General features: G+C 54.1%; 55 protein-coding genes (1 of these 55 cut by a window edge). 39 read left to right on the top strand and 16 right to left on the bottom strand.

Features of this window, described 5'->3' with window-relative positions:
* The 5 genes in view from cobN to cobJ are tightly spaced (each overlapping or abutting the next) and all read left to right on the top strand, a layout consistent with a single transcriptional unit that may run on beyond the window.
* Window positions 1–3158, top strand: the 3' portion of a protein-coding gene (cobN, locus tag AC2FNV_RS12460; RefSeq protein ID WP_496773446.1) for a cobaltochelatase subunit CobN. It extends 136 nt beyond the left edge of the window; the window shows 3158 of its 3294 coding nt (coding positions 137–3294); its start codon lies beyond the left edge, outside the window; the stop codon is at window positions 3156–3158.
* Window positions 3155–4282: a precorrin-3B synthase gene (gene cobG, locus AC2FNV_RS12455; protein WP_170605095.1), complete on the top strand. Its 1128-nt coding sequence runs from the start codon at window positions 3155–3157 to the stop codon at window positions 4280–4282. The genes cobN and cobG overlap by 4 nt, the downstream gene beginning before the upstream one ends.
* Window positions 4282–4911, top strand: coding sequence for a precorrin-8X methylmutase (locus AC2FNV_RS12450; protein WP_170472950.1), 630 nt, complete (start codon window positions 4282–4284; stop codon window positions 4909–4911). Before cobG ends, AC2FNV_RS12450 begins: the two co-directional genes overlap by 1 nt.
* Window positions 4908–5636 carry a precorrin-2 C(20)-methyltransferase gene (locus tag AC2FNV_RS12445; protein ID WP_170472954.1) on the top strand — a complete coding sequence of 243 codons (729 nt, stop codon included), beginning with the start codon at window positions 4908–4910 and terminating at the stop codon, window positions 5634–5636. The genes AC2FNV_RS12450 and AC2FNV_RS12445 overlap by 4 nt, the downstream gene beginning before the upstream one ends.
* Window positions 5633–6385, top strand: coding sequence for a precorrin-3B C(17)-methyltransferase (gene cobJ, locus AC2FNV_RS12440; protein WP_170605093.1), 753 nt, complete (start codon window positions 5633–5635; stop codon window positions 6383–6385). Before AC2FNV_RS12445 ends, cobJ begins: the two co-directional genes overlap by 4 nt.
* Here the strand turns inward: cobJ and AC2FNV_RS12435 are convergent.
* Window positions 6358–7107 (bottom strand): cobalt-precorrin-6A reductase, encoded by a 750-nt coding sequence (locus AC2FNV_RS12435; protein WP_170605091.1) that lies wholly within the window; start codon window positions 7105–7107, stop codon window positions 6358–6360. The genes cobJ and AC2FNV_RS12435 overlap by 28 nt on opposite strands.
* Between AC2FNV_RS12435 and cbiE the strand changes: the two genes are divergently transcribed.
* The 13 genes from cbiE (at window position 7106) to mdoH (ending at window position 21827) form a co-directional block, all read left to right on the top strand.
* Window positions 7106–8305: a precorrin-6y C5,15-methyltransferase (decarboxylating) subunit CbiE gene (gene cbiE / locus AC2FNV_RS12430; protein WP_170605089.1), complete on the top strand. Its 1200-nt coding sequence runs from the start codon at window positions 7106–7108 to the stop codon at window positions 8303–8305. The genes AC2FNV_RS12435 and cbiE overlap by 2 nt on opposite strands.
* A complete protein-coding gene (locus tag AC2FNV_RS12425) occupies window positions 8302–8670 on the top strand; it encodes a cobalamin biosynthesis protein (RefSeq protein ID WP_170605318.1) in 369 nt (122 codons plus the stop codon). Before cbiE ends, AC2FNV_RS12425 begins: the two co-directional genes overlap by 4 nt.
* The gene (gene cobM / locus AC2FNV_RS12420) at window positions 8667–9461 is read left to right on the top strand and encodes a precorrin-4 C(11)-methyltransferase (protein WP_170472963.1); all 795 of its coding nucleotides are present in this window, start codon (window positions 8667–8669) and stop codon (window positions 9459–9461) included. The genes AC2FNV_RS12425 and cobM overlap by 4 nt, the downstream gene beginning before the upstream one ends.
* Entirely contained in the window at window positions 9454–10770 is a 1317-nt protein-coding gene (locus tag AC2FNV_RS12415; protein WP_170605087.1) for a cobyrinic acid a,c-diamide synthase CobB, read from the top strand. Before cobM ends, AC2FNV_RS12415 begins: the two co-directional genes overlap by 8 nt.
* Entirely contained in the window at window positions 10767–11495 is a 729-nt protein-coding gene (gene cobA / locus AC2FNV_RS12410) for a uroporphyrinogen-III C-methyltransferase (RefSeq protein ID WP_170605085.1), read from the top strand. Before AC2FNV_RS12415 ends, cobA begins: the two co-directional genes overlap by 4 nt.
* Window positions 11488–12234: a precorrin-6A synthase (deacetylating) gene (cobF, locus tag AC2FNV_RS12405; protein WP_170605083.1), complete on the top strand. Its 747-nt coding sequence runs from the start codon at window positions 11488–11490 to the stop codon at window positions 12232–12234. The genes cobA and cobF overlap by 8 nt, the downstream gene beginning before the upstream one ends.
* A gap of 93 nt (window positions 12235–12327) precedes the next feature.
* The gene (locus AC2FNV_RS12400; protein ID WP_170605080.1) at window positions 12328–12795 is read left to right on the top strand and encodes a DUF302 domain-containing protein; all 468 of its coding nucleotides are present in this window, start codon (window positions 12328–12330) and stop codon (window positions 12793–12795) included.
* 79 nt (window positions 12796–12874) lie between these two features.
* On the top strand, window positions 12875–14494 hold the full coding sequence (locus AC2FNV_RS12395; protein WP_496773440.1) for a thiamine pyrophosphate-binding protein: 1620 nt from the start codon (window positions 12875–12877) through the stop codon (window positions 14492–14494).
* Window positions 14481–15665, top strand: a complete 1185-nt coding sequence (locus AC2FNV_RS12390; protein WP_170605077.1) for a CaiB/BaiF CoA transferase family protein — start codon at window positions 14481–14483, stop codon at window positions 15663–15665. The genes AC2FNV_RS12395 and AC2FNV_RS12390 overlap by 14 nt, the downstream gene beginning before the upstream one ends.
* A gap of 180 nt (window positions 15666–15845) precedes the next feature.
* Entirely contained in the window at window positions 15846–17216 is a 1371-nt protein-coding gene (locus tag AC2FNV_RS12385) for a tetratricopeptide repeat protein (RefSeq protein ID WP_170605075.1), read from the top strand.
* 29 nt (window positions 17217–17245) lie between these two features.
* Window positions 17246–18463, top strand: a complete 1218-nt coding sequence (locus AC2FNV_RS12380; protein ID WP_170605073.1) for an OpgC family protein — start codon at window positions 17246–17248, stop codon at window positions 18461–18463.
* Complete coding sequence (locus AC2FNV_RS12375) at window positions 18460–19959, top strand: OpgD/OpgG family glucan biosynthesis protein (RefSeq protein WP_170605071.1); 1500 nt, start codon at window positions 18460–18462, stop codon at window positions 19957–19959. The genes AC2FNV_RS12380 and AC2FNV_RS12375 overlap by 4 nt, the downstream gene beginning before the upstream one ends.
* Window positions 19956–21827 (top strand): glucans biosynthesis glucosyltransferase MdoH, encoded by a 1872-nt coding sequence (gene mdoH, locus AC2FNV_RS12370; RefSeq protein ID WP_170605069.1) that lies wholly within the window; start codon window positions 19956–19958, stop codon window positions 21825–21827. The genes AC2FNV_RS12375 and mdoH overlap by 4 nt, the downstream gene beginning before the upstream one ends.
* Here mdoH and AC2FNV_RS12365 read toward each other — a convergent pair whose 3' ends face one another.
* A complete protein-coding gene (locus AC2FNV_RS12365; RefSeq protein ID WP_170605067.1) occupies window positions 21828–22643 on the bottom strand; it encodes a CE1 family esterase in 816 nt (271 codons plus the stop codon).
* The gene (locus AC2FNV_RS12360) at window positions 22643–23113 is read right to left on the bottom strand and encodes a rhodanese-like domain-containing protein (RefSeq protein ID WP_367648121.1); all 471 of its coding nucleotides are present in this window, start codon (window positions 23111–23113) and stop codon (window positions 22643–22645) included. Before AC2FNV_RS12360 ends, AC2FNV_RS12365 begins: the two co-directional genes overlap by 1 nt.
* Before the next feature lie 224 nt (window positions 23114–23337).
* Between AC2FNV_RS12360 and AC2FNV_RS12355 the strand changes: the two genes are divergently transcribed.
* From AC2FNV_RS12355 to selD, 7 genes are read left to right on the top strand one after another with little or no spacing between them, the layout of a single operon-like run.
* A complete protein-coding gene (locus tag AC2FNV_RS12355; RefSeq protein WP_496773436.1) occupies window positions 23338–26208 on the top strand; it encodes a monovalent cation/H+ antiporter subunit A in 2871 nt (956 codons plus the stop codon).
* A complete protein-coding gene (locus tag AC2FNV_RS12350; protein WP_170472998.1) occupies window positions 26208–26567 on the top strand; it encodes a Na+/H+ antiporter subunit C in 360 nt (119 codons plus the stop codon). Before AC2FNV_RS12355 ends, AC2FNV_RS12350 begins: the two co-directional genes overlap by 1 nt.
* Complete coding sequence (locus AC2FNV_RS12345) at window positions 26564–28108, top strand: monovalent cation/H+ antiporter subunit D (protein WP_170605061.1); 1545 nt, start codon at window positions 26564–26566, stop codon at window positions 28106–28108. Before AC2FNV_RS12350 ends, AC2FNV_RS12345 begins: the two co-directional genes overlap by 4 nt.
* A complete protein-coding gene (locus AC2FNV_RS12340; RefSeq protein ID WP_170473002.1) occupies window positions 28108–28605 on the top strand; it encodes a Na+/H+ antiporter subunit E in 498 nt (165 codons plus the stop codon). Before AC2FNV_RS12345 ends, AC2FNV_RS12340 begins: the two co-directional genes overlap by 1 nt.
* Window positions 28602–28871 (top strand): K+/H+ antiporter subunit F, encoded by a 270-nt coding sequence (locus AC2FNV_RS12335; RefSeq protein WP_170473003.1) that lies wholly within the window; start codon window positions 28602–28604, stop codon window positions 28869–28871. The genes AC2FNV_RS12340 and AC2FNV_RS12335 overlap by 4 nt, the downstream gene beginning before the upstream one ends.
* Before the next feature lie 7 nt (window positions 28872–28878).
* Window positions 28879–29265 carry a Na+/H+ antiporter subunit G gene (locus tag AC2FNV_RS12330; protein WP_170605059.1) on the top strand — a complete coding sequence of 129 codons (387 nt, stop codon included), beginning with the start codon at window positions 28879–28881 and terminating at the stop codon, window positions 29263–29265.
* Between the two features lie 5 nt (window positions 29266–29270).
* Window positions 29271–31430, top strand: a complete 2160-nt coding sequence (gene selD / locus AC2FNV_RS12325) for a selenide, water dikinase SelD (RefSeq protein WP_170605057.1) — start codon at window positions 29271–29273, stop codon at window positions 31428–31430.
* Here selD and mnmH read toward each other — a convergent pair.
* Both mnmH and AC2FNV_RS12315 read right to left on the bottom strand, forming a co-directional pair.
* Window positions 31421–32473 carry a tRNA 2-selenouridine(34) synthase MnmH gene (gene mnmH / locus AC2FNV_RS12320; RefSeq protein WP_170605055.1) on the bottom strand — a complete coding sequence of 351 codons (1053 nt, stop codon included), beginning with the start codon at window positions 32471–32473 and terminating at the stop codon, window positions 31421–31423. The genes selD and mnmH overlap by 10 nt on opposite strands.
* A gap of 42 nt (window positions 32474–32515) precedes the next feature.
* A complete protein-coding gene (locus tag AC2FNV_RS12315; protein ID WP_170473011.1) occupies window positions 32516–33184 on the bottom strand; it encodes an SOS response-associated peptidase in 669 nt (222 codons plus the stop codon).
* Window positions 33185–33236: 52 nt separating this feature from the next.
* On the opposite strand from AC2FNV_RS12315, the gene AC2FNV_RS12310 reads away from it, so the two are divergent.
* On the top strand, window positions 33237–34889 hold the full coding sequence (locus AC2FNV_RS12310; protein WP_170605053.1) for a tetratricopeptide repeat-containing sulfotransferase family protein: 1653 nt from the start codon (window positions 33237–33239) through the stop codon (window positions 34887–34889).
* Window positions 34890–34938: 49 nt separating this feature from the next.
* Here AC2FNV_RS12310 and AC2FNV_RS12305 read toward each other — a convergent pair whose 3' ends face one another.
* A complete protein-coding gene (locus AC2FNV_RS12305; RefSeq protein WP_170605051.1) occupies window positions 34939–36516 on the bottom strand; it encodes a bifunctional metallophosphatase/5'-nucleotidase in 1578 nt (525 codons plus the stop codon).
* Window positions 36517–36624: 108 nt separating this feature from the next.
* Here AC2FNV_RS12305 and AC2FNV_RS12300 point away from each other — a divergent pair, with 108 nt between their 5' ends.
* The 4 genes from AC2FNV_RS12300 to arsC are packed head-to-tail and all read left to right on the top strand — an operon-like array spanning window position 36625 to window position 38784.
* Entirely contained in the window at window positions 36625–36963 is a 339-nt protein-coding gene (locus AC2FNV_RS12300) for a DUF952 domain-containing protein (protein WP_170605050.1), read from the top strand.
* Entirely contained in the window at window positions 36960–37391 is a 432-nt protein-coding gene (locus AC2FNV_RS12295; RefSeq protein ID WP_170473023.1) for a DUF1330 domain-containing protein, read from the top strand. Before AC2FNV_RS12300 ends, AC2FNV_RS12295 begins: the two co-directional genes overlap by 4 nt.
* Window positions 37388–38446 carry a quinone-dependent dihydroorotate dehydrogenase gene (locus tag AC2FNV_RS12290; RefSeq protein WP_170605048.1) on the top strand — a complete coding sequence of 353 codons (1059 nt, stop codon included), beginning with the start codon at window positions 37388–37390 and terminating at the stop codon, window positions 38444–38446. The genes AC2FNV_RS12295 and AC2FNV_RS12290 overlap by 4 nt, the downstream gene beginning before the upstream one ends.
* Complete coding sequence (gene arsC / locus AC2FNV_RS12285; RefSeq protein WP_170605316.1) at window positions 38443–38784, top strand: arsenate reductase (glutaredoxin); 342 nt, start codon at window positions 38443–38445, stop codon at window positions 38782–38784. The genes AC2FNV_RS12290 and arsC overlap by 4 nt, the downstream gene beginning before the upstream one ends.
* Here arsC and AC2FNV_RS12280 read toward each other — a convergent pair.
* Genes AC2FNV_RS12280 through AC2FNV_RS12270 form a run of 3 tightly spaced genes read right to left on the bottom strand, consistent with a single transcriptional unit; the run spans window position 38781 to window position 41038 of the window.
* Window positions 38781–40097: an MATE family efflux transporter gene (locus AC2FNV_RS12280; protein ID WP_170610481.1), complete on the bottom strand. Its 1317-nt coding sequence runs from the start codon at window positions 40095–40097 to the stop codon at window positions 38781–38783. The two genes, arsC and AC2FNV_RS12280, sit on opposite strands and share 4 nt — an antisense overlap.
* On the bottom strand, window positions 40097–40618 hold the full coding sequence (locus AC2FNV_RS12275) for a PaaI family thioesterase (RefSeq protein ID WP_170605044.1): 522 nt from the start codon (window positions 40616–40618) through the stop codon (window positions 40097–40099). Before AC2FNV_RS12275 ends, AC2FNV_RS12280 begins: the two co-directional genes overlap by 1 nt.
* Window positions 40619–41038 (bottom strand): PaaI family thioesterase, encoded by a 420-nt coding sequence (locus tag AC2FNV_RS12270; protein ID WP_170473031.1) that lies wholly within the window; start codon window positions 41036–41038, stop codon window positions 40619–40621.
* 116 nt (window positions 41039–41154) lie between these two features.
* Between AC2FNV_RS12270 and AC2FNV_RS12265 the strand changes: the two genes are divergently transcribed.
* The 8 genes from AC2FNV_RS12265 (at window position 41155) to AC2FNV_RS12230 (ending at window position 48861) form a co-directional block, all read left to right on the top strand.
* Window positions 41155–41523: a MerR family transcriptional regulator gene (locus tag AC2FNV_RS12265; protein ID WP_170605042.1), complete on the top strand. Its 369-nt coding sequence runs from the start codon at window positions 41155–41157 to the stop codon at window positions 41521–41523.
* Between the two features lie 226 nt (window positions 41524–41749).
* Window positions 41750–42151, top strand: coding sequence for a MerR family transcriptional regulator (locus tag AC2FNV_RS12260; protein ID WP_170605040.1), 402 nt, complete (start codon window positions 41750–41752; stop codon window positions 42149–42151).
* A 48-nt stretch (window positions 42152–42199) separates the two neighbouring features.
* Window positions 42200–43981, top strand: a complete 1782-nt coding sequence (locus AC2FNV_RS12255; RefSeq protein WP_170605038.1) for an acyl-CoA dehydrogenase C-terminal domain-containing protein — start codon at window positions 42200–42202, stop codon at window positions 43979–43981.
* Window positions 43982–44037: 56 nt separating this feature from the next.
* Window positions 44038–44250, top strand: coding sequence for a hypothetical protein (locus tag AC2FNV_RS12250; RefSeq protein WP_170473039.1), 213 nt, complete (start codon window positions 44038–44040; stop codon window positions 44248–44250).
* A gap of 68 nt (window positions 44251–44318) precedes the next feature.
* Window positions 44319–44957 (top strand): glutathione S-transferase family protein, encoded by a 639-nt coding sequence (locus AC2FNV_RS12245; protein WP_170605036.1) that lies wholly within the window; start codon window positions 44319–44321, stop codon window positions 44955–44957.
* A 10-nt stretch (window positions 44958–44967) separates the two neighbouring features.
* Window positions 44968–46179 (top strand): acetyl-CoA C-acetyltransferase, encoded by a 1212-nt coding sequence (locus AC2FNV_RS12240; protein ID WP_170605034.1) that lies wholly within the window; start codon window positions 44968–44970, stop codon window positions 46177–46179.
* The gene (locus tag AC2FNV_RS12235) at window positions 46179–46667 is read left to right on the top strand and encodes a cupin domain-containing protein (protein ID WP_170605032.1); all 489 of its coding nucleotides are present in this window, start codon (window positions 46179–46181) and stop codon (window positions 46665–46667) included. Before AC2FNV_RS12240 ends, AC2FNV_RS12235 begins: the two co-directional genes overlap by 1 nt.
* A complete protein-coding gene (locus AC2FNV_RS12230; RefSeq protein WP_170605030.1) occupies window positions 46660–48861 on the top strand; it encodes a 3-hydroxyacyl-CoA dehydrogenase NAD-binding domain-containing protein in 2202 nt (733 codons plus the stop codon). The genes AC2FNV_RS12235 and AC2FNV_RS12230 overlap by 8 nt, the downstream gene beginning before the upstream one ends.
* A 50-nt stretch (window positions 48862–48911) precedes the next feature.
* On the opposite strand, the gene AC2FNV_RS12225 is transcribed toward AC2FNV_RS12230, so the two are convergent.
* Window positions 48912–49673, bottom strand: a complete 762-nt coding sequence (locus tag AC2FNV_RS12225; RefSeq protein WP_367648298.1) for a Hint domain-containing protein — start codon at window positions 49671–49673, stop codon at window positions 48912–48914.
* Between the two features lie 424 nt (window positions 49674–50097).
* Between AC2FNV_RS12225 and AC2FNV_RS12220 the strand changes: the two genes are divergently transcribed.
* Window positions 50098–51111: a hypothetical protein gene (locus AC2FNV_RS12220; protein ID WP_170473057.1), complete on the top strand. Its 1014-nt coding sequence runs from the start codon at window positions 50098–50100 to the stop codon at window positions 51109–51111.
* 6 nt (window positions 51112–51117) lie between these two features.
* On the opposite strand, the gene upp is transcribed toward AC2FNV_RS12220, so the two are convergent.
* From upp to AC2FNV_RS12190, 6 genes are all read right to left on the bottom strand, one after another.
* On the bottom strand, window positions 51118–51750 hold the full coding sequence (gene upp, locus AC2FNV_RS12215; protein ID WP_170473060.1) for a uracil phosphoribosyltransferase: 633 nt from the start codon (window positions 51748–51750) through the stop codon (window positions 51118–51120).
* Window positions 51747–52733, bottom strand: coding sequence for an adenosine deaminase (locus AC2FNV_RS12210; RefSeq protein ID WP_170605027.1), 987 nt, complete (start codon window positions 52731–52733; stop codon window positions 51747–51749). Before AC2FNV_RS12210 ends, upp begins: the two co-directional genes overlap by 4 nt.
* The gene (locus AC2FNV_RS12205) at window positions 52730–53941 is read right to left on the bottom strand and encodes a phosphopentomutase (protein WP_170605025.1); all 1212 of its coding nucleotides are present in this window, start codon (window positions 53939–53941) and stop codon (window positions 52730–52732) included. Before AC2FNV_RS12205 ends, AC2FNV_RS12210 begins: the two co-directional genes overlap by 4 nt.
* Window positions 53938–55245: a thymidine phosphorylase gene (locus AC2FNV_RS12200; RefSeq protein ID WP_170605023.1), complete on the bottom strand. Its 1308-nt coding sequence runs from the start codon at window positions 55243–55245 to the stop codon at window positions 53938–53940. The genes AC2FNV_RS12205 and AC2FNV_RS12200 overlap by 4 nt, the downstream gene beginning before the upstream one ends.
* Window positions 55246–55249: 4 nt before the next feature.
* On the bottom strand, window positions 55250–55666 hold the full coding sequence (locus tag AC2FNV_RS12195; protein ID WP_170605021.1) for a cytidine deaminase: 417 nt from the start codon (window positions 55664–55666) through the stop codon (window positions 55250–55252).
* 79 nt (window positions 55667–55745) lie between these two features.
* Window positions 55746–56849, bottom strand: coding sequence for a cupin domain-containing protein (locus tag AC2FNV_RS12190; protein ID WP_170605019.1), 1104 nt, complete (start codon window positions 56847–56849; stop codon window positions 55746–55748).
* Between the last annotated feature and the right edge of the window lie 68 nt (window positions 56850–56917).

The following is a 56917-nucleotide window of genomic DNA, read 5'->3' as shown; positions in this document are numbered from 1 at the left end:
GTGGCGGCGGACCTGATGGTCGGATGCCGACACTGCGACTGGCTAATCTAACGGCATTGAAACACCCGCTTTCCGTCGACACCTATATCGAACAGACGCTGGAGGGCGCCAAAGGCATACTTGTCCGATTGATAGGGGGCGTTCCTTACTGGTCGTATGGCCTACAACAAGTTTTGGCGCTGGCACAGGCCAAGGGTCTGGCGCTGGCAGTATTACCAGCAGACGGGCGCGAAGATACCCGACTGGACGGCTATTCAACACTGCCTATTTCCACACTGCGCAGGTTGACGAATTTATGTGATACCGGCGGCGAAGTTGCGGCGCAGGCAGCGTTGGCGCAAATGGCGCTGGCAGCGGGCCTGTATGCCGGGCCGGTCATGGGCGCAAAAACCATCCCTGAATGTGGAGCATGGTGCCCGGATCGAGGGGTAATCTCGACCGACAACGCGTTTTCAGAAAACCCGAGACGAATTCTGGTGACATTCTACCGCGCTTATCTGACCTCAGCCGATACAGCGCCTGTGACTGCCTTGATCCGCAGCTTGCGTTCACGCGGTTTCGAAGCGTTGGGTTTATTCGCTCCGTCATTAAAGGCGCCGTCATCTGCCGATTGGCTGCGTGATACGGTTTCGGCGCTAAAACCGGCAGCCATAATAAATGCCACGTCATTTTCGGGCAGAGGCGCCTCGGGCACCTCACCTTTGGACGCCGCCAACGTACCAGTTTTTCAAGTTGCGCTCGCTACTTCGCGCCGAAAGGCCTGGGCCGAAGCTGAACGCGGTCTTTCGCCTGCTGACCTCGCCATGCACGTGGTACTGCCCGAGGTAGACGGACGAATTTCGGCAGGTATTGCCTCGTTCAAAGAACCAGGCAAACGCGACGCCAGTTTGGAGTATTCGCGCTTCGCGCACCGGCCAGAACCGGAACGGATCGAAGCAATCGTCGACCGCGTTTTCGGCTGGCTGAAGCTGAACGAAAAACCAAAACCAGAGCAAGTTCCCGTTTTAGTGCTATCCACTTACCCCGGCAAGGATTGGCAAATGGCTCATGCCGTCGGCTTGGATGCATTGGCGTCGGCCGAGGTGATGCTGTCAGATTTAAAGACAGCCGGTTATGTGACCGGACCAGTAGAACAAATCGCAGATGCATTGCCGAACGCCCGGATTTCTTGGCCCCTTACAAAATATCAGGAGGCATTGAGTGACCTTCCCGATCAACTACGCGGTGACCTCGAAGCTGTTTGGGGCAAACCTGAAGACGACCCCGCATATTTTAATGGTGCGTTTCATTTTACTGCTTTGCAACGTGGCAAAGCGGTTGTTGCCCTTCAACCCGAGCGCGGAACGCCGGAGTTGCGGGATAACGAATATCACGATCTTTCCCGCACACCGCGGCACGGATATGTCGCCTTTTATCTTTGGTTGCGGCGTGGGTTGAATGCCGATGCGCTGATTCACATAGGTGCACATGGCACACTGGAGTGGCTTCCCGGCAAGTCGGTGGCACTTTCTGCAGAATGTTGGCCCGAAGCGTTAATCCGTGACCTACCGGTAATATATCCTTTCATCGTCAATGACCCCGGTGAGGCTGCTCAGGCCAAACGCCGGATCGGTGCAGTCACGTTAGGTCACATACCGCCGCCTATGAAGCAAAGCAGCACTCCAGACCGGATGGTGCGGTTGGAAACTCTGTTAGACGAGTTTTCAAACGCCGACGGCCTTGACCCCAAACGCCGAGACCGATTGCAGACCGATATCCGCGACGAGGCCCAAGCCATAGGGCTGGAGAGCGATCTGGGGTTGGATCAAACAATGTGCGCCGCCGAAGCGATTACCCGAATCGACCGTTTTGTCTGTGACATCAAGGAAAGTCAGTTTGGCGACGGATTGCATATCTATGGCCGCGCCACTGATGTTACGGGAATTTTTGACCCCGCTCCTTCTGCTGAAGCAGAACGAGTGGCTCTGTTGGATGCACTTGCGGGCAAACGGATAGCAGCCGGTCCATCCGGCTCTCCGTATCGTGGCCGTTCCGATGTTTTACCCACAGGACGCAATCTTTACACGACCGATCCGCGCTCGGTTCCCACGCGCGCGGCTTATGCGCAAGGTGTAAAACTGGCTGAGGAACTGGTGCGGCGACACCTGCAAGAAGAAGGCGATTATCCCAAGGGTCTTATCGTTGATTTGTGGGGTTCCGCCACTATGCGTACCGCCGGAGAGGAATTCGCCATGGCACTTCATTTGCTAGGTGTAAGACCAATCTGGGACAAGGGGTCCGAACGGGTCTCCGGTATTGAAGTTTTGCCAATCACCGATCTTGAGCGCCCGCGGCTGGACGTCACCTTACGTATTTCCGGCCTGTTTCGAGACGTATTCCCGACCCTTTCGGCTCTTTTTGGTCAAGCCGTGAAGGCCCTTTCAAGTAGGGATGAAGCGCCTGATTGGAACCCTTACGCAGGGAAAGAACCTGCTGCCCGGGTCTATGGACCCGCCCCGGGTAGCTATGGCTTGGACATGACCCACCTGTCTGAAACTTATACGGATGAGGCGCTCGGACAGGCTGGTGAGGCTTGGTTGGACGCCAGCTCATTCGCGTTTGAAGGCGAGCATATCGCGCAGGACAGGGAAGGTATCTCGCAATTAGTCGCTAATGCAGATAGTTTCGTACACCTGCAGGATTTGACCGAGACCGACCTTTTGCTTGCCAATGACTACGCCACTCATGAGGCTGGTTTTGCAGCTGCTAAAAAGCTTACAGGCGGCAGCGCTCAACTCTACCACCTGGACAACACCAACCCGGAAAACCCACGAGCGCGTACTTTGCCCGAAGAGATCAGCCGCGTTGTCCACGCCCGCGCCGCCAATCCCAGTTGGATCGCCGGCATGCAAAGACATGGATTCCGGGGCGCGGCGGAAATTGCTGCAACGTTGGATCACATGGCGTCTTTCGCGCATCTTTCAGGGACGGTCGCGCCGCATTTGTTCGACCTTTATCACGATGCGACGTTGGGGAATGAAAAGGTCGAGGCTTTTTTGAAAGAAGCTAACCCACAGGCGCATCTGGCAATGCAGGATCGTTTCCGCGCGTTGTTGGAAGCTGGTCTCTGGGATACGCGCCGAAACTCTATTCGGGCTGACTTGGAGGGTCTCGGATGAGCCCGCCGCTGATAAAGGGCTGGTGTCCCAGCGCGCACCGACCAATGATGTCGGGAGATGGTTTAATAGTGAGAGTGCGACCTCGGCTGGCGCGTTTGGATGTAAGACAGGCTATTGCGCTTTGCGAGCTTGCAGATCGGTTCGGAAACGGCACAATTGACCTGACCAATCGTGCAAACCTTCAGCTTCGCGGAGTAGCACAAGCAAACCACAAAAAATTACTTACAGAGCTGGCCGAATTAAACCTTTTGGATGCCGAACCCGGCATTGAGGTCCGGCGCAATATTCTTGTTTCACCGCTGTATCGAAACGGAGACCAGACGACGACGCTTGCTGAAGAGTTGATGAGAAGACTGGCGGAACTTCCTGAACTGCCAGCAAAATTTGGACTTGCAGTCGATGTCGGCCAAACCAGATTGCTTGCGGCAGATTCCGCCGATATCCGGTTGGAGAGAGGTTTGGACGGGCTGGTTTTGCGTGCTGACGGTGCCGAGACCGGGTGCTCGATTACTGAAGATGAGGCCGTTGATCAGGTGATCCATTTGGCGCGTTGGTTCGCCCAATCCTTTACACCTAGCTTGCGTCGTATGGCCCAGCTGATTGCTGAACGCGATCTGCCGCTGAAATGGCAAGGCAAGGAAGTAGTTCCGATTGGGCCTATTATCCAACCCGGATCGAGTGAAATCGGACCAGTTTACGGTGCCGCTTTCGGCCAGCTTCCTGCCAGCAAGCTCTCGGAGCTGATCGAGGCATCTGGTGCCACTGCTATTCGAGTCACCCCGTGGCGAATGTTTATTTTGGAAGGCGGATCAGTGAAACAGGCATCGGCATTTGTCACTCACGAAAGCGATCCACTTGTCACCGCCGACGCCTGCCCCGGTGCCCCTCATTGTCCACAGGCGGAAATGGAAACGCGTACAATCGCCCGAGCCCTTGCGCCCCGCGTCTCCGGCAGCCTTCATGTTTCTGGATGCGCCAAAGGATGTGCCCGAAAGAAACCAGCAGACATAGTTTTGGTCGGCAATTCTGGACGATTTGATCTTGTAAAACGGGGCCGTGCAGGGGATGAGCCCTGCCAACGCGGACTGACATCCGAAACGCTTATGACTATGGACCTGACGTGATGCCCTATGAATATGAAACCGACGGCGCAGCGATCTACAAACAAAGCTTTGCAACCATCCGGTCCGAAGCCGACCTTGCCGGTTTCGATGCAAATGAAGAGCAGGTCGCTGTCCGCATGATTCACGCGGCAGGAATGGTCGGGCTTGAGGAATTCGTGCGTTTCTCTCCCGGGTTTGTTGTCACCGCCCGAACGGCATTGGAAAACGGGGCGCCAATCTTGTGCGATGCACGGATGGTTTCTGAAGGCGTCACGCGGTTCCGCTTACCTGCCAATAACGAAGTGATTTGCACTCTGCATGACGAGCGTGTCCGCCCTATGGCCGCAGATATGAGCAACACCCGCTCAGCTGCAGCATTGGAGCTTTGGCGCCCGCATCTTGATGGCGCTTTGGTCGCCATTGGAAACGCACCGACGGCACTGTTCCATCTGCTCAATATGCTTGAAGACCCTGATTGCCCAAGGCCTGCCGCAATTATCGGCTGCCCAGTTGGATTTGTTGGAGCGGTGGAGTCTAAGGATGCATTGTGGGAGGCGCAACCTGTGCCTTCTTGTATTGTCAAAGGCCGACTTGGTGGCAGTGCAATAACCGTTGCGGCGATCAACGCCATAGCGAGCCGCGCGGAATGAGCGCTGGCACTATATATGGCGTGGGTTTAGGTCCCGGCGACCCGGACCTTATTAGCGTCCGCGCCGATCGCTTGCTGCGCAATTCCCGGCACGTCGCGTTTTTTCGCAAACCCGGTCGCAGCGGTCAGGCCCGCAACATTGTGAATGGTATTATCCCAAGAGATGCCGTCGAATTCCCCATGGAATATCCGGTCACAACGGAAATCCCGATCCAAGACCCTCGCTACAACGAATTGCTGTCTGCGTTCTACGAAAGCTGCGCAGCGCATCTAAAGTCAATAACTGATCGAGGGGACGATGTCGTCGTGCTTTGCGAAGGAGATCCATTTTTCTATGGTTCTTTCATGCACCTTTACAGTAGGTTACGGGAGTATTCTAAAGTCGAGATCGTTCCAGCAATTACCGGAATGTCCGGCGCTTGGACGGCGACCGGCGACCCTATCACTTGGGGTGACGACATACTTACTGTGCTTGTCGGTACGTTGCCCGAAGAGGTTCTTACCGAACGCATGGCGCAAACCGATGCGCTGGTTGTGATGAAGATAGGGCGCAATATCGACAAGGTGAAACGATCATTGCAATCCGCGGGGCTCTATGATCGCGCGTGGATCGTCGAATACGCGCAGATGCCTAATCAGCGGGTTTGCAAACTGTCGGAAAATTGTGAAGGTATCACACCTTACTTTTCGATCATCATCGTGCACGGTCAAGGTCGCAGGCCATGAGTGGATGGGTCAAGATCGCGGGGTTGGGACCTGGTGACAAAGCTTTGGTGACACCAGAAGTTACGCAATCATTAGCTGAAGCCACTGACGTAGTGGGTTACATCCCGTACGTTGCTCGGATAGCTGAACGACCCGGCCTTACCCTGCATGTCAGCGACAACCGCGTTGAGATCGACCGATCAAACCACGCCCTGAAAATGGCAGCAGAGGGCAAACGGGTGGTTGTGGTGTCCTCGGGCGACCCAGGCGTTTTCGCCATGGCAGCAGCCGTGTTCGAGGCGTTAGAAAACGGCCCAAATGAATGGCGAAACATTCAAATTGACGTCCTGCCGGGAATTACGGCGATGCTGGCCGCATCGGCACGGGCCGGTGCGCCGCTGGGCCACGACTTCTGCGCCATAAATCTGAGCGACAACCTTAAACCCTGGTCCCTGATCGAAAAACGCCTGCGCCTTGCAGCGCAGGGAGATTTTGCCATGGGATTTTACAACCCACGATCAAAATCACGCCCCCAAGGATTTGAAAGAACCTTGGGAATACTACGCGAAGAATGTGAACCAGAACGTGTGATAATCTTCGCTCGGGCGGTGTCCCGACGCGACGAGACAATCAAATTCTCGACACTGGCTGACGCCACGCCAGAAATGGCTGATATGCAAACGGTGGTTATCGTTGGCTCATCACGCACGCGAATTATCGAAAGAAATTTAAAACCAATTGCTTACACACCGAGGTTCACTCCAGAATGAGCCAGCCATTCCAAAACCTGCGGGACACTCGAAAACTCGGTTCGCTTTGGCAGGATCGGACGATCTATCATCAGCACCGGAATACCCAGTGCACGTGCGGCGTCCAGCTTGGCACGTGCTCCGGAACCACCCGCATTCTTGGAAACCACCAAATCGCTTTGGTGAGACTCGATCAAAGCCCTGTCATTTTCGACGGTGAAAGGCCCGCGCGAAACGACCACTTTGCGCCGCGGCAACGGCAAGCTCTCAGCATCATCAACGACTCGAAGAAGATAGTGATGTTGAGGCAGCGCGGCAAATTCCTCAAGGTGCATACGCCCCACAGCCAGAAAGATTCGCTTGGCTGGTCCTTGCAGCGCAGCAACCGCGCCAGCAAAGTCGGGCACGCGCTGCCAGCGATCCCCGGGCTGTGGGGACCAAGCAGGTCGCGTAAGCGCTGCCAGCGGAACCTCTGCTCTGTGGCAAGCCGCGATCGCGTTACTGCTCATTCGGGCGGCAAAAGGATGGGTTGCGTCAATGACATGGCTGACAGAATGGTCTCTGAGGTATTGCTCCAGCGCCATCATTCCGCCAAAGCCCCCAACGCGCACAGGCAAAGGTTGCGGACGCGGCTCGGTGACTCGACCGGCATAGGAATACGTTGCATTGATACCTTGATACGCGATTTCTTTGGCCAGCGCGTTAGCCTCGGTCGTGCCCCCAAGGATAAGGAGGTTTGGCATGTCTGAGACTCCGTGGTTGACCGTTTTGGGACTGGGAGAGGATGGACTGGATGGCCTGCCCCGTTCAAGCCGTCAAGTTCTGAAGCGTGCCGAAGTGATCATGGGTCCGCCCCGGCACCTGGCATTGGTCCCGGAAACCGGAGCCGAGCGGATCGAATGGCCGGTGCCTTTTTCCGATGGACTTCCGGTTCTGAAAGCACTGAAAGGTCGAAACACAGTGGTGCTCGCCTCAGGTGATCCTTTTTGGTTTGGCGCAGGATCTGTCATTGCCCGCGAAATCGACCCGGCGGAATGGGTCGCGTTGCCTGGTCAATCGACCTTTTCGCTGGCAGCCGCGCGGCTGGGTTGGCCGCTGGAGGGCACACTTACTTTTGGATTGCACGCGGCCCCTTTGACCCGTTTGAGACCGCATTTGTCCTCGGGGTTACGTACCATTTTGCTGCTGCGTGATGGACCGGCAGTTGCAGAGCTTGCAACCTACCTCTCAGAAACGGGTTTCGCAGACAGTAAGTTACATGTGATGGAAGCTCTCGGAGGTTCGCGAGAACGCGCGCAGAGCGTTTCACTAACCGAAGCTCTTTTAGGTTCTTTTGAACACCCGGTTTGTGTCGGATTGGAAGTTAAAGGTAAAGGCAGTTCCTTTCCCAAAGCCTCTGGCAAGCCTGACGAAATATTTGAATCTGACGGTCAGATTACAAAGCGCCCTGTTCGGGCACTGACCCTATCCGCCTTAGCCCCCCAGCGGGGCGAACATCTTTGGGACATCGGCGGTGGAACTGGGTCAATCAGCATTGAATGGCTAATGTGCGATCCCACTCTTACAGCAACCTCGATTGAACCGCGAATTGATCGCGCTGAACGCATTAGACGTAACGCAGACGCGCTGGGTCAGGACCGCCTGCATGTTGTCCATGGTACTGCGCCGGACGTGCTGTCTGAACTTAGATTGCCTGATGCTGTTTTTATTGGCGGTGGACTTAGCGATCAATTGATCGATTGGCTTAGCGCGAACCTTCGACCGGGCACCCGACTAGTGGCGAACGCAGTTACACTTGAAAGCGAAGCAACGTTGGCAAACTATCACGAAGCGTTAGGAGGAGATCTCCTGCGAATCGAATTGGCCCATGCTTCAGCCTTGGGAACTCAGCGTGGCTGGAAACCCACCCATCCAATCGTGCAATGGAGCGTTACGTTATGATTGTCGCAGGGCTTGGGTTTTCCACAGCCGCAACAGCGGACAGCCTGCGCGCCGCATACGAATTGGCGGCGCGAGGGTGCACCATCGATGCGCTAGCAACCGTCGCGAACAAAGAAGGCCATAAGGCACTGACTGAATTTGTGCGGTTAACTGGCCTGCCCCTGTGTTACATCCGGGCCGCAGAACTCGCCGAACAACGCACTCTTACCTGCTCGCCCCAGAGCCAAGCGACTTACGGAACCGGCAGCGTTGCCGAGGCGTCCGCTTTGGCCGCGGCAGGCAGCGACGCGCGTCTGGTTTCCCCAAGACATATTTCGAATGATCGGCTCGCCACTTGCGCCATCGCCATCGGAGGACAAACATGACCGTTCATTTCATTGGCGCCGGACCAGGCGCTGCCGATCTATTAACTCTGCGTGGGCGCGATATCATCGCGTCATGCCCCGTATGTCTCTATGCTGGATCTCTGGTGCCAGAAGGGATTTTGGCGCATTGCCCCGAAGATGCAAAAATCGTGAACACTGCGCCGATGGACTTGGATCAGATCATGGCCGAAATCGCGAACGCACATTCAAATGGACATGATATTGCGAGGCTGCACTCTGGGGATTTATCGGTTTGGTCCGCGATGGGCGAACAGATACGGCGACTAAAGGAAATGGGTATTCCTGTCAGCGTCACGCCTGGCGTACCTTCATTCGCTGCAGCCGCTGCCTCTCTCGGCACCGAACTTACGCTGCCTGGTCTGGCACAATCGGTTGTACTGACCCGAACGCCGGGGCGAGCTTCGTCTATGCCCGAGGGAGAAACACTTAGCAACTTCGCCCGCACTGGGGCTACGCTGGCAATCCATCTGTCGATCGGGAATTTGGACAAGGTTATCGCGGATTTGACTCCGACCTACGGCGCGGATTGCCCGGTTGCAGTTGTCTATCGTGCCAGTTGGCCGGATGAACGAATAATTCGCGCTACATTAGCGTCCCTAAAAGACGCCGTGGACGAGAGCATTTCTCGCACGGCTCTGATCATGGTCGGACCCGCTTTGGCAGGTGAAGGATTTGACGAAAGTTGCCTGTATTCCAAAACTTATGACCGTCGATACCGTCCGCAAAGCGCAGATAGTCCATGGTCCAGTTGGAGCCACGGAGATGACTAACCCCCCGGGTGTCCTGATATCTGCCCCGTCCTCTGGCACGGGGAAAACAACGGTCATGTTGGGCCTTTTGCGGGCACTTGCAGAAGACGGGATGGTCGTGCAGCCATTCAAAAGTGGGCCGGACTACATCGACCCTGCTTTTCATCGTGCGGCGGCGGGAAGAGCTTCGTTCAACTTGGACAGTTGGGCAATGGGGCCGTCCTTGATCGGGGCGATTGCGGCCCAAGCAACCGGCGCAGATATCGTAGTGGCCGAAGGCTCGATGGGTCTATTTGATGGGGTGGCAAAAACAGGTGAATCGGGTCACGGCACCAGCGCTGAAACGGCGCAACGCATGGGTTGGCCTGTGGTTTTGGTTTTAGACGTCGGTGGTCAGGCCCAATCTGCGGCCGCAACTGCGTTGGGATTTCGGATGTACAACCCCGAACTACCCTTTGCCGGGGTTATCCTGAACCGTTGTGCAAGCCCTCGCCACGAACGTTTGACACGTCTGGGTATGGAACGCGCAGGCATGCCAGTTCTGGGTGTATTACCGCGCCGTGGCGACCTGACCCTTCCAGAACGGCATCTGGGCTTGATACAGGCCGTAGAGCATCCAAATCTTGAAAAAGCCATCGTTGGATACGCGGCGTTTCTACGTGAACATGTGGATCTTGAGGCAATCAAGCGCGCGGCTTCTTCAGGCCCATATCGGCAAACGTCTTCGGCGCTGCCGCGCCCGCCCGCGCAACGTATCGCATTAGCGCAAGATGCGGCATTTTCCTTTGCTTATCCACATTTGGTGGAGGGGTGGCGCGCAGCAGGTGCTGAAATTCTTCCGTTTTCACCGCTGGCTGACGAGGCTCCGGCCAAGGATAGCGATCTGGTTTGGCTTCCTGGGGGGTATCCTGAACTTCACGCTGACAGAATTGCAGCCGCGGAAACATTTAAAACCGGCTTGCGCGCGCACGCAAAAACGAAACCTGTGCACGGGGAGTGCGGAGGCTATATGGCGCTCGGTCGCGGTCTGATCGATAAGGAAGGCCAGCTCCACCCCATGGTTGGGCTCTTGGGACTGGTGACCTCATATGAAAAACGCAAATTCAACCTTGGTTATCGGCGGGCCGAGTTGCTGGAACAAATGCCCGGATTTTCTGCAGGAACCGCGCTACGTGGGCATGAGTTCCATTACTCTTCCATCGTCGAACAACCTGACGCCCCTCTGGCAAAGGTCTTTGATGCCGAAGGGGCGGAGGGACCACAGACGGGTTCAGTGCGAGGAAACGTGACCGGAACATTTTTTCATTTGATCGCAGAGGCATCTGGATGAGCGGTTTTGTTTCCTTTGTCGGATCGGGTCCCGGCGATCCGGAACTGCTTACACTTAAAGCCGTTGACAGGATGCAAAAGGCAAACGCGGTTTTATTCGACGACCTAAGCAGCGGTCCGATCCTTGCTCATGCCCACGAGGACGCCGATTTGGTCGGTGTCGGCAAACGGGCAGGACGCCCCTCGCCCAAGCAAAACCATGTCAGCCGCCTTTTGGTCGATTATGCAAAAACCGGTGCCCGCGTTGTACGCCTGAAGTCGGGCGATGGCGGATTGTTCGGACGGCTGGAGGAAGAGTTGGTCGCTTTGCAGGAGGCCGGCATTGAATACGAGGTAATTCCAGGCATCCCATCGGCCGTGGCTGCAGCCGCAGCGGCTGGTATCCCTTTGACCCGTCGTTTGACGGCACGGAGGGTTCAGTTTGTTACCGGGCATGATGTCAGCGGCAAATTGCCAGAGGATCTTAACCTGCCTGCCCTTGCTGACCCTTTCGCTACTACTGTGGTGTTTATGGGAAAGCGTACTTTTCCTCTTTTGGTCCAAACTTTGCATGGCCACGGTCTGCCCTTGGATACACCTGCATTGATAGCCGAAGCTGTCTCGACCCCAGAGCAATCGCTTTGCCGCACGACGATCGGCGAACTGTCGAAACGGCTCAAATCCGAGGTTGGAACTGCCCCAGCTTTGATCCTGTATGGCCCACTGGCGGAGCCTGGGAATGTATGACCTGACCCTCATCGGTATCGGTACCGGAAACCCTGATCACGTGACTATTCAAGGTATCCAAGCAATACGGAGGGCCGATCTGATCCTTATCCCCAGAAAGGGTGAAAACAAGTCGGATTTGGCCGGTCTACGCGAAGAAATCATTTCTCGGGCGACGGACAAGGCGCCGCTCATTGCTTATTTCGATATACCGAAACGGCAAGCGGGTGACGGATATTTACGCGGCGTGGATGAATGGCACGATGCAATCGCTGAACGCTGGAAGGCTGCGATTGAATTGCATCCAGATGCACGGAACATAGCGCTGTTAATATGGGGGGACCCGTCGCTTTACGATAGTGCGTTGCGGATCGCTGCGCGCCTTGATCCACGACCCAAAACGCGAGTGGTGCCCGGTATCACCGCCCTTCAGGCGCTAACTGCCGCCCATGCGATACCAATCAACGAAATCGGTGATCCGTTCGTGGTGACCACAGGAAGGCGTATCCGCGAAGAAGGTTGGCCCAGCGCAACAAAAAAAATGGCGGTTATGCTGGATGGCGAATGTTCGTTTCAATCCCTGAAGATGGATGACTTTGATATCTGGTGGGGGGCCTATGTCGGTATGAAAGAGGAAATTCTGATCAACGGTCCGTTGGCTGAAAAATGTCAAGAAATTATGTCAACCCGGGCAAAGGCACGCGCAGACCATGGCTGGATCATGGATGTATACTTGCTGGCCAAACGTACGGCGACTTGATAGCGACCTTCGTTTGCCACACAAGAACGTGACTGCACGCAAGTTCAAAATCTGGCATCAAAGCGTTGTGCAAATCCAGTTGGGTATCATGCGATGAAGCGACTTCTGTGGGCTACGTTAATTGTTTTAGCAGCAAAGGCATGGGCGGGCGATATCAAGCCGCGTCAAGGTTGGTATTCGCACACATCCAGCAAAACCTACGACACTCTGGTCAAAGACACTGTCGCTGCAATTAAAGAAACAGGATTGATTGTAGTAACCCAAGCAGGCCCGACCAAGGCCGCAGCAGCGCGAGGCATTACTATACCGGGCAATCGGGTGATAGGCGCATTTAACAACGATTATGCGGTGCGTATTCTCGCCACTTCGACCGCTGCTATGATCGAAGCCCCGATCAGGTTTTATGTCACCGAAAACGGCGATGGTACTGCGACGCTGTCATACAAAACTCCCAGTTTTGTTTTTTCACCTTACGCAGATGAAGGCGGTGCAGCATTAGGGGAAATCGCTGCCGAACTGGATGCAAAGTTTCTTTCGGTGGCGGAAATCGCAGTCAAATAGTCACACTGACGTGAATGCACTTGCTTCCGGTGCCGGGCTCCGCAATCTGCTCGGAAGTGAATAGATCGGAGCACGACCAATGCAGGACCTTCAGCCCCGCGCTGCGGATCTTTTGGCACAAAGACTTTACGAAGCTGGATGTCGTCACGCATTCGGTATGCCCGGCGGAGAAGTTCTGACGCTTGTGGATGCGTTAGAAAAGGCTGGTATCGCTTTTCATCTTGCCAAACACGAAAATGCAGCCGGCTTTATGGCAGAAGCAGTACACCATCGAGATGGCGCACCCGCCATTCTGGTAGCAACTTTAGGTCCCGGAGCCATGAATGGGGTCAATGTCGTTGCCAACGCCATGCAGGACAGGGTGCCTATGATCGTGTTGACAGGTTGTGTCGACGCTGACGAAGCGCTGACCTACACACATCAAGTGATGGACCACGGCCAGGTATTCCAATCCATCACCAAGGGTACGTTTCTTTTGACAGCCCGTGGCGCCGACGTAATCACGGACAAGGCCGTTTCCCTGGCCAATCAACCTCGTCCCGGTCCTGTCCATATTGATGTGCCGATCTCAGTTGCCGATTCCCGCGTGAAAAATGTTAAACGCCGCCGTTTGGCTAAAGCGGCTGCAGTCTCACCGAAAGGCGAGTGCCTTGAAAAGGCCCGTCGGTGGGTGTCAGAAGCAAAACGACCGATCGCCATAATTGGGCTGGACGTAATGTATGACGGCTCTCGCTGTGTCGTGCAGGCGTTTTTGGAACATTTCGGCATCCCGTTCGTAACGACCTATAAAGCCAAAGGAATTGTGCCCGAGGATCACCCCCTGTGCCTTGGCGGCGCGGGCTTGTCGCCATTGGCCGACAAACATCTGGTGCCCCTGGTGGAACAGGCTGATCTTGTCCTGTGTATCGGCTATGACCCTATCGAAATGCGTCCCGGCTGGCGCGAGATTTGGGACCCAGAGGAAAAACGGGTCATCGATATATCGGCCGTAGCCAATGACCACTACATGCATCAAGCTGGTTTAAACCTGGTCGCAGATACCGGATTGACCCTGGAGGCCATAGCCAAGGGAACCTCGGCCCGTGAAACTTGGCCAAATGGTGAGCCTGATGCCGCTAAACTTGCTCTTTCAAAGGACTTTCCAATCGATGATGAATGGGGGCCGGGTGCAGTGATCGCCGAAACCCGCGCCGCGTTACCCCCAGAAACACTTGCCGCTGCCGACAGCGGTGCGCATCGAATATTACTAAGCCAGATGTGGCAATGTGCCGAAGAGCGCGGTCTAATTCAGTCCACCGCGCTGTGCACAATGGGATGCGCTCTACCGATGGCGATTGGTCTGAAACTAGCGGAACCCGATCGCCCTGTGATCAGCTTTTCCGGTGACGCCGGTTTCCTGATGATTGCAGGAGAGTTATCGACCGCAGCCGAACATGGCGGGAACCCAATATTCCTGGTCTTTGTTGACGCCAGCCTAGCCTTGATCGAGTTGAAGCAACGTCAACGGCAAATGGGTAATCGCGGAGTGGACTTCGACCGTCATGACTTTGCTGCCATTGGCCGGGCATTTGGCGGCTACGGACACACCGTCCGCAATCGCACGGAACTTCGCGCCGCCTTAGATGAAGCGATAAAAGCCGACAAATTCAGCGTGATTGCAGCTGAAATCGACCGCGGAGGTTACGATGGCCGCATCTGAAGGCCCATTGAAAGGTGTTAAGGTTCTGGACCTGTCTCGCATATTGGCTGGACCTACTTGCACACAATTGCTGGGTGATTTGGGTGCCAGCGTCATAAAAATTGAAAACCCTGCGACTAGGGGCGATGATACACGTCAGTGGGGGCCGCCTTATGTCGAAGATGCCGAGGGCAACCGCTCGGACCTGAGCGCTTACTTTATGTCATCGAACCGCAATAAAAAGTCGGTGGCATTGGATATTGCTACACCAGAGGGGCAGGCGCAAATTCGGCGCTTGGCTTCACACGCGGACATTTTGATTGAAAACTTCAAACCAGGCGGTTTGGCCAAATATGGTTTAGACTACAAGACTATTTCGCAAGAGTTTCCCGGCCTCGTCTATTGCTCAATCTCTGGATATGGGCAGACTGGTCCAAACGCTTCAAAACCCGGCTACGATCTGATGGCACAAGGTTATGGCGGTGTCATGTCGTTGACCGGGGACCCTAGCGGTGCGCCGATGAAGGTAGGTGTCGGGATTGCCGACGTAATGTGCGGCATGTACGCATGCGTCGGAATTCTCGCCGCTTTGCGCCACCGCGATCTTACCGGCGAGGGCCAACAAATAGATTTGGCTCTGGTTGACACGCAAGTTGCTTGGTTGATCAATGAAGGGGTAAATTATCTGACCTCCGGCGATGTACCACAACGGCGCGGCAACGGGCACCCAAACATTGTGCCCTACGACGTTTACGAAACCGCAGACGGTCATGTTATTTTGGCGGTAGGGAATGACAGCCAGTTTCAAAGGTTTTGCCAGTTTTTGGAAAGGCCAGACCTTGCGGTGGACCCGCGGTTCGCAACCAACCCGTCCAGACTGGAACACCGCGAGGAATTGAACGCAGTGCTGCGCCCTGCTGTCCGAGGCCGAGATACAGACGCTGTTATTTGTGGTCTGGAAGCACTGAAGGTGCCAGTAGGACCGGTTCAATCTATTGATCAAGTCTTTGCGACAGAACAGGTCTCCGCACGGCAAATGCAGATCAAGATGCAGGCCGAACCAGGTTCCGTGAACCTGATTGGAAATCCGCTTAACTTTTCGCGGACACCTGTCACCTATCGCAGCGCCCCACCCGTTTGCGGGGCCGATACAGATGCTGTTTTGAGTGCTCAAAACCCCTTTGAGGATTGAAACACTCTGCCTAATTCGGCAGCAAGTTGCTGAAACATGTCGTTGAATCGGCGGTTTTATTCGCTTTTTCCATACACGAACTTTCACCAATTCGAGAGCAGGGTCGATACTGTTACGACGCCGCTGCACACTCTGATAAATCGAAATGTGTCAGATACCTCAATCGGATTGGACCCAAGCATGAAGCAAGACGTTTTCGGACAGATGAACACCTTGACGCAGCCGGCGAGTATCGACGCGTGGAATGGCGTTCTTCTTGGGTTCATGGCCCATGCTGCGGTCACACCTCAGCATTTGGGTAAGGTTCTCGAGCTTGAGCCGGATTTTGCACTGGGTCACGCGGTTAAAGGATTATTCATGGTTCTGCTTGGCCGCCGCGAAATGCTGCCCGTTGCGGTCGAAGCGTTGTCGGCGGCCCAATGCGCAGCGGAACGTCAACCTGTTACTGAGCGCGAACAACTTTACATGGAAGCCTTGAAACTGTGTTTAGACGGGCAACATGTGCAAGCCGTCCAAAAGTTCGAAGCAATCCTGCGCAACCACCGCGAAGATACGCTGGCGATGAAGCTCAGCCACGCGATCCGCTTCGTTTTGGGCGACTCGAACGGAATGAGACGGTCGATTGAACGGGTTATGCCCGCCTATGCGCCCGATCATGCAGGGCGCGGTTATCTGCTGGGCTGCCATGCCTTTGCTCTGGAAGAAACAGGGGCTTACGAAAAAGCCGAAATTGCTGGTCGCCAAGCCTTATGGATGGTGTCGGACGACGCCTGGGGATTGCATGCGGTGGCGCATGTCCATGACATGACCGGCAACGCGGCTTTGGGACTAAATTGGCTGGCTGGACGTGAAGATGCATGGGCCCACTGCAACAACTTTCGCTATCACGTCTGGTGGCACAAAGCCTTGATGCACTTAGACTTGGGACAGGTCGATGAGGTGATTGATCTTTATGATCAACAGATTCGCCAGGACAAGACAGATGACTATCGCGACATCTCGAACGCCACTTCACTGCTTTCGCGCCTAGAGCTTGAGGGTGTGAACGTCGGAAACCGCTGGGAGGAGTTGGCCGACCTGAGTGCCACAAGAACAGAAGATGGCTGCCTGATATTTGCGGACTTGCATTACCTGTTAGCTCTGACCGGCGACAACCGACAGGACGCGACAGCCAAAATTTTGCACCGCATCCACAAAGACGCAAGCACGGCAGAAGATGACGTTACCGGCCGAATGGCTGATCCGGGCGTAGCTGCCGCCAAGGGGCTTGAAGCATTTGGCGACGGGCGGTACGGAGCGGCCTTCGAATACCTGAGCGCCGTACGCGGATCAATGCAACGGGCTGGTGGGAGCCACGCGCAACGTGACATCTTTGAACGGATTACAATCGATTCCGGCCTGCGTGCAGGACGTCTGGACGACGCAGAACGAATTTTAGATGACCGACGTATGAAACGAGCAGGCGGCGAGGACAATTATGCACTTGCACGTCGCGAATTGATTGAAGCCGCCCGCAATAACGGCGACGTCCAAAGCGTCCCGGCAGAATGACAAAGTAGACTAAGAAGGACAGAAAACGTATGGCGACCGTTTCGCCCGCTTCTGATTTCGCGCAGGTTTCGGTTTCGGCCGCGACCCCTGCTAGAACGCGCGATCCAAGGCTGGATTTTTATCGTGGAATCGCGATGTTCATTATCCTGATCGCACATATTCCTAACGACCCTTGGGCCAGATGGATTCCTGCACGATTTGGTTATTCCGATGCGACTGAAATATTTGTTTTCTGTTCGGGCATGGCCTCGGCTATTGCATTTGGCGGTGCGTTCATGCGCAAAGGGTGGTTGCTAGGCACCGCGCGCGTCGCGTTTCGCATCTGGCAGGTTTACTGGGCTCACATCTGTCTGTTTTTCTTTGTTGCCATGTCTATGGCTGCACTGGATCAATCCGGACTGTTTGAAAAGTCTTATGTGTCATCGCTAAACCTGCAGCATTTTTTTAATGACCCGATGCCCCAGATGGTTGGATTGTTCACTCTGACATATGTCCCGAACTATTTTGACATTTTGCCAATGTACCTGGTCGTCCTTGCCATGATGCCTTTGTTCATGGGGCTTTATCGAATTGGTTTTTGGGCCGTAGCCTTAACTTCCGCCACAGTATGGTTGGTGGCGCAATTTGGTGTTCTTGCTTTACCCGCTGAGCCTTGGTCGGATCGCCAATGGTTTTTCAACCCGTTCGGCTGGCAGTTGCTGTTTTTCACCGGTTTTGCCTTCATGCGGGGTTGGATACCCGCACCTCCGGTCTCGAAGACGCTGATTTGGGCATCGGTGGCATTTCTGATCTTGTCGATGCCATTCGGTTCCTGGAAAGTCTTTATGTGGATCGACGGCATCGCCCCTGGTGTGGCGGATAGCATTCGCGATGTTTGGCCGCAAACTAAAGAATTACGCAACAAGACAGACTTTGGCTTGTTCCGCTATATCCATTTCCTTTCATTGGCCTATCTGGGTTGGGTTGCTGCAGGTGAACATGGGCACCGCCTGATCGCCACTGGGCACAGTGCAGGTGCGCGCATCTGGCAATGGCTTATGGCCGTGATCTCCAAGGTCGGGCAGCAATCTCTCGCCGTCTTTGTGTTTTCCATGGCTGCAGCTCGACTTATAGGCGTCGGCTTGGATCAGACTGGGCGGGACGTTGCCAGCGTATTCGCCGCCAACTTGATTGGCTTTGCCATGATCATCGGCGTGGCCTATCTGGCCGCGTGGTTCAAATCACACCCATGGAAATCGAAAAAATGAATTTCACACGTCGCGCATTTCTGGCTTCTAGTACTGCTCTGGCCATGGCTCCGTCAGCGTTCGCCACAGGAGGCGAAGTGCCCTTTGACCGAAGAGATGTCATTGCATTGGCTCGTGATCTGGCTAGTCGCCCTTATGCCGAACGCGAGATGGTCCCGCAAGAGTGGCAGGATCTGACTTATCAACAATACCGTTCAATCCGGTTTCGCCTTGATCGCGCGCTTTGGTACGAGACAGAGACCCCGTTTAACGTCGATTTCTTCACACCGGGCCTCTACTTTCCACGCACCGTAAAGGTCTTGACTGTAGAACGCGGCATGGCTTCCCCGGTTGCATTCGATTTGGACATGTTCGACAAGTCCAAAGATGTGCCGCAATTGCCTGTCGATGACACCCTGGGATTTTCCGGCCTACGCCTGCGCACGGAAATGCACCGCCCCGGCAAGACCGATGAATTCTGTGTATTTCAGGGCGCTAGCTATTTCCGAGCCATTGGCTTGAACGAAGTCTATGGCCTGTCGGCTCGGGGTTTAGCCCTGAAAACAGGAGATCCAGACGGCGAGGAATTTCCTGAATTCATTCGTTTCTGGCTGGAGCGTCCCGAACCCGGGCAGCGAGAGATGGTTGTCCACGCACTATTGGATAGTCCAAGCGTAACCGGAGCATATCGTTTCAAAGTCTCCGCTGGTTCTGATTGTGTTATGGATGTCGAGGCGACACTTTTCCCACGCGAGGAACTGCCCCATGTTGGAATCGCCCCAGGCACATCTATGTTCCTGTTCGATCAGACCAATCACAGCCTGTTCGACGATTTTCGCCCCGCAGTACACGACAGTGACGGCCTGCTTATCCGGAATGGTGCTGGGGAAGTGATTTGGAGGCCTTTGGCCAATCCGGCGCGCCTGCAGATTTCTTCATTCGTAGATCAAAACCCGCTGGGGTTCGGTCTATTGCAAAGAAAAAGGAAATTTTCGGACTATGCCGACCTAGAGGCGCTGTATCACAAGCGACCCAGCTTGTGGGTGGAACCCAAAGGTGATTGGGGCAAGGGTTCCGTAACATTGGTTGAAATCCCTGCGGATCAAGAGATTTATGACAACATCGTAGCCTATTGGCGCCCTGCCCAGCCCTATGCAGCCGGATCACAGGTCGATCTTTCCTACATGCTGGTCTGGGGGGAAGAACCTCAGCGCACCGCAATGCCCCGAGTCATCAACACGGCGATGGGTGAAAACACTTTTGGCGACGGGCGTCTTGCCGTAATCGATTTTGAGGCCAGCGACCTGTTTGAAGACCTCAGTGCGGTCTCGATCTTTGCCAACTCACCCCATGCCAAAACCTCTGATGGGGTACTGCAACGCAACCCAGACACAGGCGGTGTTCGGCTTGCATTCTCGTTCGAACCTGGCGATCGGGACCACGTAGAATTACGTGCGCAGCTACTGGTCGGCAAACAGCCTGCATCCGAAGTCTGGCTGTACAGATGGACTGCATGAATCGCGATTTGCAGATAATGCCGCCAGAAGCACCTCTGGCGATGCCAGCGCAGAATTTCGGCGCTGATTTTCGGGATTCTCACGTTCCTTACGCACCAAATAATCAATTGATAGGGTTTTGGCGGGCTCTCGCCTTTTCGCCAGCAATGGCGGCGACCCTGGCCCTTTTGTGGGTAATGTCCGATTGGTTCGCTGCCGAAGGGATAAACCTGATCGAAGGCATCTTGCTTGCATTGATATCGTTCAACTTCTTTTGGATTTCCTTCACCGTATGCACGGTTTTGCTCGGCATGATTTCCTTGTCGCGACTGGAAATATCTAAACGCGAAGGCCGCCCTGAACCGCTGCGCGTAGCTCTTTTAATGCCGATTTATAATGAGGTTCCTTGGTTTGTTCTGGGCAATGCCCGAACCATGTTGGAAGAGTTGCGCGAACGCAGCGGGCAGCATCACTTTGCGATGTTTATTCTGTCGGACACCCGAGACCCCGAAATCGCGGCACAGGAACAGGCTAGTATCGAAGCACTGCGCACGAGATTGGCGCCTGGGCTAGAACTTTATTACCGTCGGCGCGAACAAAACACCGACCGCAAGGTTGGCAACATTGGCGACTGGGTAAGCCGTTGGGGTGCAGATTGGGATGCAATGCTGGTTTTGGATGCGGACAGCCTGATGACTGGTCGCGCCATTATGCGCTTGACTGACTCATTGGCTCGAGACACCGGCGCTGGTCTGATCCAGAGCTATCCACAGCTGATCGGAGCGCAATCAGTCTTTGCTCGCATGCAGCAATTTGCCAACGGGGTCTACGGCATAGCATTTGCTGAAGGTTTGGCCCGTTGGTGCGGACAAGAAGGCAATTATTGGGGCCACAATGCGATCATACGAACAAAGGCGTTCGCGAATTGCGCCGGCCTGCCAAAGATAAGATCGATCAATGGCCAGGAAAAGCTGATTATGAGCCACGATTTTGTCGAGGCTGGATTGCTGCGGCGCGCAGGTTGGGGCGTTCGGTTTCTACCGCGTATTCGCGGCTCATATGAAGAAACGCCCCCTACCCTTATCGACCATGCAATGCGTGATCGTCGTTGGTGCCAGGGCAATCTGCAGCACCTAAAGCTGCTGGGCTCGACCGGGTTTCGCGCGGTGTCACGCTTCCATATGTTCCACGGAGCCGTTGGCTACCTGATGTCCCCGCTCTGGTTCGCTCTGTTGGTCATGTGGGCCGTTATCGGTCAAGGCAAGGACGCGTCAGTTCTTCATTACTTCAGTCCTGACAACCCGTTATTTCCCCAATGGCCCGAGATGTCTGAAACACGCCACGTTCTGATCATTCTCGTGATGTACGGCATGCTTCTTGCGCCCAAAATCCTCGGTGTCCTCGCTTTGCCATTAAGCGGGGTGCGATACACCGAATTCGGCAGTGGGGTACGATTTGCCGTTTCTTTCGCTTCCGAAGTCGTACTGTCAATCCTTTACGCCCCGATCCTTATGGTGCAGCAAATGATCGCTGTTTTTCGGACAGTTTTGGGCATTCAGCGTGGTTGGTCACCGCAGGTCCGCGACGGCGGTTCTTACAGCCTGCGGACTCTCGCGTTCTGCCATGCATTGGAGACAATCAGCGGTTTGTTCTTAGCCGCAGGAATCGTGGCCGGCCTTGTGTCGGTTTGGTTGGCGCCAATTGCGATAAGCTTGGCGATGGCCATTCCGCTATCTGCGTTCAGCGGTGTTTCCGTGGGCGCCGCCCGCCACATGGTAGGAACACGCGAAGATTTCAAAGAGCCCGCTATTACGCGATCTGCCCGTCAGCACAGAAACGAACTCAAGCGCCTAATCGAAGGAAAACAAACGTTAAACCCGGCTGAATAATCAGCTTCCGGGTAAACCTTCGTACCAATCCAACACCATGTCGGCCCATCCCTGAGGTACATTATGACCGCCGGGGAAAAGAGCAAACTCTAACGCGGCACCATCGGCGCAACCATTCCATTTTCGGAGCATGAACTGGTCAGTTGTTCCAAACCCGCTTGGCTTTGTATCCGCGCATTCGTTGGCCTCGCGCCAGATTTCCAGGCCCACAAAAATATCACCCTGATGGAAGCGGCCTCCGCCCAATATGCGCCCCTCTAATGGAACTACGTTGTCGGTCCAACCATGGGTGTGAAACAATCGCACAGGACCATTGCACTCTTCGGGATGCGGACGCCAAAACCCGCCTGAGACGGGAACATAGGCCGAAAACGTTCCGGGTGCATGGCAAGCCAGGTAATTGACCATGAACCCACCCGCAGAAAATCCGCCCAACAAGACCCGAGTGGTGTCTATTCCGAAACGGTCAGCGGCATCCTGAACCACTTCGGTTAAAAATGCTGTTTCGTCGCGCCCTTCCCAACCGGGAAAAAAATTCCAGCTTTGCCGTCCATTGCGCATTGCACCTTCCGGAGCCATCACCGCATAGCCCCTTTCTAAGAGGGGTTCGACCATGCCCCGATTTTTCATCGTTCCAGTGCCTGTTCCTCCATATCCGTGCAAAAAAACTAATAACGGCGGACTTTCCGCGTCTGGCAGTTCGATCTGATACCCGCCATTTGCGGTCTCACACATCCCTTTTTCTGCGTCGCACGCGGCATTCGCAGAATGTGCCGACAAAGCAATACAAGCCACCAAAAATGGTTTTACTGCCATCAAACATTTTCCTCGTAATTTTTGACCGGCAATCCAGCGCGGACCCATCCTGGCCCGGCAGCAGACCCCAACATGCCCTCGGGCACGTCGATAATCCTGACGAATCCAGCTTCGGTCAGTTTGTTGCTGAGTCGTGCAGAGCGAACCCCGCGTGCACAAATTAGTGCTACAGGTTTGTTTTGATCACCCTCCAAAAGATCGGTCAGTACTTGGGAAAAATCTTCGCGCCGCATATCTAGCGGATACGCGCCCTCGCCGATTCCGGTCGACCGCCACTCCTTTGGTGTCCGAATGTCTAACAACAAAATGTCACCGGATACGGCCCGTTCGTGGGCGTCCGCGACCGCGAGTTGTTCTCCCGGATAATCTTGCGGGGTAAAACGGTATTCGCGAATTGCAATGCCACCGGCAATTGCCGCACCGGTTCCCAGAATAACCCATCTTCGCGTCCGTTTTGTCAATTGCTTCACGCAATAACCTCCTGTCTCGACAAAACGAACTCTACCATATCGCGTTTCCATTTGCCGTCAGAGATTTGCGTCAAACGCATCAAGTTCCCGTCAGAAAAATTTCCTTGTACGCTGCACTGAAGCCTTGCCTTAGAACGCAATGAAAAATTTGCAATATCTGGACAGTCATAAAATTATCCGTACTAATTTGGACCAAACTGACCGCTCAGACCGGAGTATCGCAATTGTCCCTATTCCTTATCGCGGCCCTTCCATTTCTTGGAGCTGTCTTTCCCGCTTTGCTGATCCGCGCGGGACGCAACGCGGCAGCCTCCGCAGCAGGCTTGACGACTTTTTTGGCCTTAATGGGACTTTTGATCCACATTCCAAGCGTTATGCGGGGTGAAATTGTCACCGCCCGGTTCGACTGGATACCGGGGCTGGGTCTCAACGCAAACTTCATGCTGGACGGTTTAGGTTTCCTGTTTGCTTTGTTGATACTTGGGATCGGGCTGCTGATTATTTTGTATGCGCGGTTTTACCTGTCGCGCGAAGACCCGATGGGGCAGTTCTACACTTATCTGCTGCTTTTCCAGGGTGCTATGGTCGGGATCGTTCTTTCCGACAACATCCTTCTTCTGCTTATTTTCTGGGAGCTTACATCGCTAAGTTCATTCTTGCTGATCGGATATTGGAAGCACCTGCCCGAGGGTCGACAGGGTGCTCGGATGGCATTGGCCGTCACAGGTTCAGGTGGTCTCGCGATGATTGCTGGTATGTTGATACTAGGTAACATTGTGGGCTCTTACGACCTCAGCGTTATTTTGCAGAACAAAGAACTCGTTCAGTCCTCGCCCTATTACCTTCCGGCACTGATCCTTATCCTTTTAGGTTGTTTTACGAAATCGGCACAGTTTCCGTTTCATTTTTGGCTTCCGCACGCCATGGCCGCGCCAACCCCCGTTTCGGCCTATCTGCACTCTGCCACTATGGTGAAGGCTGGCCTATTTTTGATGGCAAGGATGTGGCCAGTACTGGCTGGGACCGATGCTTGGTTTTACATCGTTGCGACAACAGGTCTGGTAACGATGCTGATCGGGGCGGTCATTGCACTGTTCAAGGATGACTTGAAGGCGCTGCTGGCGTTCTCGACCGTTTCGCATTTGGGGCTGGTCACAATGCTGCTGGGTTTCGGCACCAAATTTGCCGCTGTAGCAGCCGTGTTTCACATAATAAACCACGCGACCTTCAAGGCTGCACTTTTTATGACTGCCGGGATAGTCGATCACGAAACCGGAACGCGCGATATTAAACGTTTGGGTGGATTACGCCACCTGATGCCAATCACGTTTACAATCGGAACAATCGCGGCACTTTCCATGGCGGGTTTGCCGCCATTGAACGGCTTCCTTTCAAAAGAAATGATGCTTGAGGAAACGGTCCACACAACGTGGCTGAACTCTCACTACCTTGTGCCCGGGCTTGCCCTTTTAGCCGCCTTGTTTTCCGCTGCGTACTCATTCCGGTTCGTCGGTCATGTTTTCTTGGGACCAGAAAGGGACGATTATCCGCATCACCCTCATGACCCTCCGGTCGGATTATGGCTAGCGCCTGCGTTTCTTGTAGTTCTGGTTGTTCTCATCGGATTGTACTCCAACGCCATTGTCGGACCTCTGGTTGCAGTTGTCTCCAGTGCGGTTATTGGCGGAGAAAAACTACCTTATTACTCGCTGAAGCTTTGGCATGGTTTTACCCCGGCACTTTACATGTCGATTGTCGCGGTTCTTGGCGGTCTTTTCCTGTTGTCGCTCTACCGCCGAGCAGACCATCTGTGGAACGTACTACCCCGCCCAGAAGCCAAGACCATCTTTGACGCGGTCATACTCGCGCTGACAAAGCTAAGCCGATGGATCACAGACGAACTGCACAATGGTGTTTTAAGCCGCTACGCGGTCATCTTTGTGATCTTTACTGTTGGGCTTGGAATTTACGCATATTCCAGTGGAACGATCGGAGTTGAGACGCGTGTTCCTCTGCCTGCGCAAACCATTCCAATTATTGGTTGGATTTGCCTTGTTGGTGCAACGCTGGCGATTATGTGGTTCCACCGCAACCGGCTGCTATCGCTGGTTCTTATCGGTGTTGTCGGTCTAATCGTGTCAATGGCGTTTAACTATCTTTCGGCACCAGATTTGGCGCTGACCCAGATCTCGGTCGAAGTTGTCACGATGATCCTGCTGTTGCTGTCGCTGAACTTTCTACCTACCGAAACACCATGGGACAGTACGGCGCCGCGCCGTTGGCGAGATGCCGTAATCTCAGTAGTGGCCGGAATTGGCGCGGGTGGGTTGATTTATGCCCTGATGATGCGCGATTTCGCCTTTCCGACAATTTCGGAATTCCATCTGGCGAACTCTTACAAAGGCGGCGGGGGTACCAATGTGGTCAACGTGATTTTGGTAGATTTCCGGGGTTTTGATACATTTGGCGAAATCATCGTACTGGGTATCGCTGCCCTCATCATTTTTGCGCTCACCGAAGCTGTTCTTAGCACCAACGTGCGCGCCTACCTTTTGAACCGCAAACCGCATTGGCCACAATCCGGGGACTCGCACCCGCTGATGATGGTTGTTGCAACCAGGGTTATGATGCCGATTGCCTTGATGGTTGGTGCTTACATCTTTTTCCGCGGCCACAATCAGCCCGGCGGAGGTTTTATCGCCGGCCTGATCGTGGCGATCGCATTCCTGATGCAATACATGGCCAGCGGCTATACCTGGGCTATAGAGCGCCAAAGGTTCTATTATCACGGAACTATCGGTTGGGGTGTTCTCATTGCTGCTGCCACCGGTCTGGGGGCATGGTTCAATGAACGTCCGTTCCTGACCAGCGACTTTGGTTATATCCACTGGCCACCTCTTGAAGAGTTCGAATGGGCCACCGCAATCTTGTTCGATACCGGTGTTTTCCTGGCAGTTCTTGGTGCCGTTATGTTAGCGCTGGACAGCCTGTCCCGATTTGCGTGGCAACCGGGCATGGCCCAAGAATTTCCGATGGATATCAACCCGCTGCGGGATGATCCGCCGGAAGATGAAAATGAAAAGGAGCAGGCCTGATGGAAGCGCTTGTAGCCTCTGCCGTTGGCGTCATGACTGCCGCTGGTATTTTCCTGATCCTTCGTCGCAGGACTTTTCCGGTTATTCTGGGTCTGTCGCTCATTACGTATGCTGTCAACGTATTCCTGTTCGCTACCGGCAGGCTGGCACTCAATGCGCCAGCGGTTCTAAACAAGTACAAAGATGTCCCGTACACCGATCCACTGCCCCAGGCGCTTGTGCTTACAGCAATCGTGATATCCTTTGGAATGACGGCCGTTATCGTGATGATCGCGTTAAGTGCCTATTTGTCATCAAAAGATGACCACATCGACATGACGGCGCAGGACGTTGTGGATGCGCCGGGAGATGACGCATGAACCACTGGATCGTTGCGCCGATCGTCCTCCCCGCGATCCTGGCCCCATTTATAATTATGGTCCTGCGCTACCACCTTGATCTCCAACGTATATTTTCCGTAGCTGGGGTTGTGGGACTGCTGGGAATCGCGTTGACCATCACGGCCCAGGCAAGTGGCGATGTAATTCAAGTCTACGAGCTGGGAAATTGGCCCGCACCTTTTGGTATTGTCTTAGTATTGGACCGTATGTCCGCCATGATGGTCCTGCTGACAGCACTGCTGGCCCTGCCGATCGTCTTATATGCAATAGCGTCGGGTTGGGATGATAGGGGAAAACACTTCCACTCGCTGTTCCAGTTTCAGCTGATGGGCGTATGCGGTGCTTTCCTGACCGGAGACGCATTCAACCTATTTGTCTTTTTCGAAGTGCTTCTGATCGCATCTTACGGGTTGATGACACATGGCGGCGGCGCGATCCGACTAAAGGCGGGAGTGCAATATGTAGCTTATAACCTGTTGGGTTCGACCCTGTTTCTGTTTGCTCTGGGCACGATATACGCGGTGACGGGAACCCTGAACATGGCGGACCTTGCGGTGCGCGTAGCTGAAATTCCGCCTGAAGATACTGCGCTATTGCGGGTTGGTGCAGTCCTGTTACTGTTGGTGTTCTGTATCAAGGCCGCTGTTCTGCCACTGCATTTCTGGCTTCCTTCCAGCTATGCAAACGCGCCCTTACCAGTCGCGGCTCTTTTTGCGATTATGACCAAAGTCGGCGCATATTCTATCCTTCGGGTGTATACTCTCGTGTTTGGGCCAGAGCTCCCTGTTTCGGAGGGGTTAGCTGGAGAATGGTTGGTGCCAGCAGCGTTGTTGACGCTGGCCGTCGGCACAATCGGTATACTTGGATCACAGCATATTGCACGCATGGTTGCTTTTTGTGCCATCGCGTCGATGGGAACCCTTTTGATCGCCATATCGCTGTTTAATGAGGCCGCAACCGCTGCGGCGCTTTATTACGTCTTCCACTCGACACTGGCGACCGCCTTGTTGTTCCTTGTCGCCGATTTGGTGATGCAACGCCAGACCGGTGCGATCAGACCCGTGGCACCAATGCCGCAAGGCGGGTTGATTGCGGCGCTGTTTTTTGTGGGCGCCATCGCTATGGCCGGAATGCCGCCATTGTCCGGTTTCATTGGCAAGTTGCTGGTGCTTGATGCCACGCGCGATGCTTCCAACACCCATGCTGTATGGGCCGTGATCCTGATCGGATCCTTCGTGACCATTGTGGGCCTCGCCAGAGCCGGGTCATTGATTTTCTGGAAAAGCCATGACGCCCAACACAACACTGAGGCCGACCCAGAAAATCAGGAAGAAATTCCGCATCCGCCTGCACCCGAACCTATGCCCGGTTTGACTTTTTCAGCCGTTTTTGGACTAGTTTTAGGGCTTGTCCTGTTGACCCTTTTTGCGGGTCCTGCGCTTCAATACGCCAGCAACACGGCTGAGCAATTGTTCACGCCCGAAAACTACATTTCGGCTGTATTAGGAGGAGAACAGTGATGAAACTGCTCCGCCGTATATTCCCCCACCCTCACCTGACATTTCTTTTGACGTTGGTTTGGATCCTTTTGGCGAACAAACCTTCGCTGAACTCGCTGGTTTTTGGTTTGATCCTCGGAATTATTATTCCATTCATTACGCAACCCTATTGGCCGGACAGACCGAAACTGCGTAACTGGCCGATGGTGGTAGAGTACATGCTGGTCGTTCTTTGGGATATTGTCATTGCCAACATCACTGTTGCCCGCATCATACTTTTCAAACGCAATGCTGACCGACAACCTAACTGGGTGTCTATCCCGTTGGAATTGCGAACGCCCGAGGCAATCACTGTTCTGGCTGGAACAATTACAATGACGCCCGGCACTGTCAGTTGCGACCTGTCGGCACAAGGTCACAACCTTTTGGTTCATTGTCTTGATAGCCCCGACCCGAATGCGGTTCGTGATCAAATCAAACAACGCTACGAACGCCGCCTAAAGGAGATTTTCGAATGATCACCTATGCGACTTACTTTGCTTTTTCTTGTTTTGGCGCGGCGATCATTTTGTGCCTTTGGCGGATCATCAGCGCCGAGGGTGTTGGCACCCGCGTTCTGGCGCTCGACACTATGGTAATCAATACGATCGCCTTGATAATCCTTTATGGACTCAGGTTGGGCACAGAAATATTTTTCGAGGCTGCCATGATAATCGCAATGCTTGGTTTCGTTTCTACAGTGGCCTACGCGCGGTTTATGCTGCGCGGCAACATTATCGAGTGAGGTTATGATGCAGTTCCTGTTCGAAATCCTCATCTCATTTTTCTTAATCGTTTCAGGTATCTTTGGCTTTGTCGGGTCGTTTGGAATGATAAAACTGAAAGACCCAATGTCCCGTCTGCACGCGCCAACCAAGGCGACAACTCTGGGCGTCGGCGGCGTATTGCTTGCATCTATTTTTCACTCAGGTTTGATCGAAGGACAGCTGTCTTTACACGAATTGCTTATTACCCTGTTTTTGTTCCTTACGGCTCCGATCACGGCCCTGTTTATTGCCAAGTGGCATATACACAGGCATGAAAAGCCCGTCGATCTGCCGGATGCGGGCGAGGATGAACTGTGGGCAACTCATGCGGTTGAACAGGTCGAAGACGTGCCCGAGCACAGCGCGAAGTAACTCCAATGCACACTCCTCCGCTGCCTTTGACCCGTGATTTGGTCTTGATTGGCGGAGGCCATACTCACGCCTTGTTACTGCGAAAGTGGGGTATGAACCCGTTGCCCGGTGTTCGGGTAACAGTAATAAATCCTGGTCCGGCTGCACCTTATTCAGGGATGCTGCCTGGGTTCGTAGCCGGCCATTACGATAGGGTCGAGCTGGATATAGACCTAATTCAACTGGCCAGATTTGCCGGTGCTCGCATTGTGTTAGGGGCTGTGGACGGCATAGACACCGATGAGCGACTGGTTCACGTTCCAGACCGCCCGCCGATAGCATTTGATGTAGCTTCGGTGAATGTCGGGATAACTTCGGAAATGCCGGAATTTCCCGGTTTCGCCGATTACGCTGTTCCGGCCAAACCGCTTGGCCAATTTGCCGCAAATTGGGGTCAGTATTTGGAAGGTGATGGCCCCGCTTCCGTCGCCGTTATTGGCGGTGGCGTTGCCGGGGTCGAACTGGCCATGGCCATGGCCCATGCGCTGAGCGCCAAAGGACGAGAGTCGCGCGTCACATTGATAGATCATGCAAGCGTGCTGAATTCTACTGCCCCTAAAACCACTGCGACTATCCTTCAAAACATGAAAGGGCTTGGGATTGAAGTCGTCGAAAACGCGAAGATCGCAGAGGTTACAAAGGAAGGAATTAAGTTCGTGGATGGCCGAAGCATCCCAGCTGATTTTGTCACTGGAGCCGCAGGTGCTCGACCTTATGATTGGTTGGCCCGAACTGGACTAGCGCTGGATAGCGGATACATCCGCGTCGACGCGCACCTTCAATCGAGTAACACCGCGATTTTCGCGGCTGGCGATTGTGCCCATTTAGCGCATAACCCTCGCCCCAAGGCTGGCGTTTTCGCGGTACGAGAGGCTCCGGTTCTATACAACAACTTACGGGCGGCTCTTGGTTCAGGACGAATGCGTCGTTATAGACCGCAAAAAGACTACCTCAAGTTGATTTCACTTGGCGGCAAGTCAGCGCTGGGCGAACGGTTTGGCACGTCTTTTAGTGGTCCGTTGATGTGGGTTTGGAAAAACCACATCGATCAGAGTTTTATGAACCGGTTCCGAGATTTACCCCAAATGAAGGCTTTGGCCCTTCCAAGGCAACGCGCTGCCGGTCTACGTGAGGCGTTGGGTGACAAACCTATGTGCGGCGGTTGCGGCGCCAAGGTTGGGCGAAATGCTTTGCGGACCTCACTTCGGAACCTGCCACCGCCTAAACGAGAGGACATAACACCCCTGCCCGGCGACGATGCAGCGTTACTGACGACAGGAGGGGTTCACCAAGTCATGACCTCGGATCATCTGCGCGGCTTCGTTCTTGATCCCGTCCTGATGACGCGTATAGCTGCTGTCCATGCTCTGGGTGACATATGGGCTATGGGGGCCGCACCACAGGCTGCGACTGCAACGATTATCCTTCCGCGAATGTCGCCTGATCTGCAGCGCCGCACAATGTCCGAGATTATGGAAACTGCTACCGACGTTATGCGTAACGCAGGGGCAGAAATTGTGGGCGGTCACAGCTCATTGGGTGACGAGATGACAATCGGATTCACCCTAACCGGACTGTGCGACAAAAAGCCGATTACCTTATCTGGGGCACAACCCAATGACGTTTTGATCCTGACCAAACCGTTGGGAAGTGGTGTTCTGATGGCTGCTGAAATGGCGGGTAAGGCCAAAGGTACCTGGATGGCAGAAGCCTACGGATTGATGGCGCAACCACAGGGTGCCGCGTCTGCCATTCTGACCCAAGCAAGTGCTATGACCGATGTAACCGGGTTTGGCCTGGCTGGGCACCTGCAGGGAATATGCGCTGCCGCTAGCTGTGGCGCCACGATAATCCTTGAATCCGTGCCGTTTATGGCCGGTGCCGCTGAACTCAGTGAACAAGGCATACGGTCGACAATATTTCCAGAAAACAGGTTGATCACGCCCGAGCTGCCCGGAGGTAGTAATGCGGATATCTTGTTCGATCCGCAAACCGCAGGCGGATTGCTAGCTGCGGTAAAGGCTGTTGAGGCAGAAGCATTGTTGGACCAGTTGCTGCGGGCTGGGTTTACGGCCGCGATTATCGGGCACCTTAACAGCGCCCCCGGCCTGCGGCTTCAGAGTTGAGCAAGAACTTCTTGAACCCGGCTTGCAGCCGTGGCTAGCCCATTGTTATCCAGTGTGGCCAATTCGATCTTTGCAATTATTTCCGCACGCTGACAGCGGCGTGACTTGGCATATGCCAAATCATAATGCTGCTCCATCAAAGCGAGGGTCAAAGCGTGTTTGTCATTGGACTCGATCATTGCAAGCCAACTGTCTACAACCGAATGACCACGATGGAAGCGCAATGGCGACAACCGATCTCGCAGGCGCTCATGGTCCGAAAGTATATCATCGTAGGTTTTGACCAGATAAGTAGTGCGCAACTCAATAGGGGCCGAAACCAAAATACGCGGTGCGTTGCACAATGCGGTCCAAAATGATGGGGGCAACAACAAATTGCCAATTTTAGAAGATTCTGCCTCGACCACGACAGGTCGATTTTTGTCCATTTCACACAATTTCTTAGCCAGAGCAGATTCAAAGGCCTTTTGGGTTGGTTGCCCACCCGGTCTTTCACCCAATAGAGATCCGCGATGGTTGGCCAGCCCTTCGAGGTCCAGAACTTGTATTCCAAGCGTCTGTAACAATTGCAGGAGTTCTGTTTTGGCGGTCCCTGTATTTCCGTCCAATGCCACGATCCTAAGGGGTAATGGGTCTTGGTATAGGTACTTATTTACAAGGCGTCGGTAGCTTCGATAGCCACCTTCAATGACTTCGGCGCGCCATCCAATCTGCTGCAACATCCATGAAAATGAACCGGAACGTTGCCCGCCCCGCCAGCAATAAACAAGTGGTTTCCATCCACCTTCGTGATGACTGAGGCTATTTTCGATGTGAGCTGCCGCGTTACGGAAGACCATCGCTGCACCAACCTTGCGCGCCAGAAACGGGTTTTGCTGCACATAGATCGTTCCTACCGCGGCCCGTTCTTCGTTATCAAGAACCGGAAGATTGATAGCCTCTGGCAGGTGGTCTTCGGCAAATTCCGCAGGGCTGCGCACGTCGATGACGGCATCGAATGAATGCATATAGAGTTGCGACAGGTCAGAAAATTTCAGGGCCATATCAATCCTCTATCCGGCCAAGGACGAGAAGGAAAGTTGCAGTTAGTCACCTTGGACAGGTTCTATCAATCCCGGTCCCGAAGCACGGTTGGAATTTACTGCGCGTCCGACACGATGGAATTCCAGAATTTCCTCTGCACCCGGACACATAAGTTTTGCAGCTCCTTTCCCGGCCTCCCCCAACCAGAGCGCCCAATCCTCGGGCTCTAGTATCAAAGGCATCCGGTGGTGAATATTGCCGAGTTTTTTGTTCGCCGCTGTCGTAACGATCGCACAGGTTCTCTGCCGTGCGGTTTCAGGCCCCCAATCCTGCCAAACGCCGGCAAAAGCGATGGCCCCGCTGTCGTGGCGGTGGATGTACCATGGTAACCTTTGCCCATCCTCGGATTTAGTCCATTCGTAAAAACCCGTCGCAACAACCAGGCATCGCCTTTCGCGGCAAGCAGCGCGAAAGGCGGGTTTGTCGGCCAAGGTCTCAGCCCGGGCATTGATCAACAATGGCCCAGCAGTTTCTGTTTTGTACCAATGCGGCAGAAACCCCCATCGTAGCGCATCCAGACGACGCGCGCCGTCCGATGAACGCACCACGTGCACCAAGTTCGTTGGACACACATTGAAATTGGGAACATGCGGCAAATCGTTGGCCGGACGTGCGGCGAACAGCTGAGCCATCGCATCGTTCGGAAGTGTTATTGCAAATCTTCCACACATGTTAATGATTTGATAACCATTCTTGTCAGCACGTACGCGGAAAATGCGCCCTATGGCACAACAAACAGCGAAATCCCTAAAGAGCAAAGCGTTAAGTGATCTTAAGTCTGGGAAATTTCCACAGGCAGTGAAAAAGGCGCAGCTTGGTGCCAAGAAATTTCCTAATGATGTGGATTACCACGCAATAGCGGGATTTGCCCTGACACAAATGGAACGTTATCGACAGTCGATTTCGCATTTCGTCGAAGCCGCGCGAATTAAGCCTGAAGACGCACAATTCGCTGAAAATCTGGCAAACGCCTTGATGCAGACGGGTCAAATTCCGCAAGCGCTGACTTACGCGGAAAAGAAGCTCAGGCAATTCCCAAACAATAGCGAGCTAACCAGGGTCATTGACGAGATCGGCATGAAAGGAACCAATAGTCGGCAGATCATCGACTATACGACTCAGCGTTTGACTGCTGAACCTGAAAACCCGGTGTTATACCTGAACCGGGGTCGCGCTTACGGACGCGTCGGTTTTTTAGCACAAAGTTCCGCTGATTATGCTCGCGCATACGAGCTTGCCCCCGACAATACCGAAATCGCCTGTCAAATGGCAATCGATCTGCGTCATTCGGGCGATATCCACGGCAGCACGAAAATGCTCCACGATGTTTTGCAGTCAGATAGCCAGCATGCAAAGACCCTGCATCAATTGGCGACGATGGCCGATCGAGACGAAGCGCAAGAACTGCTGAACAATGTTGAAACGGCCATCGCCGCGCAGCCACACACCGATGTAGACTTGGAGTTCGCCAAGGCCCATTTGATATCCCGTATGGATAGTCTGGCTGCGGCAATGCCCCAGTTCGCGCGCGCCAATACCGCTCAACATCAGGTAAACCCCTACGACCCCGCCGCAGAAGAAGATCAGCTGAACCGCATTCGCAACCTATTCCCAATCGACAATACGCTCCCTGAATCGGATGAAACTTCGACCCCGATGCCCATATTTGTAGTCGGGCAACCTCGCTCGGGTACTACGCTGATGGAAATGATGCTAAGCGTAGTAAATGAAGTTTTCGGCTGCGGCGAGCTGTCTCTGGCTGGGGATTTGTCCCGACCTTTTATTGATGATCAAAAGTCCTTTAATGAACAGGACGCGAAAGCTTTTGCGCGGGATTACTGCAACTTGATGCCGCCACTACCAGATGGCGCAACTGCGTTCATCGACAAGATGCCACACAACTATCAACTTCTTGGTTTCTTGGCGGCCGCCTTTCCAAACGCCAAATTTATCAATATCTTACGCGATCCCCGTGATGTTGGGTTGTCCAAATGGACACGACGATTTCCGGCACTCGGCATGAGGTATTCCTCGAACCTAAGGGCGATTGCCCATTCGGCCAACTTGTATCGCCAATATATGAATCATTGGGATCGGATTTTCGGTGAACGCATCATGGCGATTTCCTACGAAAACCTCGTTGGCAATCCCGAAGCTTACAGCCGAAAAGTGGCTGCCTTTTGCGGAATAGGCTGGACCGAACGCATGATCCACCCAGAAGAAAACACTAAACAGGTGCGAACGGCCAGCGCCGATCGGGTTCGCAGAGCAATTACGACCCGGTCCATTGGTGGTTGGCGCAAAGTCGAAGATCACTTGAAGCCCATGCTGGATGACTTGGACCGTTCACTCTGGCCAGAATACGATTTGAATTGAAATGAAAAAAGGCCGCCCGTGACAGGCGGCCTTAAAAGGTTGAGCCAACTTACTTCTGTTTTATACGTCCATCCAGATAAGGCTGATATGGCGCGTTTTCGGCTAGGTACTCAGCTGTTACGTCGGCAAGGTCGGGGCCAAAATCATAGGCGTTTTTGTCGTCGCCCTCGAACATTTTGTAGCCGTCGCCGCCATTGCGAACGTAATTATTCGTGACAACCAGATAAGTCGCCGCCGGGTCAATCGGCTCAAAGCCATCTCCTTTGGCAACCAACACCTCGACAATTCGGCCTTCGTTTGGGGCAACTGCGGGATCCCAAGTAAAAGTCATTCCAGCGACCTGAGGGAAGCGGCCTTTGACTTCTTCGACTTGGCTAACACCGTTTTCAAGTGCGTCGATTACGCCCTGACCACTTATTTCAAACGTCGAAAGAGTGTTTTGGAATGGCAGTACAGTCAGCACCTCGCCCATAGTCACGTCGCCCGGATCGATCGACGCCCGCAAACCACCTGAGTTGGCGATCGCCAGTTGCACGCCCTGATCGGCCACGCGTGCCAACATCGCGTCTGCCACTAGGTTGCCCATCTCGCATTCCTGAACGCGACAGATCGCACGGTCACCTTCAATGGCGGCCGCCGAATTTGCCACAACCTTGTTTCGGATTTCCTCCAGTGGTTTTGCCAGCTCTGCAATTCGGTCTAGCGCCGCCTGATCCTCTGTCACGGTGTTGTCCATGATCAGAGGCTCACCGCTTGCTTCGATGACGTTTCCATCGTCGTCGAAGGTCACATTTAGCTCGCCCAGGAACTTGCCGTATGCGTAGGCTTGGACAATTTGAACACCGTTCACAACGGTGGGGTAAGGGCCAACTGCCTTATCGGATACGTTAGACAGGTAAGTGTTCGAATGTCCGCCCACAATCACATCGACACCAGTCGTCTCTTGCGCAACGCGCTGGTCAACTCCGTAGCCGGAATGACTTAGAACGATGATCTTATTTACGCCCTCAGCAGTCAGTTTTTCGACTTCGGCTTGAACGGCGGGCACAGGATCAGAAAAAGTGATATTCGGACCGGGCGAGGCCAGATCGTGCGTATCTTCGGGGGTAAGGCCAACCAAACCAATCTTTTCACCGCCAATTTCAATAACGGTCGATTTCTTTATTTTGTCCGTTAGCAGCTCTTCATCCTTAATGTCCGCGTTCGACATCAATACTGGAAAATCTACTGAATCGATGAACCCACGAAGAACTTCGGGCCCGTCGTCGAATTCGTGATTGCCAACCGTCATCGCGTCGTAACCAAGTTTGTTCATGAACTCGGCTGCAACCTTTCCCTTGTAATATGTGTAGAACAACGAACCTTGAAATTGGTCGCCGCCATCCACAAGAATAGAGTTGTCGGCACGATCGCGCGCTTCTTTCACCGCAGTCACCAAACGTGCCGAGCCGCCAAAGCATTTGCCCTCGGCGTTGTCTTCCTCTCCGCAGCCACTGTCATATTTGTTGATCGGCTCGAAACGAGCATGAAAGTCATTGGTGTGCAGAATCGTCAGTTTATAATCTGCTGCCGCCACCCCTGCGGTTAGACCGAAAACTGCGGCTGTAGCCAGAAATCTGGTAAGCATTGAGAAACTCCCTGTTATTGATTGCCAAGATCGTGCGACGTCAGCGGTAAAGAGTCAAAGGGGGAAATCCGTCTTGATTCCGCGCTTTGACCCGGGCATCACAGGGCCATGCTTATTTACAAGATTTTTAGGGCTGAAGAATGGGCAAAGCTGCAGGCGGATGGAGCGACCGACGGCGCACCGATTGATGTCTCGGACGGATATGTCCATTTCTCGACCGCCGAGCAGGCCGCTGAAACCGCAGCTAAGCATTTCTCGGGGGTCGAGGGATTAACGCTGTTAGCCTGCGATCCAGATTCCATGGGCAGCGATCTGACGTGGGAACCGTCACGTGGCGGGGCGCTGTTTCCGCATCTATACCGCCAGATTCGAATGACCGATGTGATATGGTCGCGTCCCCTGCCACTTGAAGGCCAGGCGCATGTGTTTCCAGAGGAAATGAAATGACGGGTTTCGTTGATCCCGAGCGCAAACAATTCGAAGCATTCAAAGCACTCGATCGCGATCATCCAATCGAGATGCTGAACCTTGTTCGTTTTCGGGCCAATGCAGTTTATCCCAAAGGTCATACGCTTGCTGACGCGAGGCTGACCGGGGCCGAGGCATATCATCGCTATGGTTTAGAAACCGCTCCGATTATCGCGCGATTGGGGGCGACAATCCTGTGGCGAGGAACTTTTCAGACAACGTTAATAGGCCCAGGCAACGAGTCTTGGGATGAGGTTTTCATTGCCCGTTACCCCACAGCACACGTTTTTCTGCAGATGGTAACTGACCCAGACTATCAAAAAGCGGTAGTGCACAGGCAAGCTGCCGTGGATACTTCGCGGTTGATCCGCTGCGCGCCCAGTCAGAGTGGAACTTCGTTCGGATGAAACTGACCGAGAAACTTGGGCTTTCCGCGCTGCATATGTTGGATCCGGAAACGGCCCATGGGCTATCCATCAAAGCGTTAAAATCCGGACTGGCGCCTATGCCCGGCCCGGTTACGTCTCCGCGCCTTTGCACACGGGTTGCGGGCTTGGACCTTCCCAACCCAGTGGGTCTGGCCGCCGGATTTGACAAAAATGCTGAGGCATTAGGCCCACTTTCGCGCGTAGGATTCGGATTTATCGAGGTCGGGGCAGCCACTCCCCGCCCCCAATCAGGCAACCCCAAACCGCGCCTTTTCCGATTGACCGAGGATGCGGCGGCCATCAATCGATTTGGCTTCAACAACGAGGGGATGGAGATCATATCGCAGCGTTTGGCCAACCGTCCGTCAGATGCCGTGATCGGTTTGAACCTAGGCGCAAACAAGGATAGCGATGACAGGCCTGCAGACTTTTCCAAAGTGCTGTTGCATTGCGCAAAACATCTTGATTTCGCTACAGTAAACGTGTCTTCGCCTAACACAGAGAAACTGCGCGACCTGCAAGGCAAAGCCGCGCTCAGCGCCTTGCTGAATAACGTAATAGAAACGCGTGACGAACTGCCTCGCGCCTTGCCGATATTTCTGAAAATTGCACCAGACCTTACCGATAACGAGTTGCAAGACATCGCGGACGTTGCCCAGGAAACCGGTGTAGACGCAGTGATCGCCACCAACACCACTCTGTCGAGAGACGGTTTGCAAAGTGCACACAAACATCAGGCCGGCGGCCTGTCAGGCGCACCTTTGTTCGAAAAATCCACCCGCGTCCTGGCTAGACTAAGTGAACTGACTGAGGGGAATATCCCTCTGATCGGCGTCGGCGGCATCAGCACTGCACAACAAGCCTATGACAAAATATGTGCGGGCGCGTCGGCTGTGCAGTTCTACACTGCGATGGTATTCGGCGGAATTTCACTAGCTGCAGAAATTGCGATCGGCCTGGATAAGTTGTTGGAACGTGACGGCTTTGAAAACGTGGCGTATGCGGTTGGAACAAAAAGAAAGGATTGGCTTTGATCGAATATTGGCACAACCCGCGCTGCTCTAAGTCACGCATCGGATTGGCATTGTTGGAGGAGAAAGGCGCAGTCCTCAACATTCGTAAATATCTCGAAGATACGCCGACCGAAGACGAGTTGCGAGATGTTCTAGAAAAACTCGACCTACCTGTCATCAGAATGGTCCGCACCGGTGAAAGACTGTTTAAAGAGGTCGGGCTAGCTAAAACTACGACGGATGCAGAGCTGATCCGAGCCATGGTTGACAACCCAATCTTGATCGAACGCCCAGTAGGAATTTCCGGAGATACAGCAGTCATCGGACGCCCTCCTGAAAACTTGCTGGCTCTGCTTTAGCCGATCTGCGCCTCAAGCCGCGGATAGCGCCAGCCCAATGTAACACCGCGCACAATGTTCAGAACCATAAGTGCCGCCCAAAGGCCATGGTTTCCAAATGCCGGAACCAAGATCGCCAAGGCAATCACATAAACGGAAACCGATTGGATCATAGCGTTTCGCATCTCGCGCGTCCAAGTCGCGCCGATGTAAATGCCATCGAACATCCAACTGGCCACACCGATGATCGGTGCAAGGGCCGCCCAAAACAGAAATTCGCGACCCGCTTCACGTACTTCTGGAGATGTCGCCATAAGATCGATCAGGGCAGGCCCGGCCAGAAAAAACACAAGCCCCAAGACAACCGCGCCACCCAAACCCCACTGAGAAGCCATCATTGACGCCTGTCGGACGCGTGCGCGATCACCTGCGCCAACCGCTCCACCCACCAACGCCTCAGCAGAAAAAGCGAAGCCGTCCAATGCAAACGCTGTGATTTCAAGAAATTGAAGCAGAACTTGATTTGCGGCGAGGTTCACGTCTCCCAGATCAGACCCAACGAACATAAACGTAGTGAATGCACCGGTCAACAACACCGATCGCACCATTATGTTACCATTGACTTGCATCATGCGGCGCAGGCGTGAGGCGTCAAATATACGCGGCCAATCTCGCCATTGGTTACCGCCGAAAGCGTCACCGCAAAGCCAAAGCCCGAGGGCCAGCCCTGTCCATTCCGCAATCAGGGTGGCAACTGCGACCCCTTCAACACCCCAACCCAATCCAAGGACGAACCAAAGGTCCAAAAGAATGTTCAGACCATTCATCCAGACTTGCAGTAAGAACACGCCCCGAGTCCGCTCAATGGCGATCAACCATCCGGTAATTGCATACAGCGCGATAGTTGCCGGCGCCCCCCAGATTCGTATCTGCAAGTAATCACGGGTCAGCATCTCCACCTCTGGGCTGGCCGGAGATAAGGCAAACGCGCCTAAAAACACCCAAACCTGAATGATGATAAAGAAAAAGCCTGCAACTCCGCCCAACAGAAGGCCGCGCATCAGCAAGGCTCCGGTTTCCGCAGTATCACCCGCGCCTCTGGCTTGCGCGGCCAGACCCGTCGTGCCCATGCGCAGAAAACCGAATATCCAGTAAATCGACGCCAGGATTACTGCGCCCATACCCACGGCTCCGATCGGCGCGGCCTGCCCCATCTGTCCCACCACGCCTGTGTCAACCGCCCCTAGTATTGGAACCGTGGCGTTGGACAGAACAATCGGCGCCGCGATCTTTAACACCCGCCGATGCGTAATAGGCGCTGCTGCGTCCTCCATCACCGGGGCTGGGTCTCTGGGTCCTGCGGCATCAGGAAATGTCCTGTTCCCTGCGCAAACAACTTGGCATGGTTGTCCTGCCACGCCTCGACCCGGACCGATGCATATCTGCGCCCAGACCGATTGATAAAGGCCCGCGCATACGCATCGCGCGGTAAGCCCGAACGCAAGTAATCAACCGTGAAATCAATTGTTTTGGGAAACCGGATCCTCTCATCAGTCACAATGTCATTAGCGTCGATTTCGCCAGTTTCGATTTTGGGGAACATGTTTTCCCAGCTCAGGGTGATTACAGCTGTCACTTCGAGAAATGCCGCCGTAACGCCGCCATGCAAGGCAGGCAAAAACGGATTTCCGATCAACTTCTCATCGTAATTCAAAATGCCGGTCAGTTCGTCCCCGCGCCGGTCAAAACCGATGTTGAGGAAACGAATATACGGCACGCCTTCGACCAGCGCCGTTAACGCGGCATCACGGCGTTGTTTGACCACTTGCATGGGTTCGGGACGAGGACGCGCCATTCACCGACCCTCCACGGTAAAGGCGCCCGATGCGGTAGCAACAGGTCGGTCAGCGTCATCGTCAGTTGCGGTTGCCCGCACAAAAGCAACGTTGCGGGTAATGTGATAGCAAGTTGCACGCGTCCGAATGCTCTGCCCCGGCGTCGCCGCGCGCATGTAGTCAATGCGCAGGTCAATCGTAGCCGTGCCTCCCGGGGTCGATGGGTGGCTCATGACTGCTGCACCGCAACATGTATCCAGCATGGTCGAAACTGCCCCGCCATGAATGACACCTGTTCGCGGGTCTCCGATCAATTGTTCATTATAAGGCATGGAAATCTCGGCCTCGCCTTCGCCGATATGGGTTAAATCTAGGCCCAGCGCTTTGGCATGGGGAATGGCCTCGATAAATTGGCGCGCTAATTCTGTCTTATTGACCATAGTGTTGCGTCCCGTACTGTGCACGCCCTTTATGAGCCGCAGGTCCGGCAAAGGGCAAGCCCACCTGTTGCGCTTGAAGCCACGACGCCCTAGGTTTGCTGCGGAGGAGACCAGGGATGTCCGACGACCGTTTGTCATTCAAAGAAATGTGTGCAGAGTTCGAAGTGACTCCACGCACCCTGCGTTACTACGAGTATATTGAACTGCTGCAACCGGATCGCGACGGGCGATCACGGTTCTACGGGCCACGAGAATGTGCACGCATGAAACTGATCATGCGCGGTCGGAAATTTGGCTTTCAGCTGGAAGAAATTCGCCAGTGGTTACTGATCTATGAAGATCAAGGGAACGAAGCGCAAATGGCAACCTTTGTTGAAATGGCTGATCGTCAGATGGAAGAGCTGAGAAAGCAACGGCAACAATTGGACGAGGCAATGGACGCGTTGCAGGAATTACGCGACCAGACCGCAAACTCGATACGCTGAAACGCCCGAGCACTTCTAAAGCGTCTGGTCTTGACATCGGTCCCAAGCCAATGCCGACCTCTACACAGAGGAATAATCTTACCCAAAACGCGGGATGACGTGACCTGATGTTACGTCAACTAAAAAGTGACGTAGCGTTTGCATTACGTAAACGTCATCTAAGTGTTGTATGTTCTCCATCGACTGCGCAATTCAGACACAGACGCCAGTGATGAGAGTTTGAAAAATGACCGAAGAACTGATGACAATCCGAGAAATGTGCGCGACATACGACGTCACGCCACGCACCTTACGGTTCTACGAGGCCAAGGAACTTTTATTTCCAATCCGTGAAGGCCAAAAACGTCTGTTCACCAAACGCGACCGCGCACGGCTGAAATTGATCCTGCGCGGCAAGCGTTTTGGCTTCAGCCTAGAAGAAATTCGCCAGCTTCTGGATTTGTATCACGTAGGTGATCAGCAACTGACCCAGATGTCCCGCACCTATGAAATAGCATGCGAGCGACTGGCAGACATGGAATTACGACGCGAAGAACTGACTCAGGCCATCGACGATCTGAAAGAGCAGTTGCGGTGGGGCGAAAAAGTTATCGCCTCGATGAAACAGGAAAAGAAGGCGGCCGAGTGATCCTCTCGCCAGCCTGCCACCCGAACATCTGAATTAAGGGAGCTTCAAATGCCCGTATTTAACGCGCCGACAAAGGACACTCAGTTCATTCTGCATGATGTTCTCAAAGTTTCGGAATCTGACATTCCGGGCTATGACGAGTTGGAGGCAGATTTTACCGCCGCAGTTCTGGAGGAGGCTGGAAAAGTAGCCTCAAACGTTCTTCACCCGCTGAACACGGTGGGTGACACCGAAGGCTGTCGTTTAGAAAATGGCATCGTCTACACCCCCACCGGCTTTAAGGATGCATTTGAGCAAATGAAGGAAGGTGGCTGGACTGGCCTTGACATGCCAGAGGAATATGGCGGGCAGAATATGCCTTATGTCATAGGCACCGCAGTGGGCGAGATGTTTTCTGGCGCAAACCAGGCGTTCGTGATGTACCAAGGCCTGACCCACGGCGCGGCTTCGGCAATTTTGGCGCACGGGTCCGATGCGCAAAAAGACAAGTACTTGCCCAACATGGTCAGCTGTGAATGGACAGGCACCATGAACCTTACCGAACCCCATTGCGGCACCGATCTGGGCCTGATGCGAACCAAGGCAGAGCAGCAAGATGACGGTTCATACAAGATTTCCGGTCAGAAGATTTTCATCTCGGCGGGTGATCACGACATGGCCGACAACATAATACACTTAGTATTGGCCAAGATTCCCGGTGGCCCCGAGGGCATCAAGGGCGTGTCTCTGTTCATCGTGCCCAAGTTCGTCGTAAACGAGGACGGCTCGCTGGGTGAGCGGAACGGTGTTTCGGTCGGCAAAATCGAAGAAAAGATGGGCATCCACGGCAATTCGACCTGTGTCATGAACTATGACGAAGCGACCGGCTGGCTGCTGGGCGACGAGCACAAAGGCATGCGCGCCATGTTCACAATGATGAACGAGGCACGACTGGGCGTTGGTATGCAGGGTCTGTCTCAGGCCGAGGCCGCGTTTCAGAACGCGCTGGAATACGCCAAGGATCGCCTGCAGGGTCGAGACGTGACAGGTCCAAAAAACCCCGACGGTCCCGCCGATCCGCTGATCGTACACCCAGATATCCGCCGCAGTTTGATGGACCAGAAAAGCTTTACCGAGGGCGCACGTGCATTCATTCTTTGGGGCGCCACTATGATCGATAAAGCGCATCGTTCAAGCGATAAGGACGCTGACGGCTTGATCTCTTTGCTGACACCGGTGATCAAAGGCTTTCTGACCGATGAAGGCTATGACATGACCGTTAAGGCGCAGCAGGTCTATGGTGGTCACGGCTACATCGAAGAATGGGGCATGTCGCAATACACTCGCGATGCGCGCATCGCGATGATCTACGAAGGCGCAAACGGCGTTCAGGCGCTGGATCTTGTCGGCCGAAAGCTGGCGCAGGATGGTGGCAAGCACGTCATGGCCTTTTTCGAAATGGTCAAGAACTTTTGCATAGAAAACGGCGGCAAAGACGAAGCTTACGACAAGGACTTCATTGAACCTCTGAAATCCGCGTCGAAAGACCTGCAGGCCGCTGGAATGTATTTCATGCAAGAGGGTATGAAGAACCCGAACAACGCTCTTTCCGGCTCCTATGATTTCATGCATATGTTCGGCCATGTCTGTTTGGGCCTGATGTGGGCAAAGATGGCCAAGGCCGCCGGAGATGCTCTGGAAGCTGGCGCGTCAGATAAGAATTTCTACGAGACCAAGATCAGTACCGGTCGCTATTACATGGCTCGCAGATTGCCCGCTACGGCAATGCATTTGGCGCGGATTCAGACCGGTGCAGACACGGTGATGGCGCTGGACGCAGCAAACTTTTGACCTCAACCTCGGGTCCCGGCAAACGTGCCCGGACCCGGCTCACCGAAGGGCACCAAATGCCGAAACGCTTTCGCCTTACCAGACGCTTTCCCGTTGCGATGACCGAAGACGGGTATCGCAAACTAAAAAGTTTTTCGCGCGAAGCGGGTTTGGACGAAGGCGAGGCCCTTTCGTTTTTATTTGAGAATTTCAACAGCGTGATTGATGAAGACAACCTGACCCACAGGTTACGTATCTTTAATTCCGAACTGGAATCGCGAAAGCGTTGATCCTCAAGCTCGCTCGCCATCAGACGAGCGGAGAAAAAGACAAATAGCGCCACGGGAGGGGCGATTGCATGACCATCAAATTGCACTGTTTCGGAGAAAGCGGAAACTCCTACAAGGCAGCGTTGGCGCTGGAAATGTCCGGATTGGAGTGGGAGCCGGTATTTGTCGACTTTTTCAACGGCGAAACACGTAAGCAGGAATTCCGAGACAGTATTAACGAGATGGGAGAGGCACCTTTCCTCATTGATGGCGATTTTCGAACCAGCCAATCCGGCGCCATACAGGCTTACGTAACCGAGAAATCAGGAAAATTCGGCGGTGCTTCCCGCGAAGAGAACTACGAGGTACTTCGCTGGGTGCTGTGGGATAACCACAAACTTAGCTCGATGGCAGGAATGACTAGATTCTTGGTAAATTTTTTACCGGAAGAACACCGTAACCCGGATGTGATCGCCTTCAATCAAGGGCGTCTGAAGGCTGCTTATCAGATTTTGGACTCCCACCTCGATGGCCGCGACTGGATCGTTGGCGATGGCGTAACCAACGCGGATCTTAGTTGCTGCGGATACCTGTATTACCCCGAACCATTCGGCTTTGATCGCGCCGACTGGCCAAATATCGACGCTTGGTTGACTCGATTGTCTGAGCAACCCGGCTGGAAACACCCCTATGACCTGATGCCCGGCAACCCGTCGGATCGCGCTTAAGGAGACACCCATGACCGAAGCATATATATATGACGCCCTGCGTACCCCACGCGGCAAGGGTCGGAAAGATGGCAGCCTGCACGAAGTAACTTCGGTGCGCCTGTCCGCACAAACCCTTAACGCTATGAAAGAGCGCAATAATTTAGAAGGTCACGCTGTCGAGGACGTGATCTGGGGTAACGTCACACAAGTGATGGAACAAGGCGGCTGCCTGGCGCGTTCGGCGGTTCTGGCATCAGATCTGGACCAGTCCATTCCTGGCCTAGCGATCAATCGGTTTTGTGCTTCGGGCATGGAAGCAGTGAACCTGGCGGCAAACCAAGTCAAAGGTGGCGCCGGAGAGGCCTATATTGCCGGTGGAGTTGAAATGATGGGGCGCGTCGCCATGGGTAGCGATGGAGCCGCAATTGCTGTTGACCCCTCACTGGCGATAGAAACATATTTCGTTCCGCAGGGAATATCGGCTGATATCATCGCCACCGAGTACGGGTTTGATCGTGATCAGGCCGATGCCTTGGCGGTCGAGTCGCAAAAACGCGCGGCGAAGGCTTGGGAAGAGAACCGTTTCGAAAAGTCGGTGATTACCATCAAGGATCAAAACGGTCTGACCATTTTGGACCGCGATGAATACATGCGCCCTGGCACCGATATGCAAAGCCTTGGCGCATTAAATCCCTCATTCGCAATGATGGGAGAGCAAATGCCGGGCTTTGATAAGGTGGCTATGTTGAAGTACCCGCATCTGGAAAAGATCAACCACATCCACCATGCAGGTAATAGCTCTGGCATTGTCGACGGCGCAGCTGCAGTCCTGATAGGCAACAAGGAATTTGGCGGAAAATATGGTCTGAAGCCCCGGGCCCGTATCAAGGCGACTGCCAAAATCGGTACCGATCCGACCATCATGCTGACCGGTCCGGTGCCCGTCACCGAGAAAATCCTTGCGGATAACGGCATGCAGATCAGCGATCTGGACCTTTTCGAAGTGAACGAGGCCTTTGCCTCGGTCGTTTTGCGTTTCCAGCAGGCGTTTGATGTTGATCCTGAGTTAGTCAACGTCAACGGTGGCTCAATTGCCATGGGTCACCCGCTGGGTGCGACCGGTGCGATGATCATCGGCACTTTGTTGGACGAATTGGAGCGTCAGGACAAGGAAACTGGTCTGGCAACTCTGTGCATCGCGTCGGGTATGGGCGCCGCAACTATCATTGAGCGCGTCTGATGCCAAAGCTTGACCTTTCTCGGATCCCTTTCAAGGGCGGCTCGTCCTATCCCGGCAAGTTGGCTGAGGCGACTGCTGGTCGTTTCGTGCAGCGCGTCGGTGATGCGGGCGGGCTGACTCAGTACGGTGCAAACATCGTTCGTTTGGAGCCGCAGGGTATGTCCTCACTGCGCCACTACCACATGGAGCAGGACGAATTCGCAATCATGCTCAGCGGCACCTGCGTACTGGTTGACGATAGTGGTGAACACCAGATGCAACCCGGTGACTGCGCTGCTTGGCCCGCAGGGGAACCGAACGGCCACCACCTTGTGAACAAGACCGACGTGCCCGCGACCTTTCTTGTGGTCGGAACGCGGACCCCGACCGAGACCGGCTATTACAGCGACATAGATATGATGGTGAAGGATGACGAAAACGGATTCTCTTTCACGCGGAAAGACGGCAGCCCGCTGACGGCTGACCAGATTGGAGATGACAATGACTGATTTCACTCTGACGAAAGACGGCGACGGCGTCGCCCTGATCACCTGGGATGTGCCGGGGAAAACTATGAATGTGATGTCGTTTGACGGCTTGGCGCAGTTGAGTGACCTAATCGACCAGGCGTTGGCCGATGACGAAGTAAAGGGCGTCGTCATCACTTCTGGCAAGGAAGGATCGTTCGCTGGCGGGATGGACCTGAACCTTTTGGCCGTTATGAAGGAACAGGCGGGCGACGACCCAGCCAAAGGACTGTTTGAAGGCACAATGCAAATGCACGCCCTGCTGCGTAAGATTGAATTGGCGGGCATGGACCCCAAGACAAAGAAGGGTGGCAAACCGATCGCGACTGCCCTGCCCGGTACGGCGGCTGGCATTGGTATGGAGCTGCCTTTATCTACGCACCGCATCTTTGCCGCTGAAAACCCGAAGGCAAAATATGGGCTACCCGAGATAATGGTCGGCATTTTCCCCGGCGCGGGTGGAACAACCCGAATGGTCCGCAAAGTAGGCCCCATTGCAGCGGCGCCCTTGTTGCTGGAAGGCAAGATGTTGGATGTTAAAAAGGCAAAAGGTGCAGGTTACGTTGATGACATCGCAGAAGATCCGGTTGCAGCCGCAAAGGAGTGGGTGCTGAACGCCAAGGATGCCGATTTGGTAAAACCTTGGGATGCAAAAGGCTATAAAATGCCCGGCGGTGCGCCATACCATCCTGCAGGTTTTATGAACTTCGTCGGCGCTTCCGCAATGGTGAACGGTAAAACCCAAGGAGCATTCCCAGCAGCCAAGGCATTGCTGAGCGCGGTCTATGAAGGAGCGCTGGTTGATTTTGACACGGCACTTAAGATCGAAGCACGATGGTTCACCTCGGTGCTGATGAATCCGTCATCGGGTGCAATGATCCGCTCGCTCTTTTTAAACAAAGAAGCATTGGAGAAGGGTGCTGTACGTCCAGTGGGCGTTCCAGACCAATCGGTTAAGAAGATCGGTGTCCTGGGTGCGGGAATGATGGGTGCAGGTATCGCTTTGGTTTCGGCGCAGGCTGGGATGGAAGTCGTTCTGATCGATCGCGACCAAGAAGCCGCCGACAAGGGTAAAGCTTATACCGAGGCCTACCTGGACAAGGGCATAAAACGCGGCAAGACCACAGCTGAGAAAAAAGAAGGCATGTTGGCCCGCATTACTGCAACACACGATCTGGATATACTAAAGGGCTGCGACCTGATCATTGAAGCCGTGTTCGAGGATCCGAGCGTTAAAGCAGAAATGACAAAGAAGGTCGAAGCGATCATACCAGAGGATTGTATCTTTGCCTCGAACACCTCGACTCTGCCGATCACCGATCTGGCTAAGGCATCCGTTCGACCGGACCAGTTCATCGGCATCCACTTCTTCTCGCCAGTGGAAAAGATGTTTCTTGTTGAGATCATCAAAGGCAAGGAAACAGGGGATCGGGCGGTCGCCAAGGCATTGGATTACGTGCGACAAATCCGCAAAACCCCAATCGTCGTTAACGATGCGCGTTTCTTCTATGCGAACCGCTGCATCATTCCTTACATCAACGAAGGGTTGCGGATGATCACCGAAGGGGTCAGCCCGGTATTGGTCGACAATGCCGCGCGTCAACTTGGCTTCCCAGTTGGTCCAATTCAACTGAATGACGAAACTTCCATTGATCTGGGGGCCAAGATTGCGCGCGCTACCAAGGCTGCAATGGGGGACGCATACCAAGAAAGTCCAGCCGATGACCTAATTTTCTGGATGGAAGCAGAGGGCCGTCTTGGTCGAAAGGCAAATGCCGGCTTTTTTGACTATGACGACAAGGGCAAACGCACTGAATACTGGAAAGGATTGCAGGCGAAGTACCCGCATGCCGACAACCAGCCTGACCTGATTGAAGTGCAGGAACGTTTAATGTTCGCTCAGGTTCTCGAAGCTGTCCGCGCTCTTGAAGAAGGCGTTCTGGAAGATATCCGTGAAGGGGATGTTGGCGCTATCCTCGGCTGGGGTTTTGCCCCATGGTCGGGTGGACCGCTGAGCTGGCTGGACATTATAGGCACCCCATATGCGGCCGAGCGCTGCGACCAGTTGACCGAAAAATTCGGTGAACGTTTCGCTTGCCCACCGTTGCTGCGTGAAATGGCTGAAAACGGTCAGAGCTTTTACGGTCGGTTCAACCCAGAAACAAAGGCTGCCTGACAAATTGATGCAGGCGTGTGAAGCCACCTGCCTGCATCCTTAACATTCCATCAATTCTGCTGTCTTGCACGCATGACCAGAACAGTTGCACTTGGGCGACCCGGGCGACCTGAACGTCGAACCCCTAGCGTCGGGCGCATAGGGGAAACTGAATTTTTGTGGATGACCTTCGGTGGTGCGACCGAGGGGTCTGTAATTGCCGAAAAATTGCCATTTCTTGCCATCGCTTCAATGTATTCTGCGGCGGCGTCATCACCCAGAACCTCGTAGGTTGGCTGTCCCACCGCAGCTTGCCGGCGAAATCGGCAGGCCGTGCAATATGCCAGCAAACCGCCTTCGATGATTATCACTTCAGCTTGATCGAAAAACAAAGTTGTGACTTCAAACATTGTCGCGGGAGCATGCGATCGCAGTTCGCCTTTGCCGCCAAGCAATCTGGCGGGAACGATAGACAGGCCACTCATGGAAGAATCAAGCTTTTTAAGTTTCATTGCCACGCCTTGTTCTGGCAGAAGCCAGACCGGCCGCTTGTTGCCGACAGCCTGAGATGGCACATGAACCGGCAGACACTCGGCTCTTGTTTCACCTGAAGGAATTGCAACCGTATCTGTAGAAATCCGGCGTATTTCCCGTACACCGTCGTTCAATGTTCGGACAAGATCTCCCGGCGCCATGTGCTCCACCGACTTCCAGCCTTCTGGCGTTGCTATCTTAGTCCCATGCACAAATCCGCCACGTCTCGCGGATACTGCGCGCTGGCTGACCGCCCGCTGAATACTGACCGATTGAACAGAAGAATCAGGTAAACTCACTACTTTTAACACGTGCCGGCTCCCTTTAGTGGCACCTTCATAACGACCAAACAGTGCTAGCATGAAAACGGAGAGCGAGACTTCTTTTGGCCACATTTGAGCCGGCATACGGCCTAAATCGGCGCAATATCACTTTCTTAGCAAACAAAATTGATCTCAACCCATACTTTGGGCCGCTTTTGGAAACGAAAGCCTGGAATGGATTTCCCGCATTTTCCGATTCTGAGTCGATTTGAAGCAATCATTCATTCTGTTCCAGCGGCTTATTGTGCAAGAGCATTTTCTTCGTCGGGTTCTTGACTAAACAGCTGGCCAATGCGCGCTTAGTTGTTCCAGCCCATGGGCTATTCCGGTCGCAACAAGTTTGCGCCGAGGGATTGCAACATGCTAGAATTGAAAAAAATAATTCGAGCAGCATTTCAACATGACCGCCCTTAAACAATTCCAGCGGATCGAAGCCACGGGTTTGTGGCGCTCTTCACCCGAAGAGCAACGACGCGAGGTCGTCGTTTCGATCGGCGAGGCAACGCTGACAATCTCGGATTTTAACGACCGCGCACTGACACACTGGTCACTAGCTGCCTTGGTTCGCCAAAATCCGGGCTCCTTCCCGGCAATTTTCAACCCAGATGGCGATCCGGACGAGACGCTTGAACTGCCAAAGTCAGAGACCACGATGCTGGAAGCCATCGATCGACTACAACGCGCGATCGACCGGTCCCGGCCTCATCCGGGCCGCCTGCGCTGGGCTTCGGTTGGCGGGGTTGTGTTCGCCGTTTTGGCTGTATTGTTCTTGTGGTTGCCTCACGCTTTGCAAAATCATGTTGTTTCAGTTGTTCCGGAAATCAAACACCAAGAAATAGCCGCTGCTGTCCTGAAAAGGATCGAGCGTGTATCGGGAAAAGCCTGCACCTCAAGGGAAGCGATGGTATCGTTGCAGAAACTGGCGAACAGGACGGGTGTCAAACAAATTGTGATTGTGCCTGCCGGTGTGCCCGACGCCCTTAGCTTACCTGGCGGAACTGTGGTTTTAAACCGCGCTTTGGTTGAAGACCACGAAGACCCCGCTGTTGCTGCTGGATACGTCCTTGCAGCCCGCGCACAAGCGGCAGCACAGAATCCGCTGGACGAATTGCTGGATCGTACTGGGCCTATTGCCGCGTTCCGCCTGCTGACCACGGGCGAGTTAACATCCGACATCATAGACAGTTATACCGAGCAGGTCCTGACCGAACCGATCCCAAACGTTTCAGATACTGATCTTCTGGCGATGTTCGCACAGGCTGCCATGCCTTCCACTCCATATGCCTACGCACGTGACGTTACCGGAGAATCTGTGCTTGGCCTGATTGAAGCCGACCCGATGGCTGGCAGAGAGTTGGAACAGGTATTGCCGGATCGTGATTGGATCCAACTGCAGAACATCTGCGGTCAGTGATCAGCGCTATTTGGTACCGAACATACGGTCACCAGCATCGCCAAGCCCTGGCATGATGTAACCCTTCGAGTTTAATTCGCGATCAACCGCTGCAGTAACGATCTTCACGTCCGGATGCGCCTCTTTCATCCTTTCGACTCCTTCCGGAGCGGCAAGCAAGCATAAAAAGCGGATGTCGACCGCACCTGCTTCCTTCAGCAGGTCGACGGCGGCGGCAGAGCTGTTGCCAGTCGCCAGCATCGGATCAACGGCGATTACTAAACGGTCCTTTAAACCTTCCGGGGCCTTGAAATAATATTGAACAGGTTTCAGCGTCTCTTCATCGCGATATAGTCCGACGAAACCCACGCGGGCAGATGGGATCAATTCCAGAACCCCATCCAGCATACCGTTTCCGGCGCGCAATATCGATACAAGAGCCAGTTTTTTACCCGCTAGAATAGGCGCATCCATCTCTTCCATCGGCGTTTCGATGTGGCGTGTGGTCAGCTGCATCTCACGTGTGACTTCATAAGCCAGTAGCAAAGTTATCTCACGCAGCAATTGCCGGAAAACCGCTGTCGAAGTGCCTTTGTCCCGCATGAGCGTCAGTTTGTGCTGTACCAGCGGGTGATTTACGACAGTCAGATGGTCGCTCATTGTTTCTCCAGTCTCTTTTTTACTTTCTCGCGGGTTGCATCATCGCAAAATGCCGCTTCCAATGCGGTATTATTCAACGCAGCGAAATCTTCAGCGTCCCAGCCAAAGGCTTGGTGCAACATCTCATATTCACGCCGCATTGTGGTGTGAAAAAACGGCGGGTCGTCTGTTGAAACGGTTACCTTTACTCCGGCATCGCGCAACTTCGCAATTGGGTGCGAGTCGAACTCTGGATACAGCCCAAGCACCACGTTCGAGCCTGGACAGACTTCGAGCGTGATTCCGCGATCAATCAACTCGTGCACCAGGTCCGGATCTTCAATAGCTCGAACACCGTGGCCAATCCGTTCAACACCCAGATGCCGGATCGCGTCCCGAACACTTTCTGGTCCGCCAAACTCACCAGCGTGTGTTGTCAATTGCAGGCCAGCTTCGCGTGCACAGTCAAAGGCCCACTTGTAATCTGCTTGTGCACCAACAGACTCGTTCCCGCCCATGCCGAAACCAGTAATCCAATCTCCGGCAGTTTCGGCTGCGCAATACGCGCTGCGCTTTGATTGCTCTGGCCCGAAATGGCGAACGCAAGTCACCACGCCGCGCAAAGTAATTTCAAACTTACGCTCCGCCTCTTCTGCCGCGTCCTGAATGGCGCTTAAATAATCTTTCCACGCGGACAAGTCGCCGCCGCCACAGAAATCCGGGCTGAGGAAAGTTTCCGAGTAAATCACTCCGTTTTCAGCGCTTTCCTCTAATATAGCCAAAGTAAGACGGCGAAAATCCTCAGGCGAATTAAGGACTTGGCACGCCGCCTCGTAAACGTTGAGGAAATGGGAAAAATCGCGAAAGTCGTACGATCCGTTTGACTTGAATATCCCACTCAAGTCGACACGTTTTTCATGGGCAAGCTGACGTATGAACGCCGGCGGGGCCGCACCCTCGTGATGTAGGTGCAATTCAATTTTGGGCAGCTCGGCTACATTCATAAAAAAGTCCTACCCGGACCCTGTGCCGGGATGTTCAGATGGTGCGCGACACTGGCTGCGATGTCAGCAAAATTTACCTGCCCGATCTCGCCGCCCCCCTGCCCGGCTATCAATACAGGTACCTGTTCCCGGGTATGGTCGGTGCCAGTCCAGCTTGGGTCATTGCCATGGTCCGCAGTCAACAGCAACAGGTCATTTGGGCAAAGCTTGTTTAGGATCAATCCAATTTCGCGATCAAACCACTCCAACGCACGTGCATATCCGCTGATATCGCGGCGGTGACCATATAAGCTGTCAAACTCAACAAAGTTTGCAAAAGTCAGGCTCCCTTCCGCAGCTTCATCTGTCAGCTTGGACAAATGCTGCATCAATTCAGCATCTGAACCTTTGTAAAGCTCATCAATCCCTTGCATCGAAAAGATATCGCCAATCTTACCTAATGCGTAGACGTGCCGTCCCGCATCCTGCACCCAGTTTGTAAGAACAGGCGCAGGAGGCAATATCGCGAAATCCTTCCGGTTCGTGGTGCGCGTAAACCCCAAATCGGGAGTTCCGACAAAGGGACGTGCGATAACCCGTCCGACTTTCATTTCGTGCAGGCGTGGAGAAAGCGTACGACACATCTCCAGCAACCGATCTAGTCCAAATGTCTCTTCATGCGCAGCAATCTGAAAAACACTGTCTGCTGATGTATAACAGATCGGCCGTCCCGACTGCATGTGTTCGGCCCCCAGTTCGGCAATGATTGCCGTACCTGAGGCATGGCAATTGCCCAAGATACCGTCCGCACCGGCCGCCGACGCGGCCGCTTGGCTTAGATCAGCAGGAAATGCCGGGACGGTGTCAGGGAAGTAATGCCAATCCCACGGCACCGGCAACCCCGCAAGTTCCCAGTGACCAGAAGGCGTGTCCTTGCCCCGAGAATGCTCGCGCGCGCATCCCCATTTTCCGATAGGTTTACCGTTCAACCCCGGCGTGGACGCGTTTGAGGCCAATCGCACAGCCGCGCCCAGCCCCAACCCGTCAAGATTGGGAAGGAAGAGCGGACCAGAGCGTCCGTCTTCGGCGTGACCGTCCGCGCAAGCCTGGGCAATATGGGCTACGGTGTTGGCGCCTGCGTCTGGGATTTCACCGTTAAAAAAAACGTCGGCATCCTCTGCGCCACCAATCCCAACCGAGTCCATGACCAAAAGGAATGCACGTGTCATGCAGTAATCCTTTCATGGACAAGATCGGGTATCTCAACAGGAGTGTCAGATATTGTAACGGAAGCCAAAATACCTGCTTCTGCCCGACGGGCTACATCCTCGCGGGCGGCGTGGACAACGGCAATGGGTTCGCCCTTGGCCACCCGGTGTCCGAGTCGAAGCAGTCCCGATATCCCAACTGCTGGGTCTATGATATCACTTTCAACCTGACGTCCTCCGCCCAACGAAACAACGGTGAGACCCAGAGCTTCGCCGTCAAACGCCGCAATGTATCCACCACGAGGCGCAGAAACCTCTTGGATCACATTCGCTTCGGGTAAAAAGCGGGCCCAGTTGTCGACAAACTGGACAGGGCCACCCACCGCAGCCATCATGCGGCCAAATCGCTCAGCGGCCTTACCGTCGCGTATGATTGTGGCAATTCGTGTGCGACCTTCTTCCAATGTGTCACACAGGCCTGCATCCACTAGCAGTACGCCGCCAAGTTCGGCTGAAATCTCAACCAAAGGTGAAATATTGCCGCTAGTGAGAACTTTCATAACTTCGGCCACTTCCAGCGCGTTACCCAAAGCTGGGGCAAGAGGCTGCGACATATCCGTTATAACAGCGCTCGTTCGACATCCTGCGGCATTGGCAGTCTCGGTCAACGCCTTGGCGAGATCGCGGGCGGCCTCAACGGTTTTCATAAAAGCGCCGCTACCTGCCTTGACATCCAGTACAAGAGCGTCAGGGCTGACCGCTAGTTTTTTTGACAAAATGGATGCCGTGATTAAATCCAGGCTCTCAACCGTGGCAGTTACATCGCGCACTGCGTACAATCGCCTATCTGCTGGGGCTATTTGGCCAGTTGCACCTACAATTGCCGCGCCAGTGTCACGCAACACTTGCTGCAGTCGATCCTGTCCAATTTGGGTGCTTACACCGGGGATTGCTTCCAGCTTATCAAGCGTACCGCCTGTGTGACCCAAACCCCTGCCCGAGATCATCGGAACATATGCACCGCATTCGGCCAAAGCCGGAGCTAGTAAAAGGCTGACACAATCACCAACTCCACCGGTCGAATGTTTGTCGATTACAGGGCCATCCACGTCCCAGCTTAGAACATCGCCGCTGTCGCGCATCGCAATGGTCAGATCGGCACGCCCTTTAGACCCCAACCCACCCATGCAAACTGCCATTGCGAAGGCCCCAGCTTGCGCATCGCTGACGCTGCCATCAGCCAGCCCTTGCGCAAACCAATAAAGTTCCTCGCTGCTGGGTACTTCTTCACGACGCAGCTTTGCGATGATCGAACGCGCGTCCATTGCGTCAGCTATCCTCCATATGCGAAGCGTCGAATGCTCCCGGTAAAAGCTGGCCGATCGTAGTTTCAAACTCATCGCCTTCGACAGTTGCCAGAGTCACTTTGACATCCCGGTTACCAAACTCGGCCAGCTTTTGTCTGCATCCCCCGCAAGGCGGTACCGGTTGAGGGCTTGAGGCGACCACGTAAACTTCGGCCAGCTTTTGCTCACCGGCTGCGACCATTGCAGCAATTGCGCCTGCCTCTGCGCAAGTGCCTTCTGGATAGGCCACGTTTTCAACATTGCAGCCTGAAAAAATTTCACCAGAGGTCGACCGCAAAGCCGCGCCAACCTTGAAATTCGAATATGGCGCATAGGCCTTTTCGCGGACAGACAAGGCAGCTTCTTTAAGCGACATGACGATTTCCCATTTTTTGATCATATGGTCAGAAAATTTCAACCTAGTAGAAAGAATTGGAGGAGTTAAGGCCCAGACAGTTACATTCCTACCAGATTTGCAGCTATTTTAACGTGGTTTCAAACGTTCCCGGCAAAGTCACCTCAAGCAGCTCAACATCATCCGTGGGTTCGTCAAGCTTCGTGAACATCCCCGGTGGTATGACAAAGGCATCACCCTGTTCCAGCCTGAAAGGGTCCCGCCCCTCACCGTTGAGCGTCACCTCTCCGTTCATGACAAATGTGAAATGAATGTCGGTGTCGTGGCTGGTCCAAACTGGATCGCCTTGACCCCTGCGAACAACCTGAACCCCCGCAACGCCTTTGGTGTTCTCTGCAATTGTCGTATCGCGGCATATATACCCCGGCAAACGAAATTGCTGCCAGACGGCGTCTTTGGCTTGATTATACACAAACCGCTGCCCCTGCCACTCCCGTTCAGGTCGGAAGTGCGGCGTTGGCAAACTCATCTCATGATCGATTTCAGTGACATGTTCAGCAGGCACACCGATTTCGATGACCTGCACATTGTCTGAGGCCTCAAGAACACGATGGCGGATCTCGGGTGGTTGGATAAAACAGTCGCCCGTTGTCAACCGCAGCTTGTTGCCTTGATCCTCATACACAACATCAACCCATCCGTTGATGCAAAAGATCAGCTGAAACCCGACTTTGTGGAAATGAACCATGTCAGGCACCGGTCCGCCATCTGGAATGCGAATGTGGCTGGCAATGATAGACCCGCCCAGCCTATCTGGAACAAGGTCACGATAGTGCATGCCTGCCCGCCCAATTATCCAGGGAGCCTGATCCTTAAGTCGTCGCACGACAAAGGAATGCACTGTTTCCGGCATAACCATGGGTGGATCGAGTTCTTCAATTTCCACCCTTGTGCCATTAGGCGCGACCAAAGCGCGTTGGCCATCGGCAAATTCATCCGGACGATCGGTGAGAATACGCAGGGTGCCAGGTGGCTCTGGGGCATCCTTTTCAATTCGCACGCGCAGCCCGTGCCCGGAAAACACCGCAACCCGCGGATCATCAGCCGGATAGATCATATCCATCCGCATGCCCAAAACCTTGGTGAAAAAGGGAATGTCGTCTCGCAATTCCTGCGTTGGAAGGCGTATTTCCGCTTTAGTCTGACTGTGGTTCTGGCGCGATGTCATATGATGTCTCGTCAATTTCGGTTTTTGGCCATCCGATCAGAACGGCAGCCAAAATGCCAATTGAAAAG

The sequence above is a fragment of the Ruegeria sp. BHSA163 genome, assembly GCF_059613365.1.
Note: the sequence above shows the minus strand (reverse complement) of the source record. Positions and strands in the feature narration are given on the sequence as shown.

What these genes read in the sequence shown, in the direction of transcription:
- cobG (WP_170605095.1), top strand. Translation starts at nt 3,155, where the DNA reads ATGAGCCCGCCGCTGATAAAGGGCTGGTGTCCCAGCGCGCACCGACCA.
- AC2FNV_RS12450 (WP_170472950.1), top strand. Translation starts at nt 4,282, where the DNA reads ATGCCCTATGAATATGAAACCGACGGCGCAGCGATCTACAAACAAAGC.
- AC2FNV_RS12445 (WP_170472954.1), top strand. Translation starts at nt 4,908, where the DNA reads ATGAGCGCTGGCACTATATATGGCGTGGGTTTAGGTCCCGGCGACCCG.
- cobJ (WP_170605093.1), top strand. Translation starts at nt 5,633, where the DNA reads ATGAGTGGATGGGTCAAGATCGCGGGGTTGGGACCTGGTGACAAAGCT.
- cbiE (WP_170605089.1), top strand. Translation starts at nt 7,106, where the DNA reads ATGTCTGAGACTCCGTGGTTGACCGTTTTGGGACTGGGAGAGGATGGA.
- AC2FNV_RS12435 (WP_170605091.1), bottom strand. Translation starts at nt 7,107, where the DNA reads ATGCCAAACCTCCTTATCCTTGGGGGCACGACCGAGGCTAACGCGCTG.
- AC2FNV_RS12425 (WP_170605318.1), top strand. Translation starts at nt 8,302, where the DNA reads ATGATTGTCGCAGGGCTTGGGTTTTCCACAGCCGCAACAGCGGACAGC.
- cobM (WP_170472963.1), top strand. Translation starts at nt 8,667, where the DNA reads ATGACCGTTCATTTCATTGGCGCCGGACCAGGCGCTGCCGATCTATTA.
- AC2FNV_RS12415 (WP_170605087.1), top strand. Translation starts at nt 9,454, where the DNA reads ATGACTAACCCCCCGGGTGTCCTGATATCTGCCCCGTCCTCTGGCACG.
- cobA (WP_170605085.1), top strand. Translation starts at nt 10,767, where the DNA reads ATGAGCGGTTTTGTTTCCTTTGTCGGATCGGGTCCCGGCGATCCGGAA.
- cobF (WP_170605083.1), top strand. Translation starts at nt 11,488, where the DNA reads ATGTATGACCTGACCCTCATCGGTATCGGTACCGGAAACCCTGATCAC.
- AC2FNV_RS12400 (WP_170605080.1), top strand. Translation starts at nt 12,328, where the DNA reads ATGAAGCGACTTCTGTGGGCTACGTTAATTGTTTTAGCAGCAAAGGCA.
- AC2FNV_RS12395 (WP_496773440.1), top strand. Translation starts at nt 12,875, where the DNA reads ATGCAGGACCTTCAGCCCCGCGCTGCGGATCTTTTGGCACAAAGACTT.
- AC2FNV_RS12390 (WP_170605077.1), top strand. Translation starts at nt 14,481, where the DNA reads ATGGCCGCATCTGAAGGCCCATTGAAAGGTGTTAAGGTTCTGGACCTG.
- AC2FNV_RS12385 (WP_170605075.1), top strand. Translation starts at nt 15,846, where the DNA reads ATGAAGCAAGACGTTTTCGGACAGATGAACACCTTGACGCAGCCGGCG.
- AC2FNV_RS12380 (WP_170605073.1), top strand. Translation starts at nt 17,246, where the DNA reads ATGGCGACCGTTTCGCCCGCTTCTGATTTCGCGCAGGTTTCGGTTTCG.
- AC2FNV_RS12375 (WP_170605071.1), top strand. Translation starts at nt 18,460, where the DNA reads ATGAATTTCACACGTCGCGCATTTCTGGCTTCTAGTACTGCTCTGGCC.
- mdoH (WP_170605069.1), top strand. Translation starts at nt 19,956, where the DNA reads ATGAATCGCGATTTGCAGATAATGCCGCCAGAAGCACCTCTGGCGATG.
- AC2FNV_RS12365 (WP_170605067.1), bottom strand. Translation starts at nt 22,643, where the DNA reads ATGGCAGTAAAACCATTTTTGGTGGCTTGTATTGCTTTGTCGGCACAT.
- AC2FNV_RS12350 (WP_170472998.1), top strand. Translation starts at nt 26,208, where the DNA reads ATGGAAGCGCTTGTAGCCTCTGCCGTTGGCGTCATGACTGCCGCTGGT.
- AC2FNV_RS12345 (WP_170605061.1), top strand. Translation starts at nt 26,564, where the DNA reads ATGAACCACTGGATCGTTGCGCCGATCGTCCTCCCCGCGATCCTGGCC.
- AC2FNV_RS12340 (WP_170473002.1), top strand. Translation starts at nt 28,108, where the DNA reads ATGAAACTGCTCCGCCGTATATTCCCCCACCCTCACCTGACATTTCTT.
- AC2FNV_RS12335 (WP_170473003.1), top strand. Translation starts at nt 28,602, where the DNA reads ATGATCACCTATGCGACTTACTTTGCTTTTTCTTGTTTTGGCGCGGCG.
- AC2FNV_RS12330 (WP_170605059.1), top strand. Translation starts at nt 28,879, where the DNA reads ATGCAGTTCCTGTTCGAAATCCTCATCTCATTTTTCTTAATCGTTTCA.
- selD (WP_170605057.1), top strand. Translation starts at nt 29,271, where the DNA reads ATGCACACTCCTCCGCTGCCTTTGACCCGTGATTTGGTCTTGATTGGC.
- mnmH (WP_170605055.1), bottom strand. Translation starts at nt 32,473, where the DNA reads ATGGCCCTGAAATTTTCTGACCTGTCGCAACTCTATATGCATTCATTC.
- AC2FNV_RS12315 (WP_170473011.1), bottom strand. Translation starts at nt 33,184, where the DNA reads ATGTGTGGAAGATTTGCAATAACACTTCCGAACGATGCGATGGCTCAG.
- AC2FNV_RS12310 (WP_170605053.1), top strand. Translation starts at nt 33,237, where the DNA reads ATGGCACAACAAACAGCGAAATCCCTAAAGAGCAAAGCGTTAAGTGAT.
- AC2FNV_RS12305 (WP_170605051.1), bottom strand. Translation starts at nt 36,516, where the DNA reads ATGCTTACCAGATTTCTGGCTACAGCCGCAGTTTTCGGTCTAACCGCA.
- AC2FNV_RS12300 (WP_170605050.1), top strand. Translation starts at nt 36,625, where the DNA reads ATGCTTATTTACAAGATTTTTAGGGCTGAAGAATGGGCAAAGCTGCAG.
- AC2FNV_RS12295 (WP_170473023.1), top strand. Translation starts at nt 36,960, where the DNA reads ATGACGGGTTTCGTTGATCCCGAGCGCAAACAATTCGAAGCATTCAAA.
- AC2FNV_RS12290 (WP_170605048.1), top strand. Translation starts at nt 37,388, where the DNA reads ATGAAACTGACCGAGAAACTTGGGCTTTCCGCGCTGCATATGTTGGAT.
- AC2FNV_RS12280 (WP_170610481.1), bottom strand. Translation starts at nt 40,097, where the DNA reads ATGGAGGACGCAGCAGCGCCTATTACGCATCGGCGGGTGTTAAAGATC.
- AC2FNV_RS12275 (WP_170605044.1), bottom strand. Translation starts at nt 40,618, where the DNA reads ATGGCGCGTCCTCGTCCCGAACCCATGCAAGTGGTCAAACAACGCCGT.
- AC2FNV_RS12270 (WP_170473031.1), bottom strand. Translation starts at nt 41,038, where the DNA reads ATGGTCAATAAGACAGAATTAGCGCGCCAATTTATCGAGGCCATTCCC.
- AC2FNV_RS12265 (WP_170605042.1), top strand. Translation starts at nt 41,155, where the DNA reads ATGTCCGACGACCGTTTGTCATTCAAAGAAATGTGTGCAGAGTTCGAA.
- AC2FNV_RS12260 (WP_170605040.1), top strand. Translation starts at nt 41,750, where the DNA reads ATGACCGAAGAACTGATGACAATCCGAGAAATGTGCGCGACATACGAC.
- AC2FNV_RS12255 (WP_170605038.1), top strand. Translation starts at nt 42,200, where the DNA reads ATGCCCGTATTTAACGCGCCGACAAAGGACACTCAGTTCATTCTGCAT.
- AC2FNV_RS12250 (WP_170473039.1), top strand. Translation starts at nt 44,038, where the DNA reads ATGCCGAAACGCTTTCGCCTTACCAGACGCTTTCCCGTTGCGATGACC.
- AC2FNV_RS12245 (WP_170605036.1), top strand. Translation starts at nt 44,319, where the DNA reads ATGACCATCAAATTGCACTGTTTCGGAGAAAGCGGAAACTCCTACAAG.
- AC2FNV_RS12240 (WP_170605034.1), top strand. Translation starts at nt 44,968, where the DNA reads ATGACCGAAGCATATATATATGACGCCCTGCGTACCCCACGCGGCAAG.
- AC2FNV_RS12235 (WP_170605032.1), top strand. Translation starts at nt 46,179, where the DNA reads ATGCCAAAGCTTGACCTTTCTCGGATCCCTTTCAAGGGCGGCTCGTCC.
- AC2FNV_RS12230 (WP_170605030.1), top strand. Translation starts at nt 46,660, where the DNA reads ATGACTGATTTCACTCTGACGAAAGACGGCGACGGCGTCGCCCTGATC.
- AC2FNV_RS12220 (WP_170473057.1), top strand. Translation starts at nt 50,098, where the DNA reads ATGACCGCCCTTAAACAATTCCAGCGGATCGAAGCCACGGGTTTGTGG.
- upp (WP_170473060.1), bottom strand. Translation starts at nt 51,750, where the DNA reads ATGAGCGACCATCTGACTGTCGTAAATCACCCGCTGGTACAGCACAAA.
- AC2FNV_RS12210 (WP_170605027.1), bottom strand. Translation starts at nt 52,733, where the DNA reads ATGAATGTAGCCGAGCTGCCCAAAATTGAATTGCACCTACATCACGAG.
- AC2FNV_RS12205 (WP_170605025.1), bottom strand. Translation starts at nt 53,941, where the DNA reads ATGACACGTGCATTCCTTTTGGTCATGGACTCGGTTGGGATTGGTGGC.
- AC2FNV_RS12200 (WP_170605023.1), bottom strand. Translation starts at nt 55,245, where the DNA reads ATGGACGCGCGTTCGATCATCGCAAAGCTGCGTCGTGAAGAAGTACCC.
- AC2FNV_RS12195 (WP_170605021.1), bottom strand. Translation starts at nt 55,666, where the DNA reads ATGATCAAAAAATGGGAAATCGTCATGTCGCTTAAAGAAGCTGCCTTG.
- AC2FNV_RS12190 (WP_170605019.1), bottom strand. Translation starts at nt 56,849, where the DNA reads ATGACATCGCGCCAGAACCACAGTCAGACTAAAGCGGAAATACGCCTT.